This window comes from Microbacterium yannicii PS01 (assembly GCF_000304335.1).
GTDB lineage: Bacteria > Actinomycetota > Actinomycetes > Actinomycetales > Microbacteriaceae > Microbacterium > Microbacterium yannicii_A.
This window is the reverse complement of record NZ_CAJF01000001.1, coordinates 56,234-113,111: the sequence shown is the minus strand read 5'-3', so window position 1 is coordinate 113,111 and position 56,878 is coordinate 56,234. Positions and strand designations below refer to the sequence as shown.

55 protein-coding genes and 1 pseudogene (2 of these 56 cut by a window edge) are annotated in these 56,878 nt (G+C 69.9%); 29 read left to right on the top strand and 27 right to left on the bottom strand.

All coding sequences use genetic code 11. The features are described from left to right. Positions 1-475: the 3' portion of a peptide-methionine (R)-S-oxide reductase MsrB gene (msrB, locus tag WYM_RS00550; protein ID WP_019178869.1), read on the top strand. It extends 2 nt beyond the left edge of the window; only the last 475 of its 477 coding nucleotides appear in the window; only part of the start codon is in view: it crosses the left edge, with 1 base visible at position 1; it ends in the stop codon at positions 473-475. After that, a complete protein-coding gene (gene msrA, locus WYM_RS00545) occupies positions 472-1,032 on the top strand; it encodes a peptide-methionine (S)-S-oxide reductase MsrA (protein WP_019178868.1) in 561 nt (186 codons plus the stop codon). Before msrB ends, msrA begins: the two co-directional genes overlap by 4 nt. 57 nt (positions 1,033-1,089) lie before the next feature. Here the strand turns inward: msrA and WYM_RS20915 are convergent, their stop codons facing one another. From WYM_RS20915 to WYM_RS00525, 5 genes are read right to left on the bottom strand one after another with little or no spacing between them, the layout of a single operon-like run. After that, complete coding sequence (locus WYM_RS20915) at positions 1,090-1,770, bottom strand: hypothetical protein (RefSeq protein WP_157524738.1); 681 nt, start codon at positions 1,768-1,770, stop codon at positions 1,090-1,092. Next, positions 1,694-2,308, bottom strand: coding sequence for a family 1 glycosylhydrolase (locus WYM_RS20910; protein WP_051008018.1), 615 nt, complete (start codon positions 2,306-2,308; stop codon positions 1,694-1,696). Before WYM_RS20910 ends, WYM_RS20915 begins: the two co-directional genes overlap by 77 nt. A gap of 40 nt (positions 2,309-2,348) precedes the next feature. Beyond that, a complete protein-coding gene (locus WYM_RS00535) occupies positions 2,349-3,239 on the bottom strand; it encodes a carbohydrate ABC transporter permease (RefSeq protein ID WP_019178867.1) in 891 nt (296 codons plus the stop codon). Beyond that, a complete protein-coding gene (locus WYM_RS00530) occupies positions 3,239-4,183 on the bottom strand; it encodes a carbohydrate ABC transporter permease (RefSeq protein ID WP_019178866.1) in 945 nt (314 codons plus the stop codon). The genes WYM_RS00535 and WYM_RS00530 overlap by 1 nt, the downstream gene beginning before the upstream one ends. 59 nt (positions 4,184-4,242) lie before the next feature. Next, positions 4,243-5,565, bottom strand: coding sequence for an ABC transporter substrate-binding protein (locus tag WYM_RS00525; RefSeq protein WP_019178865.1), 1,323 nt, complete (start codon positions 5,563-5,565; stop codon positions 4,243-4,245). 141 nt (positions 5,566-5,706) lie between these two features. Here WYM_RS00525 and WYM_RS00520 point away from each other — a divergent pair, with 141 nt between their 5' ends. The 4 genes from WYM_RS00520 to WYM_RS00505 all read left to right on the top strand — a co-directional run bounded on the left by WYM_RS00520 (position 5,707) and on the right by WYM_RS00505 (position 10,933). Further along, positions 5,707-6,711, top strand: a complete 1,005-nt coding sequence (locus tag WYM_RS00520; RefSeq protein ID WP_019178864.1) for a LacI family DNA-binding transcriptional regulator — start codon at positions 5,707-5,709, stop codon at positions 6,709-6,711. Then, positions 6,708-8,513 (top strand): glycoside hydrolase family 2 protein, encoded by a 1,806-nt coding sequence (locus WYM_RS00515; protein WP_019178863.1) that lies wholly within the window; start codon positions 6,708-6,710, stop codon positions 8,511-8,513. Before WYM_RS00520 ends, WYM_RS00515 begins: the two co-directional genes overlap by 4 nt. 61 nt (positions 8,514-8,574) lie before the next feature. Next, a complete protein-coding gene (locus WYM_RS00510) occupies positions 8,575-9,216 on the top strand; it encodes a TetR/AcrR family transcriptional regulator (RefSeq protein ID WP_051008024.1) in 642 nt (213 codons plus the stop codon). 34 nt (positions 9,217-9,250) lie between these two features. Next, a complete protein-coding gene (locus WYM_RS00505; protein WP_019178861.1) occupies positions 9,251-10,933 on the top strand; it encodes an MDR family MFS transporter in 1,683 nt (560 codons plus the stop codon). 51 nt (positions 10,934-10,984) lie between these two features. Here WYM_RS00505 and gnd read toward each other — a convergent pair whose 3' ends face one another. After that, positions 10,985-12,082, bottom strand: coding sequence for a phosphogluconate dehydrogenase (NAD(+)-dependent, decarboxylating) (gene gnd / locus WYM_RS18855; RefSeq protein WP_019178860.1), 1,098 nt, complete (start codon positions 12,080-12,082; stop codon positions 10,985-10,987). A gap of 54 nt (positions 12,083-12,136) precedes the next feature. Beyond that, positions 12,137-13,033 carry an SDR family oxidoreductase gene (locus tag WYM_RS00495; RefSeq protein ID WP_019178859.1) on the bottom strand — a complete coding sequence of 299 codons (897 nt, stop codon included), beginning with the start codon at positions 13,031-13,033 and terminating at the stop codon, positions 12,137-12,139. Positions 13,034-13,223: 190 nt separating this feature from the next. Here WYM_RS00495 and WYM_RS00490 point away from each other — a divergent pair, with 190 nt between their 5' ends. Beyond that, entirely contained in the window at positions 13,224-13,436 is a 213-nt protein-coding gene (locus tag WYM_RS00490) for a DUF2945 domain-containing protein (protein ID WP_026059432.1), read from the top strand. An 18-nt stretch (positions 13,437-13,454) separates the two neighbouring features. Here the strand turns inward: WYM_RS00490 and WYM_RS00485 are convergent, their stop codons facing one another. Next, positions 13,455-15,137 (bottom strand): ABC1 kinase family protein, encoded by a 1,683-nt coding sequence (locus tag WYM_RS00485; RefSeq protein ID WP_019178857.1) that lies wholly within the window; start codon positions 15,135-15,137, stop codon positions 13,455-13,457. 50 nt (positions 15,138-15,187) lie between these two features. Further along, positions 15,188-15,760, bottom strand: a complete 573-nt coding sequence (locus WYM_RS00480) for a PadR family transcriptional regulator (protein ID WP_019178856.1) — start codon at positions 15,758-15,760, stop codon at positions 15,188-15,190. Positions 15,761-15,936: 176 nt separating this feature from the next. Here WYM_RS00480 and WYM_RS00475 point away from each other — a divergent pair, with 176 nt between their 5' ends. The 7 genes from WYM_RS00475 (at position 15,937) to WYM_RS00445 (ending at position 24,008) form a co-directional block, all read left to right on the top strand. Next, positions 15,937-16,743 carry a glycosyltransferase family A protein gene (locus tag WYM_RS00475; protein ID WP_019178855.1) on the top strand — a complete coding sequence of 269 codons (807 nt, stop codon included), beginning with the start codon at positions 15,937-15,939 and terminating at the stop codon, positions 16,741-16,743. After that, positions 16,740-17,570 carry an endonuclease/exonuclease/phosphatase family protein gene (locus tag WYM_RS00470; RefSeq protein WP_019178854.1) on the top strand — a complete coding sequence of 277 codons (831 nt, stop codon included), beginning with the start codon at positions 16,740-16,742 and terminating at the stop codon, positions 17,568-17,570. The genes WYM_RS00475 and WYM_RS00470 overlap by 4 nt, the downstream gene beginning before the upstream one ends. Then, on the top strand, positions 17,567-18,142 hold the full coding sequence (locus WYM_RS00465; protein ID WP_019178853.1) for a hypothetical protein: 576 nt from the start codon (positions 17,567-17,569) through the stop codon (positions 18,140-18,142). The genes WYM_RS00470 and WYM_RS00465 overlap by 4 nt, the downstream gene beginning before the upstream one ends. Positions 18,143-18,254: 112 nt before the next feature. Next, complete coding sequence (locus tag WYM_RS00460) at positions 18,255-20,240, top strand: histidine kinase (protein ID WP_019178852.1); 1,986 nt, start codon at positions 18,255-18,257, stop codon at positions 20,238-20,240. Further along, positions 20,237-22,312, top strand: coding sequence for an ATP-binding protein (locus WYM_RS00455; RefSeq protein WP_019178851.1), 2,076 nt, complete (start codon positions 20,237-20,239; stop codon positions 22,310-22,312). The genes WYM_RS00460 and WYM_RS00455 overlap by 4 nt, the downstream gene beginning before the upstream one ends. Positions 22,313-22,435: 123 nt before the next feature. Continuing rightward, positions 22,436-23,113 carry a response regulator transcription factor gene (locus WYM_RS00450; protein WP_019178850.1) on the top strand — a complete coding sequence of 226 codons (678 nt, stop codon included), beginning with the start codon at positions 22,436-22,438 and terminating at the stop codon, positions 23,111-23,113. 166 nt (positions 23,114-23,279) lie between these two features. Continuing rightward, complete coding sequence (locus WYM_RS00445; protein WP_019178849.1) at positions 23,280-24,008, top strand: hypothetical protein; 729 nt, start codon at positions 23,280-23,282, stop codon at positions 24,006-24,008. 137 nt (positions 24,009-24,145) lie between these two features. Here WYM_RS00445 and WYM_RS00440 read toward each other — a convergent pair whose 3' ends face one another. From WYM_RS00440 to WYM_RS00415, 6 genes are all read right to left on the bottom strand, one after another. After that, entirely contained in the window at positions 24,146-24,754 is a 609-nt protein-coding gene (locus WYM_RS00440; RefSeq protein WP_019178848.1) for a GyrI-like domain-containing protein, read from the bottom strand. Between the two features lie 18 nt (positions 24,755-24,772). Beyond that, a complete protein-coding gene (locus WYM_RS00435) occupies positions 24,773-25,564 on the bottom strand; it encodes an anti-sigma factor domain-containing protein (RefSeq protein WP_019178847.1) in 792 nt (263 codons plus the stop codon). Continuing rightward, a complete protein-coding gene (locus tag WYM_RS00430; protein WP_019178846.1) occupies positions 25,551-26,138 on the bottom strand; it encodes an RNA polymerase sigma factor in 588 nt (195 codons plus the stop codon). Before WYM_RS00430 ends, WYM_RS00435 begins: the two co-directional genes overlap by 14 nt. Further along, the gene (locus WYM_RS00425) at positions 26,135-26,776 is read right to left on the bottom strand and encodes a class F sortase (protein ID WP_019178845.1); all 642 of its coding nucleotides are present in this window, start codon (positions 26,774-26,776) and stop codon (positions 26,135-26,137) included. Before WYM_RS00425 ends, WYM_RS00430 begins: the two co-directional genes overlap by 4 nt. A 41-nt stretch (positions 26,777-26,817) precedes the next feature. Beyond that, positions 26,818-27,648, bottom strand: coding sequence for a DUF4397 domain-containing protein (locus tag WYM_RS00420; protein ID WP_019178844.1), 831 nt, complete (start codon positions 27,646-27,648; stop codon positions 26,818-26,820). 108 nt (positions 27,649-27,756) lie between these two features. Then, positions 27,757-28,254 (bottom strand): DUF427 domain-containing protein, encoded by a 498-nt coding sequence (locus tag WYM_RS00415; protein WP_019178843.1) that lies wholly within the window; start codon positions 28,252-28,254, stop codon positions 27,757-27,759. 164 nt (positions 28,255-28,418) lie between these two features. On the opposite strand from WYM_RS00415, the gene WYM_RS00410 reads away from it, so the two are divergent. Then, positions 28,419-29,027 carry a flavodoxin family protein gene (locus WYM_RS00410; protein WP_019178842.1) on the top strand — a complete coding sequence of 203 codons (609 nt, stop codon included), beginning with the start codon at positions 28,419-28,421 and terminating at the stop codon, positions 29,025-29,027. A gap of 12 nt (positions 29,028-29,039) precedes the next feature. On the opposite strand, the gene WYM_RS00405 is transcribed toward WYM_RS00410, so the two are convergent. After that, positions 29,040-30,458 (bottom strand): dihydrolipoyl dehydrogenase family protein, encoded by a 1,419-nt coding sequence (locus WYM_RS00405; RefSeq protein WP_026059429.1) that lies wholly within the window; start codon positions 30,456-30,458, stop codon positions 29,040-29,042. Between the two features lie 160 nt (positions 30,459-30,618). Between WYM_RS00405 and WYM_RS00400 the strand changes: the two genes are divergently transcribed. The 8 genes from WYM_RS00400 (at position 30,619) to WYM_RS00365 (ending at position 38,149) form a co-directional block, all read left to right on the top strand. Further along, a complete protein-coding gene (locus WYM_RS00400) occupies positions 30,619-31,443 on the top strand; it encodes an ABC transporter ATP-binding protein (RefSeq protein ID WP_019178840.1) in 825 nt (274 codons plus the stop codon). Continuing rightward, on the top strand, positions 31,440-32,126 hold the full coding sequence (locus WYM_RS00395; RefSeq protein ID WP_019178839.1) for an ABC transporter permease: 687 nt from the start codon (positions 31,440-31,442) through the stop codon (positions 32,124-32,126). The genes WYM_RS00400 and WYM_RS00395 overlap by 4 nt, the downstream gene beginning before the upstream one ends. After that, positions 32,123-32,845: an ABC transporter permease gene (locus WYM_RS00390; protein ID WP_019178838.1), complete on the top strand. Its 723-nt coding sequence runs from the start codon at positions 32,123-32,125 to the stop codon at positions 32,843-32,845. Before WYM_RS00395 ends, WYM_RS00390 begins: the two co-directional genes overlap by 4 nt. A 27-nt stretch (positions 32,846-32,872) precedes the next feature. Further along, the gene (locus tag WYM_RS00385) at positions 32,873-33,784 is read left to right on the top strand and encodes an ABC transporter substrate-binding protein (RefSeq protein ID WP_019178837.1); all 912 of its coding nucleotides are present in this window, start codon (positions 32,873-32,875) and stop codon (positions 33,782-33,784) included. 561 nt (positions 33,785-34,345) lie between these two features. Then, on the top strand, positions 34,346-34,549 hold the full coding sequence (locus tag WYM_RS00380; RefSeq protein ID WP_026059428.1) for a cold-shock protein: 204 nt from the start codon (positions 34,346-34,348) through the stop codon (positions 34,547-34,549). 250 nt (positions 34,550-34,799) lie between these two features. Continuing rightward, the gene (locus WYM_RS00375; protein ID WP_019178835.1) at positions 34,800-35,870 is read left to right on the top strand and encodes a fatty acid desaturase; all 1,071 of its coding nucleotides are present in this window, start codon (positions 34,800-34,802) and stop codon (positions 35,868-35,870) included. A 157-nt stretch (positions 35,871-36,027) separates the two neighbouring features. Next, positions 36,028-37,548: a SulP family inorganic anion transporter gene (locus WYM_RS00370; protein ID WP_019178834.1), complete on the top strand. Its 1,521-nt coding sequence runs from the start codon at positions 36,028-36,030 to the stop codon at positions 37,546-37,548. A 145-nt stretch (positions 37,549-37,693) separates the two neighbouring features. After that, positions 37,694-38,149 (top strand): SRPBCC family protein, encoded by a 456-nt coding sequence (locus WYM_RS00365; RefSeq protein ID WP_019178833.1) that lies wholly within the window; start codon positions 37,694-37,696, stop codon positions 38,147-38,149. 178 nt (positions 38,150-38,327) lie between these two features. Here WYM_RS00365 and WYM_RS00360 read toward each other — a convergent pair whose 3' ends face one another. The 3 genes from WYM_RS00360 to WYM_RS00350 form a co-directional block, all read right to left on the bottom strand. Then, entirely contained in the window at positions 38,328-38,735 is a 408-nt protein-coding gene (locus tag WYM_RS00360; RefSeq protein ID WP_019178832.1) for a DUF3054 domain-containing protein, read from the bottom strand. After that, positions 38,735-39,475: a sulfurtransferase gene (locus tag WYM_RS00355; protein ID WP_019178831.1), complete on the bottom strand. Its 741-nt coding sequence runs from the start codon at positions 39,473-39,475 to the stop codon at positions 38,735-38,737. Before WYM_RS00355 ends, WYM_RS00360 begins: the two co-directional genes overlap by 1 nt. Positions 39,476-39,915: 440 nt before the next feature. Beyond that, a complete protein-coding gene (locus WYM_RS00350) occupies positions 39,916-41,355 on the bottom strand; it encodes an amidase (protein ID WP_237739257.1) in 1,440 nt (479 codons plus the stop codon). Positions 41,356-41,468: 113 nt separating this feature from the next. On the opposite strand from WYM_RS00350, the gene WYM_RS00345 reads away from it, so the two are divergent. Then, positions 41,469-42,053, top strand: a complete 585-nt coding sequence (locus WYM_RS00345; RefSeq protein WP_019178829.1) for a Dps family protein — start codon at positions 41,469-41,471, stop codon at positions 42,051-42,053. Positions 42,054-42,133: 80 nt separating this feature from the next. Here WYM_RS00345 and fdhD read toward each other — a convergent pair whose 3' ends face one another. Next, the gene (gene fdhD / locus WYM_RS00340; protein WP_019178828.1) at positions 42,134-43,018 is read right to left on the bottom strand and encodes a formate dehydrogenase accessory sulfurtransferase FdhD; all 885 of its coding nucleotides are present in this window, start codon (positions 43,016-43,018) and stop codon (positions 42,134-42,136) included. Between the two features lies 1 nt (position 43,019). After that, positions 43,020-44,249, bottom strand: coding sequence for a GTP 3',8-cyclase MoaA (moaA, locus tag WYM_RS00335; RefSeq protein WP_019178827.1), 1,230 nt, complete (start codon positions 44,247-44,249; stop codon positions 43,020-43,022). Between the two features lie 141 nt (positions 44,250-44,390). On the opposite strand from moaA, the gene WYM_RS00330 reads away from it, so the two are divergent. From WYM_RS00330 to cydC, 4 genes and pseudogenes are all read left to right on the top strand, one after another. Beyond that, positions 44,391-45,836: a cytochrome ubiquinol oxidase subunit I gene (locus tag WYM_RS00330; protein ID WP_026059426.1), complete on the top strand. Its 1,446-nt coding sequence runs from the start codon at positions 44,391-44,393 to the stop codon at positions 45,834-45,836. 18 nt (positions 45,837-45,854) lie between these two features. Then, positions 45,855-46,886, top strand: coding sequence for a cytochrome d ubiquinol oxidase subunit II (gene cydB / locus WYM_RS00325; protein ID WP_019178825.1), 1,032 nt, complete (start codon positions 45,855-45,857; stop codon positions 46,884-46,886). 39 nt (positions 46,887-46,925) lie between these two features. After that, on the top strand, positions 46,926-48,653 hold the full coding sequence (cydD, locus tag WYM_RS00320) for a thiol reductant ABC exporter subunit CydD (RefSeq protein WP_019178824.1): 1,728 nt from the start codon (positions 46,926-46,928) through the stop codon (positions 48,651-48,653). A gap of 26 nt (positions 48,654-48,679) precedes the next feature. Then, a pseudogene (gene cydC / locus WYM_RS18850) lies at positions 48,680-50,414 on the top strand (thiol reductant ABC exporter subunit CydC). Between the two features lie 39 nt (positions 50,415-50,453). Here the strand turns inward: cydC and WYM_RS00310 are convergent. From WYM_RS00310 to WYM_RS00285, 6 genes are all read right to left on the bottom strand, one after another. Further along, positions 50,454-51,995 carry an SDR family oxidoreductase gene (locus tag WYM_RS00310; RefSeq protein ID WP_019178822.1) on the bottom strand — a complete coding sequence of 514 codons (1,542 nt, stop codon included), beginning with the start codon at positions 51,993-51,995 and terminating at the stop codon, positions 50,454-50,456. A 63-nt stretch (positions 51,996-52,058) separates the two neighbouring features. Further along, positions 52,059-52,718: a GNAT family N-acetyltransferase gene (locus WYM_RS00305; RefSeq protein WP_019178821.1), complete on the bottom strand. Its 660-nt coding sequence runs from the start codon at positions 52,716-52,718 to the stop codon at positions 52,059-52,061. Positions 52,719-52,728: 10 nt separating this feature from the next. Next, a complete protein-coding gene (locus WYM_RS00300) occupies positions 52,729-53,856 on the bottom strand; it encodes a sulfate/molybdate ABC transporter ATP-binding protein (RefSeq protein ID WP_019178820.1) in 1,128 nt (375 codons plus the stop codon). Beyond that, positions 53,853-54,707: an ABC transporter permease gene (locus tag WYM_RS00295; RefSeq protein WP_019178819.1), complete on the bottom strand. Its 855-nt coding sequence runs from the start codon at positions 54,705-54,707 to the stop codon at positions 53,853-53,855. The genes WYM_RS00300 and WYM_RS00295 overlap by 4 nt, the downstream gene beginning before the upstream one ends. Beyond that, positions 54,704-55,525, bottom strand: a complete 822-nt coding sequence (gene modA, locus WYM_RS00290) for a molybdate ABC transporter substrate-binding protein (protein ID WP_019178818.1) — start codon at positions 55,523-55,525, stop codon at positions 54,704-54,706. Before modA ends, WYM_RS00295 begins: the two co-directional genes overlap by 4 nt. A gap of 36 nt (positions 55,526-55,561) precedes the next feature. Beyond that, positions 55,562-55,954: a TOBE domain-containing protein gene (locus tag WYM_RS00285; RefSeq protein WP_019178817.1), complete on the bottom strand. Its 393-nt coding sequence runs from the start codon at positions 55,952-55,954 to the stop codon at positions 55,562-55,564. A 110-nt stretch (positions 55,955-56,064) separates the two neighbouring features. Here WYM_RS00285 and WYM_RS00280 point away from each other — a divergent pair, with 110 nt between their 5' ends. Then, positions 56,065-56,878: the 5' portion of a ThiF family adenylyltransferase gene (locus tag WYM_RS00280; protein ID WP_040568937.1), read on the top strand. The gene runs 332 nt beyond the window's last position; the window shows 814 of its 1,146 coding nt (coding positions 1-814); its start codon is at positions 56,065-56,067; the stop codon falls past the right edge of the window.

Below are 56,878 nucleotides of genomic sequence, written 5' to 3'. Positions count from 1 at the left end.
GAAGAGCACCGATTACCGCCCCACATCCGAGGCGCTGAGTCGCCTCACCGACACCCAGTACCGCGTCACCCAGCAGGACGCCACCGAGCCTGCGTTCCGCAACGAATACTGGAACAACCACGAGCCCGGCATCTACGTCGACGTCGTCTCGGGCCAGCCCCTGTTCTCGTCTGTGGACAAGTACGACAGCGGCACCGGCTGGCCGAGCTTCACGAAGCCCATCGACGCCGAGGCTGTGGACACCAAGACCGACTGGAAGCTCCTGATGCCGCGCACCGAGGTGCGCTCGTCCGGTGCCGACAGTCACCTCGGTCACGTCTTCCGTGACGGACCGCGCCAGGCCGGCGGCCTACGGTACTGCATGAACTCCGCCGCCCTTCGCTTCATCCCCGCCGCCGACCTCGACTCCGAGGGATACGGTGAATACCGCGGACTCTTCGAGCCCACCACGAACGACCAGGAGCACGCATCATGACGAGTGGACCCACCGACACCGGCGCCATCACCCAGAACCCCGACACCGAGACGGCTGTCTTGGCGGGTGGCTGTTTCTGGGGCATGGAGGACCTCATCCGCCGCCAGCCCGGCGTGCTCGACACGCGCGTCGGCTACACCGGCGGCGAGAAGGATCACGCGACCTACATCAATCACCGCGGCCACGCCGAGGCGGTGGAGATCGTGTTCGACCCGACGCAGACGTCGTACCGCGACATCCTGGCGTTCTTCTTCCAGATCCACGACCCGTCGACGCTGAACCGCCAGGGCAACGACATCGGGTCGAGCTACCGTTCGGCGATCTTCCCGCTCTCACCCGAGCAGGAGCGCGTGGCGCGCGACACCATCGCCGACGTCGACGCCTCGGGGCTGTGGCCGGGCAAGGCCGTCACCACGATCGAGCCCGCCGGGCCGTTCTGGGAGGCCGAGCCCGAGCACCAGGACTACCTCATCACCTACCCCAACGGCTACACGTGCCACTTCCCGCGTGCGGGATGGGTGCTGCCCAAGCGCGAGGACGCCTCCGCCACGGCGTGACCGCAAGAGAACGGATGCCGCGACCCGGCCGGGTCGCGGCATCCGTCGTTCCACGGCTCAGGAGCGAGCCGCCTGGGCGAGCTCCTGGAAGACCGCGAAGGCCGGGTTGGGCACCCGTTCGAGGACCTGGTCAGCGCCACGCCTGAGGTCGACGATGCCGAACTCCATGAACCACTCGTCCGCTGGCCGATGATCGAAGCGGTACAGCCAGTCGACCATGGTGAAGAAGGGGAACCAGGTGAAGCCGACGATGTCGTGCCCTTCGCTGCGCAGGGCCGCAATCTCGGCAGCGGACTCGCGCAGCCACTCGATCTTCTCCTCGGCGGTACCCACCAGTGACGTCTCGGTGATCGCGATCGGCAGACGGTAGCGGTCGGTGTACAGCTCGACGAGGGTGCGGAGTCCGCGCGCATCGGAGCGCACGGGGGTGAACGCGCCGTCCTCCAGGCGCCCGTTCGAGAATCGGGGGTAGTAGTTGACCCCGATCACGTCAGGAGTGACCGCGTTCTCTCGGAACCACTGGAGGTCGGCCGCCGTCAGCCCGTGCTCTGCGAGGTACGGATAGATGGGTGCACGGTCGTCGACGCGGCCGGAGATCAGATCGAGTGCCAGGAAACGGCGCTCGTCGAGCACTCCCCGCGGCACCGGCGACGTCTCGCCCTCATAGAGGAAGCCGGCGTCCACGTGGACGAACGTGGCTTCGGGAAGCACTGCAGCGATCTCCTGCTGGCTGCGCACCATTCCCCCTCGCCAGCTGCAGGAGCACCTTGACGAATCCGTCCTGTCCTGTCAGGTACGGCGGCCAGGCCCCGTTCTGGCCGCACCACTCGGCGTTCACCAGGGGCTCGTTGAGCGGCGTGTAATCGGTCCAGACATGCCCGTAGCGCTGCGCCACCGAACGGGAGTAGGCCGCGACGCGTTCCGGGTACCCCGCATTGAGGAACGAGTTGTCCAGCCACAGCGGGGTCCCGTAGTGCATGAGGTCCACGAGGCAGCGGATGCCGAGTTCGTCCATCTTCGCCGCGACCTGGTCAGTCCACGACCAGTCGAATTCGCCGGGCCGCGGCTCGACGAGATACCAGGGCACCCCCCAGCGGAGGAACTCCGCTCCGCTCTCGGCGACGCGTTCGAGGTCTTCCCGCCACCGGCCGTAATGCTGCGTCAGTTCGTACTCGTCGAGCTTGCGGTGCCCGAGCTTCTCGTGGGGAATGAAAGTGTCTTCGATTCCCACGCCATAGTGAAGTCGGTCTTCGCGGTACCAGGGGGTGTCGCTCACGCGGCATCCTTTCTCCGTCGGCAGTCGTGCTGACGATGGGTCATTTCAGGCCGGTCGTCGCGATGCCCGCGACGAAACTCCGCTGAATCAAGAGGAAGAAGATCACAACCGGAAGCAAGGCGAGCAGCGACCCCGCCATCAGCAGCCCGTACTCCACGACGTGCTGGCCCATGAAGAGAGCGAGCCCGGCGGGGAGCGTCGACGTCTCGACGGACGACGACATGACTAGCGGCCACAGCAGATCGTTCCAGTTGTACTGGAAGTGGAACAGCCCGAGCGTGAGCAGGGCCGGCCGGGCAAGCGGCATGATGATGCCCCAGTAGATCCGCCACTCCGATGCACCGTCCACCCGGGCCGCCTCCTCGAGATCCTTGGGCAGCGACAGGAAGAACTGCGTGAGGAAGAAGATGCCGAAGGCATTGGTCATCCGAGGGATGATCAGGCCCGGCAGGGTGTTGGTCAGCCCCAGCCCGTTGAGCATGTCGTAGAGCGGGATGAGGGTCACCTGGAACGGCAGCATCAGCAGCAGCAGGATGCCGACGAAGACCACCCCGCGGCCCTTGAAGGGCAGCCGCGCGAGAGCGTAGGCCGCCATCGAATCGAGGAGCAGGGAGATGATCGTCACGCCGCCGGCGAAGATGATCGTGTTGACGTAGAGACGGGCGAAGGGAATGCGCTCCCACACGTCGACGAAGTGCTCGAGGGTCAGTTCCCGGGGCCAGAGCGTCGGCGGGTACGAGACGATGTCGACTTCCGGCTTGAAGGCGGTGAAGACCATCCAGATGATCGGGAGCAGCATCAGCAGCCCGATGAGAATCGTCGTGATGGCCAGCAGCCATGTCGCCGCCCGCGGCCCACGGGCGCGCCGGCTCCTGTCGATCGTCGGATCGGCCAGGGTCTCCCCTGCGGCGGGGAACGCGGTCACGGTCATCAGTACGTCACCTGCTTACGACGGAGGAATCCGAATTGGATCATGGACAAGACGAAGACGAAGACCAGCAACACGAAGGAGATCGCTGAGGCGTATCCGAAGCGCAACTCCTGGAAGCCCTCCCGGTAGATCAGCATGACGAGCGTCTCGGTGCGGAAGAACGGACCTCCGCGGGTCATCACCCAGATCTGATCGAAAGCCTGCAGCGTGGCGATGAGCGCCAGGACCGACACAAGAAGGGTCTGGTTGGACAGCAGGGGCAGGGTGATGCTGCGGAAACGCTGCCAGGGGCCGGCGCCGTCAAGTCGCGCCGCCTCGTACATGTCCACGGGGATGGACTGCAGGCCGGCCAGGTAGATGACCATGTAGAAGCCGACGTTCTTCCAGACGCCGACGATCATGACCGCTGCCATCGCATAGCGAGGGTCGCTCAACCATCCCTGTTCCGGCACGATGCCGATCAATCCGAGCCAGTAGGACAGCAGGCCGATGTTGGGGTCGAGCAGGAAGGCCCAGGCGATCGCGATGATGCCGAGCGACACGATGAACGGCAGGAAGATCGCCGTCCTGGCGAAACCGCGACCGGCGAAACGCTGATTCAGCATGATCGCGAAGACCAGGGCGAGAATGACCGTGACGGGCGTCACGACCAGTGCGTAGAGGATCGTGTTGCCGAAGGCGTTCCAGAAAGAGGCGTCCTGGAACAGCTCGACGTAGTTGGCCAAGCCGACGAACTCGGCCGCTCGGATGAGGTTGTAGTCGGTCAGCGACAGCCACACCGCCTGCACCATGGGGTAGAGCGTGAAGGCGATGAGGATGAGCAGCGCCGGAGCGAGGAAGAGCCAGGCGGTACGCGCCCGGCGCGTGCTCTGCGGAACGCCGCGGCGTCGGGGCTTCGCTGTCGCCGTGCCTGCCGGGGGTGCGGCGGTGGACGTCGTCGTCATGGGGAGTACCTTCCGCGAGAGCGGGCAGCAGATGGTCTGCCGCCCGCTCTCGATGTGGGCTACCTGTCGAGCTCTGCCTGGACCTGGGCCGAGGCCTCGGTGAAGATGTCCTCCACGGTGCCCTCGCCGTTCAGGGCCCGCTGGAGAGCCGGAGTGAAGACCGTCTCGAGGATCGGACCGCCGGCCGCGACACCGGGCATGAGCACGCGTGCGCTGTCTGCCACGTCGGGTGCGCCGAAGATCGCGGGGTACGGGCTCTCGGTGACCTTGTCGGCGACGTCAGCGCGGGTGGGGGGGAATCCGGATCCGTTCGCCCAGGTCGTCTGACCATCGACCGAGTTCCAGTAGGCGAAGAACTGATACGCGGCATCCTTGGTCGCGTCGTCGGTGTTCGCCGGAAGACCCATCGACACGACGTCGGCGAGGACCGCGTCGTCCGCCGGCCCGGCGAACGGCTTCGCCAGTCCGTAATTGAGACCGGCCTCGTCGAAGCCCGTCGTCATCCACGGTCCCACGATCTCGATCGCTGCCTTTCCGGTCTGGAAGAGCTTGTCGGCGTCGGCGCCGTTCAGCCCTACCGGGGCCGCCTGCTGCTCGCGCACCATCGACACCCAGAAGTCCAGTGCTTCGATGGATTCCGGATCGCCGAGCGTGGATGTGGTGCCGTCCTCGGACACGATGCTGCCGCCGGTGCCCCACAGCAGCGAAGGGAAGATCGGCACGGTCTCGTGATCGGCGAGCGCGATCGCGTACTGCTCCGGCTTGCCGTCGCCGTTCTCATCGACGCTGAGCTTGGGGACCATGCCGGCGAACTCTTCCCATGTGGTCGGTGGCGCCTCGGGGTCCAGGCCCGCAGCTGTGAACAGGTCCTTGTTGTAATACATCATCATCGGCGCGTAGTTGACGGGCACGCCGTAGTTCGCACCGTCGTAGATGGATGCCTCCACCGCCGCCGGGGCGAGGGCATCCGTGTCGTTGTCTGCATCCTCGTAGTAGTCGTCGAGCTCCATGAAGAGCCCCTCATCAGCGAACTGCGGAATCCGCGTCGCCGACATGGCGATGATGTCGGGCCCGTCGTTTCCGGCGACAGAGGTCAGCACCTTCTGGTACAGGGTGTCCCACGGCATGATGTTGGTCTTGACCTCGACCTCGTCCTGGGACGCGTTGAAGTCGTCGACGACCTGCTGAAGAGCCGGCCCGTCCGGGCCGGTGAACCCGTTCCAGAAGTCGAGGACGATCTTGCCTTCGGCGTTGGTGTCGTTTCCTCCGCCGGAGCCCTGCCCGGCGCAGCCGGAGAGCAACAGAGCAAGAGCTGCACCGCTCGCCGTGATTGCGGCGATCCCTCTGGTGCGGCCGCGGAGTACACGGTGCTGTGTGTTCATCGATCTTTCCCCTTCGAATTGGCGTTCAACGTTGAACGATCGGATCGATCACTGTTATACATGACCGGTAATCGTTGAACAACCCACCAGGCTGTGTCAGTGTGACGACGCGACGCCGCCGCGAGGAGTCAAGGAGGGCAGATGCCTCGAACGACGCTGAAAGATGTCGCCGCACATGTCGGGGTGTCGGCCAAGACCGTCTCGAATGTCGTCAACGGCACCGGGTGGGTCACCGACGATCTCGCCGCTCGCGTGCGGACAGCTCTCGTCGAACTGGGCTATCGCCCGAACGCCGCGGCGCGTCAGCTGCGCAGCGGACGCAACGGCATGATCGCGCTCGCGCTTCCCGAACTGAGCCAGCCGTACTTCGCCGAGCTCGCGTCGGAGCTGGTCCGCGCGGCGCAGGAGCGCTCCATGACGGTCCTGGTGAATCAGACGGATGGCCGACCGGAAGCCGAGCGTCGGATCAGCGACGGGATCGACGGTCCGGCTGTGGACGGGCTCATCCTCAGCCCGCTGGCTCTGGGGGCGAAGGAGCTGGAAGGGAGACTGGACAGCACTCCTCTGGTCCTGCTGGGCGAGCACATCGGCGACAGCACCTTCCCGCACGTCACCGTCGACAACACCGCCGCCGCCAAGGCCGCGACCGAGCATCTGATCGCACTCGGCTGCCGGAGCATCGCCGCGATCGGCGCTCAGCAGTCCGGGCCGAACGAGACGTCGGAGCTTCGGCTGGCGGGGTACCGAGCTGCGCTGGACGAGGCGGGGATGGCGTGGGACGAGCGCCTCGTATTCTCTGTCGACGAGTTCCACCGCGCGGACGGCGCGGATGCGGCACGCCGCATCCTGGACTCGGATCTGCGGCCGGACGGCGTCTTCGCCTTCAACGATCTGCTTGCGCTCGGCGCTCTTCACGTCTTCGTCACTTCTGGTCTCGACGTTCCACAAGACCTCGCGATCATCGGGTTCGACGACATCGAGGAGTCGCGGTACAGCACTCCTGCGCTCAGTTCGATCGCTCCGGACACGGCCGCTCTCGCGCGCCGAGCGATCGACCTCCTCTTCGACCAGCCGGCGACACCGGGCATGCACACCGTCGGATTCACCATCGCGCATCGCGCGAGCACGAAGGGACCGGTCCAATGACGGCTCACCGCCCGATCGACGCCACCACACTGGACGGAACGTATCCTCGACCGCAGTTGGTTCGGCGAGATTGGTGCGACCTCTCAGGCGAGTGGGATTTCGCGCGCGACGACGATCGAAGCGCGCGTCTCGAGGACGTGGTGTTCGACCGCACGATCGTCGTCCCGTTCCCGCCCGAGTCGCCGGCCTCCGGCATCCACGAGACCGGGTTCCTCCCGTGCGTCTGGTACCGGCGGGCGTTCGGACCGAGCGAGCTGGCCACGGCGGGTCACGGGGATGCCGCAGGCCGCGTGCTGCTCCACTTCGGTGCCGTGGATCACACGGCGACCGTATGGGTCAATGGTCGGCTGGTCGCCACACACGAGGGAGGACAGTCGCCGTTCGTTGCCGACGTGACCGAGGCAGTGGATCCGAGAGGCGACAATGTCGTGGTCGTGCGCGCCGTCGATCTGCCCTCCGATGTCTCGGTGCTTCGCGGCAAGCAGGACTGGCGCGAGGAACCGCACTCCATCTGGTATCACCGGACGACCGGCATCTGGCAGCCCGTCTGGCTCGAGTGCGTCCCGGAGACATCGATCGGCGCCGTGGCGATCCGGTCGGATCTCCCCTCGGGCGGCGTCGAGGTCGACCTGACGATCGACGGCAGCCCGCCTGCCGACGACACGTGGGTACGTGTCGTGGTATCCCACGACGGAGGTGTGCTCGCAGAGGGCCGAGTGCGGACCATGGGCCGAACCGCCGTCGCAATCCGCCTCGTTCTCCCTCACCAGCTCAACGGCCAGCAATACGAGGAGCTGCTCTGGTCGCCGTCGCGGCCGACGCTGCTCGCGGCATCCGTCACCCTCGAAACCGCCGACTCGACGAAGGTCGACGAGATCGCCACCTACCTCGGGCTGCGCAGTGTCGCCACCTCTGCGGAGGCGCTGCTCCTCAACGACCGCCCGATCATGGTGCGAGCGGTCCTCGCGCAGAATTACTGGCCCGAGACACACCTCGCGGCCTCCGGAGACATGCTCCGCCGGGAAGTGGAGCTGATCCTGGATCTCGGCTTCAACACCGCACGCGTGCATCAGAAGGCCGAGGATCCGCGCTTCCTCTACTGGGCGGATCGACTGGGACTCATGGTCTGGGCCGAGACGGCGAGCGCGTACTCGTTCGACCAGCGAGCGATGAGCAATCTGGTGAGTGAATGGTCCGCCATCGTCCGCCGCGATCAATCACATCCGTCGATCGTGGTCTGGGTGCCTCTCAACGAGAGCTGGGGCGTCCAGCACATCGCACATGATTCTCGCCAGCAGGCCTTCAGCCGGTCGATCGCCGATCTCACGCGAGCGCTCGACGGAACCCGGCCGGTCATCTCGAACGACGGCTGGGAGCATGCCGCTTCCGACATCTGGACGGTCCACGACTATGAGTCGGATCCGGATGTGCTGGCACGCCGGTACGGCGATGAGGACTCCGTGCGGTCGATGCTGGCGGGCTTCGGCCCGGCAGGACGGCGCATGAGCGTCGGCGCCGCCGCAGGGCCCCTGCCCGTCATGGTGACGGAGTTCGGTGGGGTGAGCCTGGGAAACCGCGACGACGGCTGGGGTTACTCCACCGCCAGCGACCCGGCATCTTTCGAGCAGCAGGTCACCGCCATCGTGCGGGCGGTGGCGTCTGCACCGCCCCTCGCCGGCTTCTGCTACACACAGTTGACCGACACCGGTCAGGAGACGAACGGCCTGCTGTTCGCCGATCGATCTCCGAAGGTGCCCACCTCACACATCCGCTCCGCGGTGCGCGGGGAATCGCACACGTGAGTTTCTCGGCGACCTGAGCAGCAACATGCACTAAGTCCCGAGAAGTGCAATAATGCACTTCGTGATCGAGAGTGCAATTCCCACCCGCGAGCGACGCCGCGCGGAGACGACGCGCACGCTGGTGTCGCTCGCCCGGCGGAAGACCGCAGCCGGCGGGCTGAACGGCTTCACGATCGAGGAGCTGTGCGAAGAGGCGGGCATCTCGCGCCGCACCTTCTTCAACTACTTCGCGTCGAAGGAAGACGCCGTCCTCGGCATCCCGCTGCACATCGATACGGCCGAGGCCGACGAGCTGTTCGTCGGCATGCGACCCCGCACGGCGCCGGGAGCGATCTCCGCGTCGCTGCTGACCGACCTGGCCGCTCTCCTCGAGGGCCGTTGGGCCGCGCTGGAGTTCAACCGGGCGTCGGCGCAGGAGCTCATGGCCGCCGCAGAGCGAGACCCGCGCCTGGTCACGCACATGCTCGAGCGCCATCACCGGGACGAGCAGAACGACATCGCGCTCGTCGCACGCCGGGAGGGCGTCTCAGCCGACGACCCGCGCGTGGTCGCCGCCGTGCAGATCGTCGGTCACCTCGCCCGCCTCGCGGTGCCCGCCTCGCTCGATCCTGACGACCGGCGCACCTTCGCCGAAGTGCTCGACGGCTCGCTCCAGAGCGCCCGCGAGCTGTTCGCCTCGCAGGCGTCGACCCGTCCTTCGTGAACCCCACCGTCCCGACCGACCCCGAAAGCACCCGATGACCGCCACCGCTCCCTCGCCCGTCGTCGCCACCGGCGACGCCCCGATGCTGCTCACCAAACGCCGCATCTGGATCATCTTCTCCGCCCTCATCGCCGGCATGCTGCTGTCGAGCCTCGATCAGACGATCGTCTCGACCGCCATGCCGACGCTCGTCGGCGAGCTCGGCGGTGTCGAGCACCAGGTCTGGATCACGAGCGCCTACATCCTCGCGACCACGATCGTCATGCCGATCTACGGCAAGTTCGGCGACGTGCTGGGCCGACGCAACCTGTTCCTCATCGCGATCGCGATCTTCACGCTGGCCTCGATCGGCTGCGCCTTCGCATCCGACTTCTGGATGTTCGTCGTCTTCCGGGCCATGCAGGGCCTCGGCGGCGGCGGGCTCATGATCCTCTCGCAGGCGATCATCGCCGACATCGTCCCGGCTTCGGAGCGCGGCAAGTACCTCGGGCCGCTGGGCGCGATCTTCGGTCTCTCCGCCGTGGCCGGTCCCCTGCTCGGCGGCTTCTTCGTCGATCACCTCACCTGGCAGTGGGCGTTCTACATCAACATCCCGGTCGGGATCGCTGCGTTCCTCATCGCGGTGTTCGCACTGAAGCTGCCGAGCAAGAAGGCGACCAAGCCCATCGATTGGCTCGGCGTCGTCTTCCTCTCGGCGGCGACCACGTGCCTGATCTTCTTCACCGACTTCGGCGGCGACCGCGACCACGGCTGGGACTCGCCCGCCACGTGGGCGTGGGGCGCCGGACTCGTTCTCGCCGTCGCACTGTTCATCCTCACCGAGTCTCGTGCGGCCGACCCGGTGATGCCGCTGTCGCTGTTCAAGAATCCGGTGTTCGTCAACACGACGCTCATCGGGTTCGTGATCGGCATCGGGATGTTCGCCGCCATCGGGTTCGTGCCGACGTTCCTGCAGATGTCGTCGGGCACGTCAGCCGCGGCATCCGGCCTGCTCATGATCCCGATGATGGTCGGGGTGATGGGCACGTCGATCGTGTCGGGGCTGCTCATCACGAAGACCGGCCGCTACCGCATCTTCCCGGTGCTGGGCACCCTCATCACCGGCGTGACGATGGTCCTGATGACCTCGCTCACCGCCGACACGCCCATCTGGCTGATCTGCGTGTACCTGTTCCTGTTCGGCGCCGGCCTGGGCCTCGTGATGCAGGTCGTGGTGCTCGTCGCGCAGAACTCGGTGCCCGCGACTCAGGTCGGCACGGCGACGAGCTCGAACAACTACTTCCGCGAAGCGGGCGCCGCGCTGGGCATCGCCGTGTTCGGGGCGATCTTCACGAGCCGGCTGACCGAGAACCTGCTGGCCGCCTTCACCGGCGCCGGCATCCCGGCCGACCAGGCCTCGCAGGCGGCCGCGACGATCGACCCGGCAGCCCTGAACGATCTGCCGGAGCCGGTGCGAGACTCCATCGTCACCGCGTACGCCGATGCCCTGGCGCCGGTGTTCTGGTACCTCGTGCCGTTCATGGCCATCGCGTTCATCCTCTCGCTCTTCCTCAAGGAGATCCCCCTCTCCGACGTCGCCGGGCTCGTCGCGCGCGGCGAGGCGATCGGCGGCGATGAGGCGGAGCGGCTGGAGGCCGAGCAGCGCCAGGCTGCGGGCGCCGCCCGGGTCGACCGCGCGCGCATCGAGAACGAGAGCACGACAACACCGGTGGAGTGACGTCGGGAGGTGACAACGGATGTCGCGGCGCTCGGCCGCGACATCCGTCGTTCACTCGTGCTCGGCTTCGCCGGTCTCTTCGGACTGACCACGCGTCGACGACTCGGCCTTCTCGCCACCGGCCTCGAGGACGTCTCCGGCGGGCAGCTCCTGATGTCCACCGAACTGCAGGCGCATCGCCGACAGCACCTGATTGGCGAACTGGTCCTCGTCACGCGAGGCGAAGCGCTCGAAGAGGGATGCCGCCAGCACCGGCGCCGGAACCCCCGTGTCCACCGCGGCCTTCACCGTCCATCGCCCTTCGCCCGAGTCGGAGACACGACCCGCGAGCCCGTCGAGCGTCGGATTTCCGTGCAGCGCCGCCGCGGTGAGATCCAGAAGCCAGGAAGAGATGACCGAGCCGCGGCGCCACAGCTCGGCGACCTTCGGCGTGTCGATCGTGAACTGGTAGAACTCCGGCTCCTCCAGAGGAGCGACCTCGGCGGAGTGCTCGGTCTGACGGATGCCGGCATCGGCGTGCTCGAGGATGTTGAAACCCTCGGCGAGCGCCGCCATGACGCCGTACTCGATGCCGTTGTGCACCATCTTCACGAAGTGGCCCGCTCCGGATGGACCGCAGTGCAGGTATCCGAGCTCTTCGGGCGCGGGATCCCCGTCGCGGCCGGGGGTGCGAGGCACCTCACCGCTTCCCGGCGCGATGGTCTGCAGAATCGGCTCGATGCGCCGGAAGGCCTCGTCGGGCCCGCCCACCATGAGGCAGTACCCGCGCTCGAGACCGAACACGCCGCCGCTCGTTCCGATGTCGACGTAGTGGACCCCGGTGCTCTGCAGCTTCGCCGCGCGGCGGACGTCGTCGCGATAGTTGGAGTTGCCGCCGTCGATGATGATGTCGCCCGGCTCGAGCAGCGCGGCCACCTCGTCGACCACCTTCCCGGTAAGTCCGGCGGGGATCATCAGCCAGATCGCCCGTGGCGCCTCCAGCTTGGCGACCAGGTCGGCGATGCTCTCGGAACCCACCGCCCCCTCCCCGGCGAGCGCGGTGACCGCGCCCGGATTCACATCGAAGACGACGCACTCGTGCCCGTCGCGCATCAAGCGCCGGACGATGTTGCCGCCCATCCGGCCGAGGCCCACCATTCCCAGTTGCATTCGCCGCTCCTCGTGTCGTTGACGTCAGTTCTACAGGCTGATCGAGGTGCGGTGTCAGGGAGTGGGCGAACCTCCGGTCACGGCCAGGGTCTCGCCGGCGACGTAGCTGGACTCGGCAGAGGCCAGGAAGACGTAGGCCGGAGCGAGCTCAGCCGGCTGTCCGGCGCGTCCGAGCGGCGTCTGCTCGCCGAACGACTCGATCTTCTCCTGCGGCTGGCCGTCACTGACCTGCAGCGGCGTCCAGATCGGGCCCGGTGCCACGGCGTTCACCCGGATGCCCTTGGGCGCGAGCTGCTGGGCGAGCGCCTTCGTGAAAGCGTTGATGGTCGCCTTCGTCGACGCGTAGTCGACGAGGATCTCAGACGGCTGATACGCCTGGATCGACGTGGTGTTGATGATCGTCGACCCGGGCTTCAGGTGAGGGAGCGCCGCTTTGGTGATCCAGAACATCGCGTAGACATTGGTCTTGAACGTGTCGTCGAACTGATCGTCCTCGAGGGTCGTCAGGTCTTCGTTGAAAACCTGCTTGCCGCCGTTGTTGACGAGGATGTCCAGTCCCCCGAGCCCCTCCACCGCGCGGGCGACGAGGTCGCGGCAGTAGGCGGCGTCGCGCAGGTCGCCCGGCAGCGTGAGCACGTTGACGCCGGCGTCCTGCAGAATTCCGGCGACTCGCTGCGCGTCGACCTCCTCCTCGGGCAGGTACGACATCGCGACGTCTGCTCCTTCGCGCGCGAACGCGATGGCGGTGGCGGCGCCGATGCCCGAGTCGGCCCCGGTGATCAGGGCCTTCCGACCCTTCAGGCGCTCGGTGCCCCGGTACGTGTCTTCGCCGAGGTCGGCCTTCGGCTGAAGCTCGGCGTCGAGCCCGGGCTCAGGCTGGCGCTGCTTCTTGGGGTCGAAGTCGGCGTACAGCTCGGCGGGGTTGGTCAGCGTGTACTGGTCGCGGGACATTCTTCCTCCTGGGTCGGATGCGAACGTGTGCGATCCACGCTAGGCAGGGGTCTTCGAGCGCGCTCAGGGGTTGCACGACGGCTCAGAAGTCGTTAGTGCCGCCCGGTGCCGACCGATCGGCAGCGCAAGCCTCTTGGACCCGATCGCGCGGCTGTCTATGGTGTCGTGCAACGAATCGGAGGAGGACGCCGTGGCGAAGGATCTCAAGAAGGGCGACCGTGTCAGCTGGAACACGTCCCAGGGGCGGACCCAGGGCGAGGTGGTGGAGAAGAGGACGAGCGACTTCCAGTTCGCCGGCCAGCACTTCACGGCGTCGGACGACGAGCCGGCCTACATCGTGAAGTCGGAGAAGAGCGGCGACAAGGCGGCTCACAAGGCCGGCGCGCTGCGCAAGCTCTCGTAGCCGCGGCAGAGCCGAAGGTCAGAGCCCTCGCCGATCGACGAAGCCGCCGAACACCGCGTGAAGGAACGGCACCGCCGACGACACCATGAGAGCGATGCCCCAGATCGGGTCCTCGGACCGCAGAACGGCCCCGCCGATGAACAGCCCGGCGAAGAGCACCGCTGACACCGCTCGGCGCCCGAGGCGCTCGAGGCGCTTGGCGCGCTGATCCAACCGGGGCGAATCGATCGACAGCCGGCCCTCCTCGGCACGGGTCACGAAATCGTCGAGGCGACGGGGCAGCCGCGCCGCGATGGCCGCGACCGAGACCGCCTCTCTCGCCACGGCGGTCACCGCATTGCCCCGCTCACCGCGGATCAGCTGGTCCGCGTACGGCTCGACGGCGTCCCACATGTTGAACTCCGGCTCGAGCGAGCTGCAGAGGCCGGACGTCAGCGACACGGCGCGGACGATGAGCAGGAAGTTCTCGGGCAGCTGGAACGGCAGCGACCGGATGACGTCGCCGAACTCCGTCGCGAAGTCCTGAAACTCCCGGGGATCGACGCGCTGCAGCTCGGCGAAGCCCATGCCGCCGAAGCGCGCGAACAGCGCCGTCATCGCCCGCTCGAGCTCGACGGTGTCGGCCGACGGCAGCAGCACTCCCACATCGCGGATGCTGTCGACGAGCTGCCTGCCGTTTCGTGAGGCCACCGCGATCACGAGCTGCTGCAGGTCGCGCCGCAGCCGCTCGGGAACCTCGCCCATCATGCCGAAGTCGACGAAGGTCAGGCGGAACGGTCGCTCCTGCGTCGACATGGGCGTGACGAAGATGTTGCCGGGATGCGGGTCGGCATGGAAGTAGCCGTCGCGGAAGAGCTGGTCGAACATCACGTTCGCGAACTCCGAGGCGACCTGGGCCGGGTCGATGCCGGCCTCCTTCAGCGCGGCGACGTCGTTGATCTTGATCGCCGACACGTCCGACAGGGTGAGGACCCTCCCGGTCACGCGCTCCCACGCGACCTCGGGCACGTCCACACGCGGGTCGTCACGGAAGTTCTCCGCGAACCGCTCCGCGTTGGCGGCCTCGTGCAGATAGTCGATCTCCTCCTGGCTGGTCTGCGCGAACTCCTCGATGAGCGCCGGGAGATCCACATGGTCGGCCACGATCCGCACGCGGCTGAGCCATCCGGCGACCTTGCGCAGTGCAGCGAGGTCGACCGCGACGATCTCGTCGATGCCCGGTCGCTGGATCTTGACCACGACGTCCGCGAAGCCGGTGTCGGCGGCCTCGGCATCCGTCAGTCGCGCACGGTGCGCCTGCCCGAGGGATGCCGCGGCCAGCGGCGCCGGGTCGATCCACGCGTACGCCTGCTCCAGCGGCAGACCGAGCTCGGCCTCTGCGAGAGCCCGGATGTCTGCGAAGGCGACAGGCGGAACCTCGTCCTGGAGGCCCTCGAGCTCTTTCGTGATCTCGGGCGGAAGCACGTCCAGGCGCGACGACATGAACTGGCCGACCTTGATCATGAGCCCGCCGAGCGAGACGGCCAGTCCGTGGAAGCTGCGCGCGATCGTGCGCAACCGAGCGGCGCGGCCGCGCGCGGCGAATCGCGCGAGTCCGATCCGCGGCAGGAAGAGCTCGAACCACCAGGCCTGCGCGATGTACCGGGCCGCGAAGCGCAGAATGCGACGGTAGCGGGCGCGCGAACCGGCGGCGTCGGCCATCGAATCTCCCTGATCCCGACGCTCGGCGTCGGCGCTCGCTCGGCCCTCGGTCAGTCCTGCGCGAGGATCGAGAAGAGCTTACGACGCGCCTCCTCGAGGACCTCGACAGCCTGCTGCACCTGCTCGGGCGAACCGCTGCTCGCCACCTGCGCGGCGGCCTGTGCCAGCTTCGCGCCGGCCTTCGGCAGAGCGGTGGCGCGGGCGGCTTCCCGGGCGCCCGGAGACTCCCACGGTGCGGAGCGGCCCTCCGTGGCGTCGACGGCAGCGCGACCGGCCTCGGTCAGCGAGTAGGTCTTCTTTCCGGCGGACTCCGTCGCACTGATGAGGCCCTCGTCGGCCAGAAGCTGGAGAGTCGGGTACACCGAGCCGGGACTCGGCTTCCACGTGCCGCCGCTGCGCTCCTCGATCTCGTGGATGATCTGGTACCCGTGCATGGGCTTCTCAGCCAACAGCGACAGGACGGCCGCGCGCACATCTCCCCGCGCCATCCTGGGCGGGGTGAAGCGCTGCTCGAACGCGTCGCGCAACTGATCCACGGCGTCCCAGATCCCTCCACCGACAGAGCTGGAGCCCTGTCCCGGCTGCCGGGCGCCGAACGCTCCTCCGAAGTCGAAACCGTTCATGATGACCTCCTCGTATCGACGAGCGATACCTTCGCGATACTCAACGATATATCGCTATCTGCGATCTGACTAGGCCGGGACATGCGCCCGCTATCGATCCCGTACGACGGTGTCAACCGCCGCGACGCCGCCTGGTGACGTGGCTAGCGTGGAGCGCGAGCCACCGAGGAGCCGACGTGACCCGCACTGCCCCGCACACTGCGACGGTGTCGGTCGTGATCCCGGTGAAGGACGACGACCGGGAGCTCGCGCGATGCCTGCGCGCGCTGTCGCTGCAGACGAGGAAGCCCGACGAGATCGTCGTCGTCGACAATCGGTCTTCGGACGCCTCCGCCGAGGTGGCACGGGACGCGGGGGCTCGTGTGATCCGCTGCGACGAGCCGGGAATCCCGGCAGCGAGCGCGGCAGGATACGACGCGGTCGCCGGTGACCTCATCCTGCGGCTGGACGCGGACTGCCTCCCGTCGGCGAACTGGGTGGAGGCGGTGACGAGCGCGTTCGCGCATCGGCCCGATATCGCCGCCTTCACCGGCGGTGCCCGCTTCATCGACGGGCCGCGCATGCTGCGGGCGCCCTTGGCCGCCGCCTATCTCGCCGCCTACGCCGCCGTGCTGACCCCGACCCTGGGCCATCTGCCCGTGTTCGGGTCGAACCTCGGACTGCGCCGCGACGCCTGGCGCAGCATCCGTTCACGCGTGCACCGGCACGATGCCGACCTGCACGACGACCTCGACCTCGCGTACCACCTGGGCGAGCGCTTCCAGATCCGCTACCTCCCCCACGCTGCCATGGGGATCTCGATGAGACCGTTCGGCAGCGGCCGTGGCTTCCTGCGACGGACCTGGCTCGGCGTGCGAACGGTGATCGTGCACTGGCCGGCGGACTTCCCGCCGGTGCGGTGGACGCGCCTGCTTCTGCGCCGGGCGCTGGAACGGTCTCGCCGCGATGCAGCCCCGCCTCGGAGAGAGGGAGGGGAACGGTGACGGTGCCGCTGATCGGACCCGTCGATCCGCCGGGCCTGCACGTCACGACGTTCAACATCCGCCGCCGGATGGACGGACTCGCGTGGCGGCGCGCCGACCGTTGGCGGCATCGCCGGCCGGCCGCGCGGGACCTCCTGACGAGCGAGCGACCGGCTCTTCTCGGTCTCCAGGAGGCCATGCCGGACCAGGCGGACGACGTGCTCAACGCCCTCGGGCCCCGGTACCGCTTCGTCGGCCACGGGCGGGGCGCCCGCCGCACCGGCGAGGGGTGCCCACTGTACTTCGACACCGAGCGCCTGGAACTGCTCGAGTGGGACCAGACCGCTCTCTCGGAGCACCCGCACCAGCCCGGATCCCGGTCTTGGGGCAACCCGATCCCGCGCATCGCCGTCACGGCGCGTCTGCGTGACCGCGCGACCGGCACGTCCTTTCTCGCGATCAACACCCACCTCGATCCCTTCTCGCCCCGATCGCGACTGCGCTCCGTGGACACGCTGCGCGCTCTCGTCGGTGACGGCCCTGCGATCCTGACCGGCGACCTCAATGCCGGCGCCGAGTCCCGCACGCTTCGAGCGCTCCTCGCGGACGAATCGCTGAAGGATGCGTGGACCGTCGCGGAGCACCGGCTCGGCGCCTCGGTCGGCACGTTCGCGAACTACCGCCCGCCGCGCACCGGTACGACCCGGATCGACTGGATCGTGGTCACTCCCGACTTCGCCGTGGAGCGGGCGGGGATCAACGCGCGCCGCTTCGACGGGTCCTGGCCGTCCGACCATCTGCCCGTCCAGGCCGTCGTACGGCTCGGTGAGGAGAACGGCCCCGTATGATCGCGAACTTCCTGCGCGCGCCGGCCGGCCCGGGCGAATGGCTCGCCGATGCGGTCCGCGCCCTGGGCCTGTTGAGCGTCGCCGCCGCGTTCGTCTGGTGGACGGCGACGGATGCCGGCATCCTCGCGCTCGCCCTTCCGGCGCTCGTGGTCCCGCGCTTCGTCGGAGTGCGCCCGGGCTTCGACATCTTCTTCGGGATAACGGTGCTCGTGGCGGCGTGGAGCAACGTGCTGGGGTTGTATCGCGTCTGGCCAGGGTGGGACCTCGCCGTGCACGTCGTCTGCACGGGGGCCGGCGCAGCGATGCTCTATCTCCTTCTCACTCGCCTGGACGTCGTCCCGCTCCCACGGGCGGCGGGTGCGAGGCGGCGCACGCCGATCGTGATCGTGACGGCGCTCGGGCTCGCGGTCAGCGCGGTGTGGGAGATGGTGGAGTGGCTGGGCAAGACCTTCGTCACCGCCGAGATCTTCGTCACGTATCAAGACACGATCGGCGATATGACCGTCGGCGGCCTGGGGGCTGTCGTCGCGGGGGTTCTGGTCGCCACGGTCCGCCTGGAACGCGCCGCCTGAGGCGAACCGAGGACAACCGCCCCTATCGCTCGGGCCGCGGGTCGCGGGAGCATCGGGAGGTGCACTCTTCACGTCCCGCGGCGCGGCACGCGGCGCCGCGATCCTGGTCCGCGTGAGCGGATATCGAGGCGCGGTTGCGCGTCCCGGCGACGCGCCGGTCCACTCGCCACGCCCGGCACTCACCTTTGCTCACTCGCCGGCGCCGCCGACGCGCATCGGACTCGCACTGGTTCTCCTCGCCGTCCTGCCCTCGGTGATCGCGCTCATCCTGGCGGTCTCGACAGCCACGGATCCCTCGCCGATCGCCCGCCTCGTCGTCGCGGCCGTCGTATACGCGCCGGTGGCGGCGGTCGCGCTGTCGCTTCGCCGCCGGGATGTCGCCGCCCTCACCGGCGCTCTCGCGATCACGAGCGGGTGGCTGGCGCTCGTCCTCGTGCTGAGTCGCCTGCTGCCCGATACGTCTGGGATCGGCACCGTGGTCACCGTCACTGCGCACCTCGCGCGACTCCCCGAGCTGGCGGCGCTCGCCCTGCTTCCGTGGCTGCTGGTCCGCGATCACGCGCACCCCCATCGGGTGGCATTGGCCATCGGCCTCGGCGCGCCGCTGTCGAGCCTCGTCGTCTCGATCGTCACGCTGATCGGCCCTGTTCCGCAGTCGGTCGACGTGGCTCCGCTCCTCTGGGCGATCGCCAGCTTCGTCGCCGGCTCGGTGGCCGTCGCCCGGCGCTGGCGCGACGGCATCGATCGGGAGCGGGAGTCGGTGGCCTGGTTCGTCGCCGGAGTCGTTCTTCTTGTCGCGAGTTACGGACGCCTGGCGGCCGCTCTCCCGGCGCCGATGGCACTCCTGGCCGATGCCGCCTTCGTGCTCTCGCAGGGACTCCTCCCGGTCGGGATCCTCGCCGCTGTCGCCGTGCGCGACGGGAGTCATCTGGCGTCACGCACCGTCGATGCGATCGCCGGTGTGCAGTCGCTGGCGTTCGCCGTCGCCGCCTACCTCGTGACCACCGCCGCCGGGCGGGCGCTCGGGCTGGACGCCGCGCTCGCGGGCGCGATCGCCGCCGCCACGCTCGCCCTCGTCCTCGGCACCACCGCCCGTCGGCTGCGTCTGCGGCTCGGACGATTGTTCACCGACGGCGCACCCGAGGCCCGACACGTCCTGCGTCGGCTGGCCGAGGCCGTGACCCCGTCCGGCGAGGAGGACGCCGACTCCGCCGAGATCGGACGGGACGGGGTGCGCAGGATCGCCGCTTCGCTGCGAGAGACGTTCCGCTTGTCGTCCGTCGAGATCGCGCTCGCGTCGGCCTCCGCTCCTGTCCGTGTGGGAACGATCGCCGCCGACACGGTGTCGGTCGACCTGCTCTCGGGTGGCCGGTCGATCGGTCGTCTCACCGTGACCGATGATCCCGGTCGGCCGATCGACCGAGCGGCGCGACCGGTGCTGGAGCAGACCGCCGGTTTCGTCGCCGCGGCCGTCCTCCTGGCGACGGTCAACGAAGACGTGGCCGCGACGCGGCGCCGGACGCTCGGCGTTCGGCGGGAGGAGCGCCGCCTACTGCGAACCGAACTGCACGATCGGCTGGCTCCGGCGCTCGCCGGCATCGGATTCGGGATGTCGGCCGCCGACGCGCTCATCGCGAACCAGGATCCCCTGGCAGCGATCGCCGTCGCCGAACTTCGAGGCGACACGACCGCGTGCGCCGACGACGTTCGCCAGCTCGCACGCACGCTGATGCCGACCGCGCTGGACCAGGGGGATCTGGAAGCAGCGCTCGACGAGCTGGCGACGACGGCCTCGCACGGCGAACTGCGCGTGGCCACGACGGCTCACGGCGCGGACGTGCTGGACTCGGACCTGCAGTTGGCGGTCTACCTCGTGATCGCCGACGCGGTGTCGCGCGCGCGAAGGGCTCCCGGAGTAGCGGGGGTCGCGGCATCTGTCAGCATCGAGGATTCGCGCGTTCGCCTGGGTGTTCGATTCGATGGCGACTCGACGGTGACGACGGCTCTCGCCGAGGCGGTGCGGCAGCGCGCCGACGAACTCGGTGCGCGGACCGAGCTGCCCACCACGGGCGGCGTCCATGCGGAGATCGCACGATGACGCCCCGGCTGCCGGTCGGCGGAGGGGATGCCGCTCCCCGGCGATGGATCGCCGGCGGTGTGTGGGCAGTGTCGTGGACGCTCGCCATCGCTTCCCTCGCCATCGCCTGGATCGCGCAGCTTCCGGCCGAGCCCCTTCCCGGCGTCTTCCTCTCCCCCGCTCCGCCCGAGATGCAGGCGCGCTTCGACGACATCGGGGTGACGGTGGCTCTGATCTACGGGCCGGTCAGCGCTCTTATCCTCGCTCGACGACCGCATCCGGTGGGCGTCATCATCGCCCTGCACGCAGTAGGGTCCGGCATCGCGGCGTTCGGCGTGCAGTACGGCCTGCTCGGGGCACAGGTGCCGGGTCTTCCGCTGTGGGGACTGGTCGCGTTCGCGGCGGGCTGGGGATTCGTTCCCGGCACGTTCATGACGGCGGTGCTGCCGATCCTCGTCACGCGCGCCCCGCTTCCACGCTGGCAGCGCGCCCTCGTGGCGCTGTGCTCGGTCTTCGCCGGCGCGGCCTTCTTCGCGAGCCTCACCCAGCAGACCGTGCCGACACCGCGCAACCCGCTGGCCATCGACATCGCCGCATACCAGGCGGCGCTTCCACCCGTGTACACGGCCCTGTCCTTCGCCGCCGTAGCGATCTCGTTCGTCTCGCTCGCGGTGCTGATCGCGCGATGGACGCGGGCACGAGGCCGCACCCGCGTGGGTCTGTCTTGGCTGACCATCGGGCATCTCTTCCTCACACTGTCGTACCTCGCACTCGTCCTGCCGGAGGGTCTCGATCTGCCCTCGTGGGCGGTCGACTTCGGGCTCGTGGCGCCGGTGCTGGGACAGATCCTCTACCCCGCCGCGATCCTCGTCGTCGTCCTCGGGCAGCGACTGTGGGGGGTCGCGCTCGTCGTGAGCCGTCTCTTGCTGTGGTCGCTGCTCACCTTCGCCGGCGTCGCCCTTTACCTGGTGCTCGTCGCCGCGCTCCCGGTGACGCTCGCCGGCGTGGACGCGCTGTCGCTGCTCGTGCCGGTCGTCATCGCCCTCGCGATACTCCCTCTTCGGGGGTGGCTGCAGCGCCGGATCGATCGACTCGTCTACGGCGACGGCGCCGACCGCGCCCACCTGCTGACGCGCCTCGGTGAGCGGATCGGCGAGCTCCCGCCGGGAGCGGCCGGCCTCACGGACCTCGCCCACACACTGCGCTCGGTGCTGCGGCTCGGCTGGGTCGAGATCCACGCCGGCGGGCAGCGTGCGGAGTCGGGTGTGCGGGTGACGGGCGAGCCGGCCCGCGTGCCACTGTCGACCGGTGGCGAGGCGGCCGGCGAACTCCGAGCCCAGCCCATCGGCGGCCAGCGATTCGACCGCCGCACGCTCGTCGTGCTCGCCGACGTCGCGGGGCTCGTGAGCACCGTGGTGCGCCTCGCGGAATCGTACGAGGTTCTCGACACGGCGCGCAGCGACCTCGTCGCCCGCCGGGCGGAGGAGCGACGGGCGATTCGTCGCGAGCTGCACGACGGCCTCGGTCCCGCCCTCGCCGGGATCGGATTCGGGCTCGCCGCGGTCGAGAATCTCGCCGCGAGCGACCCGCGACGTGCCCGCGACCTGTTGGCGGAACTGACCCACGACATCCATCGCCGGCTGCGAGAGGTGCGCGATCTCGCGAACGCGGTCTCGCCGAGTCCGCTCGATGGCGAGGACCTCGCGGACGCGCTCCAGCGGCTCGTGAGCCGTTTCGCGTCCCCGGCGCTCCGAGTGCACGCCACCGTCGCCGGCGATGCTCACCTGTCTCCCGACATAGCCGAAGCGCTGTACCTGGTCGCGGCAGAGGCATTGGCCAACGCGGCGCGCCATTCCGGCGCGCGCCACGTCGCGGTCCGCGTGACGGCGAGCGCAGAGTCCTCGGTCCTCGAGGTCTCCGACAACGGCCGAGGGATCCCGGAAGACGCGACGCCCGGCATCGGGATGACCTCGATGCGCGAACGGGCGGCCGCACACGGCGGAGTCCTGGACGTGTCGAGCGGGAGGCGCGGAACGGTGGTCACGGTCTCGCTTCCCGCGGCTCGGTCGGCGATCCAGGACTACGCGTCCTGACGTCCGGGACACCGGGACCTGCAGGCTCGAAGCGCAGACGCGGATCGACGCAGTCCGTGTGGGCGCCGGAGACGGCACAATGAAGCCACGAACCGCGGCGAGATCGCGGCGGAGGGAGTCGAGATGAGTCAAGGCCACGCACTCAAGGTCGCCGTCGTCGACGATCACCCGCTTTTCCGCCGAGGCATCACGTCGCTGCTGGACACGCTGGACGGCGTGGAAGTCGTCGGCGACGCGGCGACGATCGCCGACACCCTGGACCTGGTGGGTCAGCACGCCCCCGACGTGGTGCTCATGGATCTGGACCTCGGATCCGAGTCCGGCATCGACGCCACGCGGATGCTCACGCAGCAGCATCCCTCGACCGCCGTGCTGGTCCTGACCATGCTCGGGGACGACCGTTCCCTGTTCGCCGCAATGCGCGCCGGCGCCAAGGGGTACCTGCTGAAGGTCGCCTCCCCGCTCGAGGTCGAACGCGCGATCCATGCCGTCGCCGACGGTCAGGTGCTGTTCGGAGCGGATGTCGCGGCCCGCGCCGTCGCGTATCTCAGCGGCAGCGCGTCCGATACGGGCGCCCGGAGATTCCCCGAGCTCACCGATCGCGAATCCGAGGTGCTCGACCTCGTCGCGCGGGGCCTCGACAACGGCTCGATCGCACGCACGCTCGTGCTCACGAGCAAGACGGTGCGCAACTACGTCTACAGCATCATCACCAAGCTGGGTGCACCCGATCGCAGCGCGCTGATCGTGATGGCGCGCGAAGCGGGGCTCGGCTCCCGCCATGGAACAGCCGGCGCCTGAGCGTGCCTCACCCGCGCCAGGCCAGTCGAGTGTCCCGGCGGGCGTCCCAGGCACATCGAGGACTCACGCACCTGACCGCCGGGCGGCCAGGCGCCCGAAGCTGGGATCGAGCCGCAACCGCGGCTGCGTGGCACCGGGCCGCGCTCCCGAACACGAAGGCCAGGCCATGTCCTCGACATCCGATCTCACCCAACCCGGCGCCCCGGCGCCGTCCCGTGCGCCGCGAGGCCGATTCGCGGGATGGCCGCTGTGGGCCCTGCTCGCCGGGCTCGCCGGCACCACCGGCACCGTCGTCACCGACCTTCGCCCCGAGGCCGAGCTGGCGGCCGCCGACCGGGGCGAGCAGTACATCGTCACCGCAGCCGACATGCTCAGCCTCGACCCGCTGGTGGGGCGCATCGGGTTCTTCGCCGGCCTGGTCTCCGTGCTCGCGCTCATCGTCTTCGCCGCCGCGTGGCGACGTCACGTGGATGCGCGCTTCGCGCGTTCGACCGCCTCCCGGGTCGTGAGCGGCGGAGTGATCGCCGCCAGTGGTGCCCTCGCCCTCGGATACGGCTGGCGCGGAGCATTGGCGAACTACCTCGGGCCGGAATCCGGCCTCTGGGACGGCACCGGCCTGTTCGTCTACTACGTGCTCACCGACTTCGGCGCCTACATCGGCTGGACGGGCCTGATCGCGAGCGCGCTGGCCATGGCGTGGATGGCATTCCGGGAGCGGAGCGTCTCACGGATCCTCGGCACCGTTGCAGCACTCGCGGGTATCGCCACCCTCGGCGCCGTCTTCGCATCCGGGGTTCCGGGCCTTCCCGGCGTTCTCATGCCGATCTGGCTCGCCATCACCGGACTCTGGCTCGCCGTGGGGCGCAGCCGCATCACAGACCGCGCGGACGCCTAGGCGGGCCCGCGGGCCGGCGTTCGGGTCGTCGGCCGAGGATGCCGCCACTGGGGCTCGCGGCATCCCGCATACGCCCGCTCCGTCGACCGACCGACGGAGCGGGCGTTCCGCGCGTTCAGCATCGGGGCCCCGGCCGGTCAGTCCGCGGCATCCGTCACCGGCTGACGCAGGATCGTGCGCAGCTTGGACGGATCGGTGCGGCGGAGGTCGCTGAGATAGATCTCGTGGTGCTTGCCCGTCATGCGCAGGCCGTGGTCAGGGATGTACTCGTCGTGCAGGCGCGCGAGCACCGGCCCCTCCTCATCGAACGGCCCGATGTGGAGCGACTGCACGCAGCGTCCTTCGGCGAGCGTCTCGATCCGCACCTTTCTGATCGCCGGCGCGTCCTCAGCTGCGGCGAGCGCGCGGTCGACGAGGTCTTCGGTGATCCAGTCGGGGATCATGTTGAGCGCGGTCCAGTCCCACTTCGACTTGTCTCGGCCGGTGGTGAACGCTGACATGTCGTCCGACCACCACAGTGCCTCCAGCGGCATCACGACGTAGTCGCGGTCGAGCTCCTTCTTGCTCAGGAACTTGAGCTTGTAGGCGACGGGGAAGATCGTCGAGATGGCGTCGGCGTACTCCTGCGCGTTCGGGTCGCCGTGGCCGTCGATCATGAGGTACCGCAGCGGCGGCACGTCGACGACGTCGAAAGCACCGCGACGAGCCGTGTAGGCCCGGATCTCCTTCTTGAAGTCCGTCTTCACGGGAGGGACATTATCGCCTCATGCGGACTTCAGCTGTCCGCGGACGATCGAGTCGCCCGAATGCGCCGGGTCGCCGTCGACCGGCTCGAACGAGATGTCGACGAGGTCGTATTCACTCAGATCGACGCCCTCCGGGATGGGAAAGGTGCCGGTCGAGCCTTCCAGCAGCCCGAGGCTGATCAGCGCCGCGCCATCGTTCCCGATGAGCCACACCTCGCGATAGGCGTCCGACTCGGCGGCGCCCTCGAGGGTCACAGTGAGGGTGCGACGCCCGTCCCGGCTTTCGTCGACCTCGGCCGCGCCCTCGGCCTGCGGGTGCGAGGGGAAGGCGTCGAGCGAGGCCGCGGCGACGACAGTCGGCGTCAGTCTGGCCGAGACTCCGGCCCACAGTCCCCCGCCTACGGCGAGGATGAGGACGACGGATGCCGCGAGCACCCACATCGACCGGGTTCGACGAACTCGCCGGCCGACGCGTTCCGCCGACGCGGACGTCTCGAGCGGGGCGGACGCGGCCTCCGCCTGCCCCGACGTGTCCGCGGGCTCGAGGGCAGCCGCCGCCGAAGACAGCGGATCTGCCATGACGGCCTGTCCGAGCCCGAGCTCTTCGTGGATGCGTCCCCACACGCGGGACGACGGTGCCTCGAGCACGCCCTCGTCGATCGTCGAGCGCGCGACGACCGCCGCGTGCGTCATCTCGGCGACCTCCGCCGTGCACGCCGGGCAGGACGCGAGGTGAGCGCGCTCCTCGTCCGTCGCGACGGCCTCGCCCATGGCGACCAGGGCGAGCTGCTCCGGGTCAAGGTGTGACACGGGTCACCTCCAATCGGTCGCGCATCCGCATGAGACTTCGCCGGATGTGGCTCTTCACGGTACCCAGGGGCATCCCGAGCCTTCGCGATATCTCGTCGTGCGTCAGATCGTCGTAGAAGGCCAGGCGCATGACGATCTGCGCGTCGGGCTCGAGCTGCTGCAGCTCGTTGGCCACGAGCAGGGTCTCGGAGAGGTCCGGGGCCTCCCGGACCAGGTCGTCGGGGCGGGTGAGTCGCTCCATCTCCGCCTGGATGGCCCGCACCTTCGCACGGGACTCGTGCGTGTCGGCGATGCGATGGCGGGCGATCGCGACCAGCCATGTCGACAGCCGCGCCTTGTCGGGGTCGTACGAGGCTCGGGAGGTCCACGCCGACACGAAGGTGCGCTGCGTCACGTCCTCGGCGTCGCCCCGGTCGCCCAGGGACCGGAGCGCCAACGTGAACACCACGGGCGACCACCGTCGGTACACCTCCGCGAGCGCGGACTCGTCACCCGTCCGGAAGCGCGCGTTCAGCTGCGCTTCGGCGTCGGGCTCGGCATCCGCTGCCACGCTGTCCTCGCTTCCGGGCGTCATTGCTGTCGTGCGATGGCGACGACGTTATCGCGGTATCGGCCGGTGGTGGGGTCGAACGGTCCACCGCACGTGATGATCACGAGCGCCGGCGCCCCCTCCCGGGCGAACAGCTCTGCGGTCGGCAGGGCGGTCTTGTCGTAGAACGTGAGCGACTCCACCACATACCCGCGCGACGACCCGTCGGCGGCGTCGATCGACAGGGCGGCGCCCGGACCCAGTTCCCGCAGTCGTGCGAGAGGCCCGATGGGATAGTCGGGAGCGTCGACGTGGGCGGCGAGCATGACGTTGCCCGCTTCGCTGAGCGCATCCGGCCCGTACCGATACCAGCCGGCAACGGCCGGGTCGACCGGCAGCTCCATCTGACCGCTGGGTTCGATCCCGACGTCGGTCACCGGCATGTCGACTCCGAGCGCATCGATGCGCAGCCGCACGGGAGGAACCGCGGCTGCCGGCGCCGACAGCGCACCCGACTGCACGGGCACATCGATCGTCGGCGTCGGCAGCGCGGGGGGTGGGGTGGGAGCGGAAGGAGACGCCGTCGCGATGCGACGGGGAGTCGGCGTCGCATCTCCCGCTCCCACCGGTGTGCAGGCGACGAGGCACGCCGCGAGGACCGTTCCCGCGAGAACGCAGACCATCGACTGCTCTCTCCGGAGGCCTCGCGACGTGCCCCGCGCCATCAGTGCGAAGCTCCCTGCCGAGCCCGCACGACCGTGACGGCTCCGGCAGCCACGGCGATCGCGAGCACGCCGGCGCCCGCGATCATCAGGAACGTGGTCGACGCGTCGCGCTGTGCGAGGTAGCCGGCCGATCCCGACGGCACGCCGTCAGGGCTGGAGTGCAGCCCCGTGACGGTCTGCGCCGCGATCGCGAGGTTGCCGTCCTCGGCACTTCCCCACGCGTACACGATGGTCAGGACGCCGTCCTGGATCTGCACGTCTGTCGGGCCGAGCACCGGTTCGGTGGTCCCGGCGAGGGCGACGGCTGCAGAGACCGTGCCGGCCGGCAGGTTCAGCGTCGCCTCGTTCGGGTTCGTGAGCCCTTCGACGACCGGCGATCCGCCGGCGAGCACGTCCACCGCGGGAGCGGCGGCGACATGCCGGACCGTGAGACGGCCCTCGCCCGCAGCCGTGGTCGCGGTGTCGTTGGTGAAGAGGTTCAGCCCGGGTTCGCCGGCTTCGGTCAGGTGTGCGACAGCCGTGTAATTGGAGCCCGCGGCGAGCGTGAGCGTGGCAGGTCCGAGCACGGGAGAACTCGCGTCCGCGGCATCCGTCGCCGTCAGAGCGACCTCATAGTCGCCTGCCGGGAGCTCGAGGGGGCCGGCGAGGTCACCCGGCTGGAAGTCGTCGAGTGTGAGCTCTCCGTTGACGTAGACGTCGACGGGGGTGTCGGGGATGCCGTGGAGCACCGAGAGCTGGGCGGATCCGTTCGTGTCGGCCGATGCCGGCATCGCGAACCCAAGAGCCGCGATGATGCCGACGGCGAGACCGGCGGCTGCTGTCTTTCGCACTGTCTTCCTCCTCATGAAGGGGGCGGTCCATCACCACCCCATGACAGTGCTTTCCGGCGCCGGAGCCATTTCGGATGCAGTTGCATGAAACTCTTTTTCTGCGGGACGTCACCAGCCCATCGAACCGGGCGCTCCCTTGAAGGGGCCGACGATGTCCGGAGTGATCCAGCCGCCGTAGAACCCACCCGGCTGCGGCTCGACGATCACACCGTCGACCGTGCACACGTCCATGTGGCCCGGGTACACCGCGGCGCGGTCCGCAAGCGACGCGAATCCGGGCGACGGGTCGGGATAGTTCCACGCCCCGCGGGTGCGGAGGACATCACCGCCTCGGACATCCAGGTACCGGGCGGCGCCCTTGTACTCACAGAAGGACGAGCCGGCTCCCGAGCTGAGCGCGCCGCCTGCGAACGCCGCGATCGGCAGGTAGTACACCGGCGGATGACTGGTCTCGAGCACTCGCACGACATCGTCGGTGTCGACGATCAGCTCGCCGCCGAGGATGATGCGGACGCGGCGAGCGACGCGCTCGATGCGCGGCGGACGAGGATAGTCCCAGACGGACTCCTGCCCGGATGCGACCGGGTCCGGCAGCGGATGTCTCATCTTGCCTCCTCGCCGCCAGCGTAGGCGTGGTCCTCGTGCGCGGGGTCGAACCCGGTGATCTCACAGCCGCCGGCGGACCGGTCCGCCGGCGAGGGCTGTCAAGGCCCTCGTCCGACGGAGCGATCGTGCGTAGCGTGCCGAACGTCGACGACGAAAGGATCTCCATGCTCCGCGCACTCGCCCTGAACTGCACCCTCAAGCCCTCGCCCGCCGCTTCCAGCTCGGAGCTGATGGCGCAGCAGGTGCTCGATGCCCTGGCCGGGCACGACGTGACCGGCGAACAGGTGCGCGTCGTCGACTTCGATGTGAGACCCGGCGTGGAGGCCGACATGGGCGACGGCGACCAGTGGCCGCAGATCCGCGAGAAGCTCATGGCGTCCGACATCCTCGTCTTCGCGACGCCCACCTGGGTGGGTCACATGTCGAGCGTCGCGCAGCGGGTGCTCGAGAGGCTCGACGCCGAGCTCTCCGAGACGGACGACGAGGGCCGCGCGATCCTGGCCGGCAAGGTCGCCGTCACCGTCGTGGTGGGCAATGAGGACGGTGCCCACGGGATCACCGCGGATCTGTACCAGGCGCTGGGCGATGTGGGCTTCAGCATCCCGTCGCAGGGCGGGGTGTACTGGAACGGCGAGGCGATGAAGACGACGGACTACAAGGACCTCACGGCCACGCCCGAGAAGGTCGAGTCGACGATCGGCACGCTCGCAGGCAATGCCGCGCATCTCGCGACCCTGCTGAAGGAGCGTCCCTACCCCGCGCCGCCGAGCTGATGCGGCCGAGCGTCAGCGGCCCCAGGCCTCGAGCCAGCGCAGCCAGACCTCGCTGAGCGTCGGGTACGACGGCACCGCGTGCCAGAGTCGATCCATGGGCACCTCGCCCACGATCGCGACGGTCGCGGCGTGGAGGAGCTCGGCGACGTCGGGGCCGACGAACGTGGCCCCGATCATCACCTGGCGCTGTTCGTCGACGATCGCGCGCGCCTGACCGCGGTAGTGGTCGGCATGCGTGCTCGCTCCGGCGACCCACGAGAGGTCGTAGTCGAGAACCCGGATGCCGATGCCCGCCTGGCGTGCGGACGCCTCGGTGTGCCCTACCGACGCCACTTCGGGCTCGGTGAAGACGACCTGCGGCACGGCGGAGTGATCTGCGGTGGCCACGTGCTTCCCCCACGGCCGGTCGTCCACGTCACCTCCGCGAGCACGCACGGCGATGACGTCGCCCGCGGCGCGCGCCTGGTACTTGCCCTGATGCGTCAGGAGCACCCGGTGGTTGACGTCGCCCACCGCATAGAGCCAGTCGAACCCTCGGACGCGAAGGGTGTCGTCGACGTCGAGCCACGCGCCGGGCTCTCCGCCCACGTGCTCGAGCCCGACATCCCCGGTGCGCGGGACGCGCCCGGTCGCCACGAGGATCTCGTCCGCACGCACCTCCGACCCGTCCGACAGCGCCAGGACGACCTGGCCCGCATCGTCGCGCTCGACCCGCTCCACCTGCACACCGGTGCGCACGTCGGCTCCGGCATCCGTCAGCGCCCGTGCCACCGCCTCACCCGCGAACGGCTCCACGCCGCCCAGCAGTCCGGATCGCGCGATGACGGTGACCTGCGTGCCGAACGATGAGAACAGCGTCGCCATCTCGCTTCCGACGACGCCCCCTCCCAGGATCGCCAGCGACGCGGGAACCTCGCGCACCCCGGTCGCCTCACGGCTCGTCCACGGCTGCGCGTCACGCAGACCGGGGATGTCGGGCAGGAGGGCCGCCGTTCCCGTCGCGATCGCGACCGCGTGACGCGCCCGAAGCGTCGTCTCGGTGCCGTCCGCGTGGGCGACCGCGATCTCGCGCTCCGCGGTCATGCGCCCGTGGCCGCGAACAAGATCGATGCCGGCCGAGGCGAGCCATTCGGCCTGCGAAGAGTCGTTCCACTCGTGCACGACGGCATCTCGCCGCTTCAGTGTCGCGGCGACATCCACGGTGCCCGTGACGGCCTGCGCCGCCCCTTCCACATCGCGCGCGGCCCTCAGCGCCGAGCCCGCGCGCAGCAGTGCTTTGGACGGCATGCACGCCCAGTACGAGCACTCTCCGCCGACGAGCTCGCTCTCCACGATGACGACCGACAGGCCGCCCTGCGTCGCCCGGTCCGCGACGTTCTCTCCGACCGGGCCGGCTCCGATGACGACGAGGTCGTACTCTCGTGTGCTCATGGCGTTCACGGTACTTGCCCGGGCCGCCCGTGACGAACGGCAATCCGCCGGGAGCCGGGCGCCGAACATCACACAACGGTCACACCGTGTCAACATCCGGCCAACTCGGGCGCGATGTCGGTGAGGTGTGGTTTTCTGGGAAGCCCGCCGAAAGGACAGCATGGCGATCGAATTCCGCGCGGTCTCGAAGCGGTTCGCCGACGGCACGCTCGCGGTCGACGACTTCAGCCTCATCATCCCGGCTCACAAGACGACCGTCTTCGTCGGATCATCAGGGTGCGGCAAGACGACGCTCCTGCGCATGATCAACCGCCTCGTCGAGCCGACGGCAGGGCAGATCACGATCGACGACGAGCCGATCGCGGATCGCGACCCGGTCACGCTGCGCCGCGGGATCGGCTACGTGCTGCAGAACGCGGGCCTGCTCCCCCACTTCTCGGTCATCGACAACATCGCGACCGTTCCGGTGCTGTCGGGCGTTCCGCGCGCGCGTGCGCGCGAGCGGGCGCAGGAGCTCATGGATGTCGTCGGCCTCGACCGAGCGCTCGCGCCGAGGTATCCCAGCCAGCTCTCGGGCGGACAGCAGCAGCGCGTCGGCGTGGCACGGGCACTCGCGGTCGATCCGAACATCCTCCTCATGGACGAGCCGTTCGGCGCCGTCGACCCGATCGTGCGCGCAGAGCTGCAGACCGAGACGCTGCGCCTGCAGGAGGAGCTCGACAAGACCATCGTCTTCGTCACCCACGACATCGATGAGGCGTTCCTGCTGGGCGACCAGGTCGTGATCCTGGAGAAGGGCGCGCACATCGCCCAGGTCGGCACGCCGAGCGAGATCATCGAGAATCCTGCGAGCGACTTCGTCGCCAGCTTCATCGGGGCCGAACGCGGCGCACGGGCGCTGCACCGCAAAGAAACGGAGCGCGGCACCGTCCTGGTCGACGGCGCCGGACGCACCCAGGGCGTCCTCGTGGAGGACACCGCGTGAACTGGGTCCTCGACAACCTCGACCTGATCGGCGAGCTGACGGTGGATCACCTCCGTCAGAGCAGCATCGCGATCATCCTGGGGTTCGTCGTGTCCCTGCCGATCGGCTGGGCCGCGTTCCGCTACACGAGACTGCGCGGGCCGGTCCTCACGGTGGTCGGTCTGCTCTACACCATCCCGTCCTTCGCGCTGCTGCCGGTGATGGCAGTCGTCATCGGGTTCCCGCTCCGGTCCGAGATCACGCTGATCGCCGTTCTCACGGTGTACGCGGTCGCGATCATGACGCGCTCGGTCACGGACGGCCTGGCTTCGGTGAACGCCACCACCCGCGGAGCCGCGGTCGCGGTCGGCTTCGGCCCGTGGCGCAGATTCTGGACCGTCGACTTCCCGCTCGCCGGCCCCGTGATCATGTCGGGACTACGGGTCACCGCCGTGTCGACGATCTCGCTCGCCACCGTCGGGGCGATCGTCGGGGTGACCAACCTCGGCTATCTCTTCACGAACGGGTCGCAGCGGCGGATCATCGGCGAGGTGCTGGCCGGTGTCGTCGCGGTCGTGGTCATCGCTCTCATCATCGACCTGCTGCTCGTCCTGCTCGGCCGCGTGCTCATGCCGTGGGTACGGCGCACCGCACCGCGGCAGGCGAGAAGACGGGCAGCACGTCGAGGGGCGGTGACAGCGTGAACCTGTTCATCGACGCGATCGCGTGGATCTTCTCTCCCGAGCGGCTGACCGGATCGCTCACCCTGCCTCAGGCCATTCTCCAGCACCTGGCCTTCACGTTCTTCGCGGTGCTCATCGCCGCCGTCATCGCCGTCCCTCTCGGCTGGCTCATCGGCCATTCCGGGAAGGGGCGCGAGATCGCCGTCTTCCTCTCGGGAGCCGCCCGGGCGCTGCCCGCGCTCGGACTGGTGGCGCTGCTCGTGCTGCTGATCGGCGTGACGCTGAAGACCGAGGCGGCGATGGTCGCTTTCGTGCTGCTCGCGATCCCCTCGATCCTCGCGGGCGCCTATGCCGGCATCGAGGCGATCGACCGGACGGTCATCGACGCCGGCCGCGCGATGGGAATGACGCGCTGGCAGATCCTGTTCAGAGTCGAAGTGCCCCTCGGGTTGTCCCTTCTCATCGGCGGCTTCCGCTCCGCGTCGCTCCAGGTGGTCGCGACGGTGACGATCGCCGCCTACTTCGGCCTCGGCGGCCTGGGCTATTTCATGATCAGAGGTCTCGCGACTCGCGACATCGCCGAAGTGCTCGGCGCGTCGATCGTGGTCGTCGTGCTCGCCCTGGTGCTCGACGGCGTCTTCGCCGTCCTGGCGCGCATCGCGGTCCCGCGCACCGAATCGCGACGCACGCGACGATCTACTCTGCCGCGCGCCCGTCCTGCCGTCCCCGAACCTTCCTGACCCCACCACAACACCGGAGGATCCGAAATGCCCATCACACGCACACGACTGTCGCTCGCGCTCGGCGCGACCGCTGTCGCCGCGCTCGCGCTCGCCGGATGCGCCTCGAGCGACCCGCTCGAGAGCGGCGACGCGGGCGGCGACACCGAGGAGTCGTCGGCCATCGTCATCGGCTCGCAGGCCTACTACTCCAACGAGATCGTTGCCGAGATCTACGCGCAGGCGCTCGAGGGCGCCGGCTTCGAGGTCGAGCGGGAATTCAACATCGGCCAGCGCGACGCCTACATGCCGTCCCTCGAAGACGGCTCGATCGACCTCTTCCCCGAGTACACCGGCAACCTGCTGCAGTACTTCGACGAGGCGGCGACCGCGACCACGTCCGACGACGTCTACGCGGCCCTGCAGGAGGCGCTTCCCGAGGGCCTGACGGTGCTCGATCAGTCGTCCGCGACCGACCAGGACTCGTACAACGTCACGGCGGAGTTCGCCGAGCAGAACAGTCTCTCGTCGATCGGCGACCTCGCCGGCGTCGAGGGCCTGGTGCTCGGAGGCGCACCCGAGCTCGAGGAGCGTCCGTACGGTCCCACGGGCCTGCAGGAGGTCTACGGCGTCACCGTCGCCTTCGAGGCGACGGCCGACACCACCGTCGACGAACTCGTCGCCGGCAATATCCAGATCGCCAACGTCTACAGCGCCGACCCGCGCATCGAGACCGAGAACCTGGTCACCCTGGAAGACCCCGAGGGTCTCTTCCTCGCCTCGAACGTGGTGCCGGTGGTAGGCGCCGATGTCGCGGACGAGATCGCCGACGTCATCAACGCGGTGAGCGCGGCCCTGACACCGGAGGGCCTCGTGGCGCTCAACGTCCAGTCGACCGAGGAGGAGCGCTCGTCCGAGGACATCGCCGCGGACTGGCTCGCCGAGAACGACCTCGCCTGACGGTGAGCCCGTGGGGGCGCTCGTCAGCGCCCCCACGGCCACGTCGTCGTCACACGTCACCTCGTGCTACGCTGGCGATTGCCCATTCGGGTCTCCGCGTCGAATGCACTGCCTCACTGTGGAGAAGCAGACCGCCCGACGTCCGACCGCCGCAGCACAACCGGCCCCTCCTCTTCTCCTTCGACTTCCCGCGCTAGAGCCTCAGAGCCCGCGCATCTTCTCCTGAAAGACCTCTTGACCTTCGTCACCCACACCACCTCCCCGTCGCGCTCGATGCTCGACTGGCGCCAGGCCGACGACGACGTCTTCGTCGCGACCAGCGCCGGCGAGTACGCCGGGTTCGTCGGCGTGACCCCGCGCGGCTATGAAGCCCACGGTGCACGCGGCGAGCACCTCGGCCTGCACGCGACCCGCGACCTCGCGAACCGAGCGGTGGCAGCCGTCGCCACCCGGCTCGCGCCGGCACCTGCGCGCACCGCGCACCTCACACGTCCGTTCCGAACACGTTGGAACGGCGCCCCTGGTCGCTCACGCGGCCCGAAAAGTAAAAGGAAAGACACGATGGCCACTGGCACCGTGAAATGGTTCAACTCCGAGAAGGGCTACGGCTTCATCGCTCCCGATGACGGCTCTGCCGATCTCTTCGCACACTTCAGCGCGATCACCGGTGAGGGCTTCAAGGAGCTCCGCGAAGACCAGAAGGTCGAATTCGACGCCGAGCGCGGTCCGAAGGGCATGCAGGCAGCCAACATCCGGCCGCTCTGATCCCCTCGTCAGCCCGGGACGGCATTGGCCGTCCCGGGCTGACGCATGTCCGGGCACCGATCTGGTGACCGACGGCATGCCTGACGAGTGCCTGGGAGTACCGGTGTATTCCGGTCGCCTCATGTGAGGGGGCGTAGCGTGGGACTCAGCGATCGGCACCCGCCTTTGGCTTCCCGAGGCCAACGCGGTCCCCGATCGAAACCCAGGTTCCCTCATCTCTTCCACCACCCTCGAGCCTCGGCTCGGACCTGTGCGGCAGACATATGCCGGCACTGCGGAGTTCCCCCCGATCACCCGCGCGTACACCGACGTCTCGCAGATCGTGCGCGAGACCGGTCTGCTGCGCCGGACCCCCTGGTTCTACGGCATCGTGGGCACGGTCATCGCCCTCGCCTTCGCGGGCTGTGTCGCCGGATTCATCCTTCTGGGCGACAGCTGGTTCCAGCTGCTCATCGCCGCTGCGCTGGGCATCCTCTTCACCCAGGTCGCGTTCCTGTCGCACGAGGCCGCGCACCGCCAGATCCTCTCCTCCGGTCCCGCCAACGACCGCCTCGCCCGCATCCTCGGCAACGCCGTCGTCGGCATGAGCTCCTCGTGGTGGACCACCAAGCACACGCGTCATCACGCCAACCCCAACCGGGTCGACAAGGATCCCGACATCGAGATCGACACGATCTCGTTCCTCGAGACGGATGCCGCGAGCGCGCGCGGACTGCGCCGCTTCATCACGCAGCGCCAAGGCTGGCTGTTCTTCCCGCTGCTCACGCTCGAGGGGCTGAATCTGCATTTCATCGCGTTCCGCCACCTCTTCAGCCGCGAGCCGGTCAAGGGCCGCTGGGTCGACCTCGCGATGCTGGTCGGGCGCTTCGCCGTCATCTGGACGCCGGTCTTCCTGTTCCTGCCGCTCGGCATGGCCTTCGCGTTCCTCGGCGTGCAGCTGGCCGTCTTCGGGGTGTACATGGGCGCCTCGTTCGCGCCGAACCACAAGGGGATGCCGATCATCGCGAAGGACGCGAAGCTCGACTTCTTCAGCAAGCAGGTTCGCACCTCGCGCAACATCTCCGGTGGATGGTGGGCGACCTGGATCATGGGCGGCCTGAACTATCAGATCGAGCATCACCTCTTCCCGAACATGCCCCGCCCGCACCTCGCCCAGGCGCGTGAGATCGTGCGCGATCACTGTCGCACCCTCGACGTGCCCTACGTCGAGACCACCATGTGGAAGTCCTACGGCATCGTCATCGACTACCTCAACCGCGTCGGGCTCGCCGCCCGCGACCCGTTCGACTGCCCCGTCTCGGGCCAGTACCGCCGGGCCTGATCCTCACCGTCTGCCCGCCGGCGCGGCGAGCAGGCTGGCTTCGCCGCGGGCGCGCCCCGAGGTAGAGTTCCGGGTGTCGCGGGCACCGCGGCATCCCACTCTTCCCGCCGGTGAGCCGGCCCAGCGCAACGGTGCGCTCGTCATCCGAGGAGCCTCCGTGTCTGCCGTCGCCCCCGCGCCCGATCCCGCCGGTCGCTACCGCATCGAGCCGACCGTCCGGCAGGCGCTGCGGAGCCCCCGCCTCCTCACCCGCGAAGTGGTCGCCGGCCTGGTGGTCGCCCTCGCGCTCATCCCCGAGGCGATCGCGTTCTCCGTGGTCGCGGGCGTCGACCCCCGGGTCGGCCTCTTCTCCTCGTTCGTGCTCGCTGCGGTCATCGCCTTCACGGGCGGGCGTCCCGCGATGATCACCGCCGCTGCGGGCGCGGTCGCGCTCGTCATCGCGCCCGTGGCCCGCGAGTACGGCGCGGACTACCTCATCGTGACCATCGTGCTGGCGGGGCTCATCCAGATCGTGTTCGCAGCGCTGGGGGTGGCGAAGCTCATGCGCTTCATCCCCCGCAGCGTGATGGTGGGATTCGTCAATGCGCTCGCGATCCTGATCTTCGTCTCGCAGCTGCCGCAGCTCATCGATGTGCCCTGGCCGGTGTACCTCCTCGTCGCGGTCGGGCTCGGCATCCTGTTCGTCTGGCCGAAGATCACGCGAACGGTCCCGGGTCCGCTCATCGCCATCGTGCTGCTCACGGCGGCCGTCGCGATCTTCGGAATCGCGGTGCCGGATGTCGCCGATCAGGGCGAGCTGCCGCGGAGCCTGCCCGAGCTGCTCATCCCCGACGTGCCCCTCACCTGGGAGACCCTGCAGATCGTTGCTCCGTTCGCGGTCGCCGCAGCCCTCGTGGGCCTGCTCGAATCGCTCATGACCGCGAAGCTCGTCGACGACATCACCGACACCCACTCGCGCAAGACGCGTGAGGCCTGGGGTCTGGGAGTCGCGAACATCGCCTCGGCGTTCTTCGGAGGAACGGGCGGCTGCGCCATGATCGGCCAGACGATGATCAACATCAAGACATCCGGCGGTCGCACCAGGATCTCGACCTTCATGGCGGGCGTCTGGGTGCTGGTGCTGGTCGTCGTGCTCGGCGACATCGTCGGGATGATCCCCATGGCCGCGCTCGTGGCGGTCATGATCCTGGTGTCGTTCTCGACGTTCGACTGGCACAGCGTCCGCCCGTCGACGCTCAGGCGAATGCCGGTGAGCGAGACGCTGGTGATGGTCGTGACCGTCGCGATCACGGTGTGGACGCACAACCTGGCGATCGGCGTCGTGGCCGGCGTGCTGACCGCGATGGTGCTCTTCGCTCGGCGCGTGGCGCACTTCACCTCGGTGACGCGCACGGTCACGCTCACCCACGATGGTGAGGTCGCGCAGTACCGCGTCGACGGAGAGCTGTTCTTCGCGTCGAGCAACGACCTGACGACGCAGTTCGAGTACGCGACCGATCCACCGCGGGTCGTGATCGACATGTCACGCTCGCACATCTGGGATGCCTCGACCGTGGCCGCGCTCGATGCGATCGTGACGAAGTACCAGCAGCATGGCATCGTCGCCGAGCTGGAGGGCATGAACGACGCCACCACCGCGTTCCACCGCCGGCTGAGCGGGGGCCTCTCCGGCGAGTGAGGCGCCTCATCGCGCCGTCGGACACCCCCGTTATCCGGGCAGCGGCCTGCGGTCAAGGGGGTGGGTTCGGGCGCGCGCGACGACGATGCTGGAAGAACAGACACCGGCCGGCCGAGGTCCGTCCTCGCCGGCGAAAGGAGAAGCCATGAGCCAGATCATCGAGAGCATCGACGTCGACGTGCCCGTCACGATGGCCTACAACCAGTGGACCCAGTTCGAGAGCTTCCCGCACTTCCTCGACGAGGTCGAGTCCATCACGCAGATCGACGACACGCACCTGCACTGGAAGGTGAAGGTCGGTCCGTTCACGCGCGAGTTCGACGCCGAGGTCACCGAGCAGCACCCCGACGAGCGGGTCGCATGGACCAGCATCGGGGGCGACACGGCCCACGCCGGAGTCGTGACCTTCCACAAGCTCTCCGACACGTCTTCGCGGGTGACGGTGCAGATCGACTGGACCCCGACCGATGCCGTCGAGAAGCTCGGCTCGCTGGTCCGCGCCGGGACGCACGCCGTGAAGAAGGACCTGAAGAACTTCAAGGAGTTCATCGAGAACACCGACCGCGAGACCGGTGCCTGGCGCGGCGACGTCGAGAACTGATCGCTCGCCTCACGCCACGGCGACACGAAGCGGATGCCTCGGATTCGAGGCATCCGCTTCGTCGTCCGTCAGCGCGCCGCCCTGCCGCGCCATGCGCCGTCGCGGGCTGGAGGCCGCGGTCGGTCGGCGTGATCGAGGGCAACCGGATCGTGATCGAGACCGGCCTGCGCCACCGCGCTTAGCGGACGGATGCCTCGGCGCGGCGGACTCGCCCACGGCGGACGAGCACCGCGACAGCACGCCAGCCGACCAGGGCGATCAGCAGCGTGACGGCCGCCACGATGACGAACGGCAGGGCCGTACCCTGACCGGATGCCGCGCGCAACAGCATGCCGCCGACCAGGGTCGCCGCCCACACGCCCAGCCCCGTGCGCACAGGGGCCGAAGGAGCCCGCCACGCGAGCGTCACCAGCCAGCCGCCGGCGAGGCCGGCGAGGAACGGCCACGCCGTCTGCCACAGCCCCGACCAGACGTCCGAGTCGTGGCTGGCGCGGCCGGTCGCGGCGAACGCGATGATCAGCACGGCGTCGAGGACGGCGGCGAGAAGGATGGCCGCAAGTCCGGCGCGGTGGGCTGCGTCGGGCATCAGGCGGCCTCGGCGCGCGGCGCCAGTCCGGGAGTGAGGGCTTCACGCTCGTCGAAGACGAAGCACTCCCCCGTCCAGTGATCGCCGCCCACGTGCTCGAAGTAGCCGAGGATCCCGCCGTCGAGCTGGAACGCCTCGACGCCCTCTTCGCGCAGGTAGAGCGCCGCCTTCTCGCACCGGATGCCGCCGGTGCAGTAGCTCACCACCGTCTTGCCCCGAAGTTCCGCCGCGGCGGCGGCAGCCGCATCCGGAAACTGGGTGAACCGCTCGAGGCGCCAGTCCAGCGCCCCTTCGAACGAGCCGTAGTCGACTTCGAAGGCGTTCCGCGTGTCGAGCAGCACGATCTCGCGGCCGTCGTCGTCGCGACCTCGGTCGAGCCACCGCCGCAGGGTGGCCGGCGAGACGGCGGGCGCCCGACCGCCACCCGGGCGGATCGTCGGGTGATCCATGCGGATGATCTCGCGCTTGACCTTCACGAGCAGCCTGCCGAAAGGCGTGGCGGTCGACCAGCTCTCCTTCGCCGTGAGTCCGGCGAAGCGAGCGTCCCCGCGCAGCTCTTCGAGGAAACCGCGCACGTCGGCAGCCCCGCCGGCGAGGAACAGATTGATTCCCTCCTCGGCGAGCAGGATCGTGCCCTTGAGCTCCGCCGCGACGGCACGCTCGCGCAGCGTCGTGCGCAGATGCGCGGCATCGTCGATTCGGGTGAACAGGTACGCCGAGACGTTGAGAACGGATGCCACGACCTCTAGCGTACGTGGCGCTACTCGACATTGACCCCCAGGTCAAGGGGGTCGCTCGACGCGAGAGCGACGTGGATGCTGGTCATCTTGCCGCACGGTGGACCCATGCCGGCGGACCGATGGGAGCAGCGATGACCGATCCGACCCCTCCGCCGTCCACTCCGGGTGAGATGCCGTCAGGCCCCGGTGGACCCGGAGCGCCGGGCTCTCCTGATGCGCCCTCGCCGTCGCCGGCGACGGCGCCCCCCGGTGGACCGGTCGAGCCGTCCGCGCCGTACCCGGACGAGCCGCTCGCGCCGAACCCCGAAGAACCGACTTTCCCCCAGCCGCCGGAGACCCCCCTTCCCTAACGCCCCGGTGGCGCGAGGCGGAGCGATCGTGATCGGTTGCTCCGCCTCGTTTCTACGTCCGAAGCCCGGCACCTCGGCCCGGTGCCGACGTCACGGCTGAGGGTGCGGCATCCGGGCGAGCCGCATCTCGACGTCTCGGGCGGCGGCGACCGCCACGGCCTCGCCGAACATCGGCCCGATCAGCTGCACGCCCGAGGGCATGCCATCGGTGCCGAGCCCGCTCGGAAGAGCGAGCGCGGGAAGTCCCAGGAAGTTCGCCGCCACCGTCAGCCGCAGATCCCGCCAAGCGTGGTCGGCCGGCTCCCTGCCGCCCAGGTCGTAGTCGGGCTCGCGCATGCGGGACGCCGACACCGGCCCGAGGACGAGCGGCACCTCCACCTGCAGTCGTCGCCAGTCTGCGGCGATCACCGCCCGGCGCGCCCACGCCTGCGCGTACTCCGTCGCCGTCTCGTACGGCCTCGCGGCGGCGGTGCTGTCGCGCAGGAACCGCGTGGCCGACCCGCCGAGCGGCGTGCCGAGCACGGACGGGTCGAGCGAGATCAGCATGTCGGTGCACGACAGCCGGCGCCACAGCACCGCCGCCTCTTCGAGAAGCGGAGCCTCGACGTCGACGACATCCCAGCCCGCATCGGCGAGGGATGCCGCGGTTCGGGCGATCCCGGCGGCGACTTCCGGGTCGACCCCGTCGCCCACCGGGTCTCGCACGACTCCGACCCGACGAGGTACGTCCTCGGGCTGCACATGCGGAGCATCCAGCGACACAGGATCGTCGGCATCCCATCCGCTCAGAACGCGGAGGGCGAGCTCGAGGTCATCGACACCCCGTGCGAGCGGTCCGTTCACCGAGAACTCCTGGAGGGTGAGCGCGACCGGGTGCCGCTCGACGGCCGCGCGGGGCACCCTTCCCCTCGAGGGACGCAGACCGTACACCCCTGCGGCGTAGGCGGGCAGGCGGAGCGATCCGCCGAAGTCGTTGCCGAGGCCGATCGCGCTCATCCCGGTCGCCACCGCGACGGCGTCGCCGCCGCTCGAGCCTCCGGCGCTGCGCGCGGCATTCCACGGATTGACCGTGCGTCCGAAGAGGTCGTTGTCGGTGTCCCACCGCATCCCGAAGTCGGGCATGTTCCCTCGCCCGATGGGCACGGCGCCCGCCTCCCGCATGCGCCGCACGATCGTGGCGTCGCGATCGGGGACCGCGTCGGCGAACCCGCGCCACCCGTTCGTCGTGGCCGACCAGGTGAGGTCGATGTTCTCCTTCACCGAGATCGGCACACCCGCGAGCGGACCGGGGTCGTCTCCGGCGGCGACGGCCGCGTCGACCGCGTCGGCAGCGGCCCGCGCCCGATCTGCGAAGACGACGGTGAGCGCGTGCAGACCCGGATTGACGCGGGCGATGCGATCCAGGTGCGCGTCGACGACCGCACGCGCCGCCACCTCTCCGCGGCGGACGGCGGCCGCGATAGCGGTGGCGGAGACGATCTCGTCGGGAAGGGCGAGGTCGGAAGGCGGTGCCGGTTCGGATGCGGTCATCTGTCCCATCCCACCACGTCGCCGGGTAGCACGTCATCGGGGGGAAGGCAATCCCCGGGCCTGCGACTCGGGTCCTCGGTAACTTTTCACACATCCCCACGAACGGAGTGACAGTGGCCACCACCGCGACCAAGAAGCCCACCGCCAAGTCCCAGGCCGGTTCCGCAACCTCCGGCAAGCGGCGCCCCGCACGCGGCGGCGTCGGAGCCGAGCTGACCTCGGAGCAGAACGCCGAGCGCGGGTTCTCCGCGTCCGAGACCCTCAGCGAGAACCTCCAGAAGGTGCTCGTGGATCTCATCGAGCTGTCGCTGCAGGGCAAGCAGGCTCACTGGAACGTGGTCGGACGCAACTTCCGCGACACGCACCTGCAGCTGGACGAGATCATCGAGGCCGCACGCGACTTCGCCGACACGATCGCCGAGCGGATGCGGTCGCTGCATGCCCTCCCGGACGGCCGCAGCGACCTGGTCGCCCAGACCACGACCCTGCCGGAGTTCCCCCAGGGAGAGATCGCGACCACCGAGGTCATCGACCTGATGACCGAACGACTGGACGCGGTCGCCACCACCTGCCGCGACGTCCACGACGACGTCGACGAAGAAGACCCCACCAGCGCTGACATCCTGCACGCGATTCTCGAGCGGGTAGAGCAGCTCTCGTGGATGGTGAGCGCGGAGAACCGCACCCCGCAGCGGTGATCCCAGGCGCCCTGACGCTGCCCGCCTCTCCCCGGACCGGCGGGCAGCGCCCGTTAACAGGGCGGCTGGGAGCCCGGTCGCTACGCGGTGTGTGCGGCGTCGGCTCGGCCGACCGCGATCCGGTCCGGCCGTGAGTACAGGTTCATCGACCGTCCGCGGACGAACCCCGCGAGGGTGAGCCCGGATGCCGCGGCCAGCTCGACCGCGAGGGACGAGGGTGCCGACACCGCCGACAGAACCGGGATGCCGGCCATCACCGCCTTCTGCACGAGCTCGAAGCTCGCACGGCCCGACACCTGCAGGACCGTCCCCGTGAGCGGCAGCCGGTCCTCGAGGACCGCCCAGCCGACGACCTTGTCGACGGCGTTGTGCCGGCCGACGTCCTCGCGCAGGACGAGCAGCTCACCGGTGGAAGCGTCGAACAGGGCGGCGGCGTGGAGGCCGCCGGTCTTCTCGAACACCGCCTGTCCCGCACGAAGCGCGTCGGGAAGCCCTGCGATGAGGGCAGCGTCGACGGTCACCGGGTCTGCGGCGACGTCGTAGCGCGACGACTTCTCGATCGCCTCGATCGACGCGGTGCCGCAGACCCCGCACGAGCTCGTCGTGTAGAAGTTGCGGGCGATGTCCGTCGACGGCGCCTCGACTCCGGGCGCGAGCGTCACATCGAGGACGTTGTACGTGTTCTCAGTGGATGTGAGCCCCACGGTGCCCGTGCCCGGTCCGCCGCAATGGATGGCGGAGCGGAAGTGCCCGCCTGCCGAGATGACGCTCTCCGAGACGAGGAAGCCCGCGGCCAGCTCGATGTCGTGCCCGGGCGTGCGCATCGTGACCGTCAGCGGCTCGCCGCCGAGGCGGATCTCGAGCGGCTCCTCCACGGCCAGCGTGTCGGCGCGACGTCGCACGCCGGGCGCGACGTCGTCCAGGCTGATGCGGGTGACCGGACTGCGCGCGGTGAGGCGGCCCACTTCAGCCGCCGATCGCGTTCATGCCCCGCGCAGGCTGCAGGAACGAGGGGTCGTTGATCGCGTGACCCGGGAGCTTGCCGTGCACGCACGACCGCAGCATCCGGTCGATCGCGGCGTCGGCGGACGCTTCGACAGGCTCAGCGACCACCTCCGTCTCCGGTCCCTGAGCTTGTCGAAGGGCCGCTCCCGCCGGCCCCTGAGCCGCTCCTGCCGGTCCCTGAGCGGCTCCCGCCGGTCCCTGAGCCGCTCCTGCCGGTCCCTGAGCTTGTCGAAGGGCCGGCAGCAGGTCGTACTCGGTCGTCGAGAAGAGGCAGTTGCGCAGCTGTCCGTCGGCGGTGAGGCGCAGCCGGTCGCAGTCGCCGCAGAACGGCGCGGTGACCGACGCGATGACGCCCACGGTGTGAGGGCCGCCGTCGAGCGTCCAGCGGGCGGCGGGGGCGCCGCCGCGGCCGGGCACGGGCGTCAGGGCCCAGCGCGTGCCGAGCGCTGCCAGGATCTCGTCCTGCGTCACCATGCGCGACCGGTCCCACGTGTGGCCGGCATCCAGCGGCATCTGCTCGATGAACCGCATCTGCGCGTCGTGCGCGACCGCGAACTCGACGAGGTCGACGAGTTCGTCGTCGTTGACGTCACGCATGGCCACGGCGTTCAGCTTCAACGGGCGCAGAGCCGATGCCGCCGCCGCTGCGATCCCGTCGAGCACATCGTCGAGCCGGTCGCGGCGGGTGAGATCGCGGAACCGGTCACGCCGCAGCGTGTCGATGGAGATGTTCAGACGCGACAGCCCGGCGGCGATCAGCCCCGGCAGCAGTTCGCGGAGCCGGATGCCGTTGGTGGTCATGGCGATCTCGACCGGCCGACCGTCGGGACCGGTGAGAGCGGACAGCCGTCGCACCACCTCCACGATGTCGGTGCGCAGCAACGGCTCGCCGCCGGTGAGGCGGAAGGTCGTGATGCCGTCAGCCGCGGCCACCCGCGCGACCTGCTCGATCTCGTCGAGGGTCAGGATGCTCGTCTTGGCGAGCCACTCATTGCCCTGCTCGGGCATGCAGTACGTGCAGCGCAGCGAGCAGCGATCGGTCAACGAGATCCGCAGGTCGCGGTGCACGCGACCGTGCGTGTCGACGAGAGGCGCACCGGCGGACGGAGCGCCGGCGTTGAGGACGCCGGAGCGAGCGGGTGCCGCGGGCAGCGGCATCCGTCGCCCGATGACGACCGGGATGGCGCTCACGTGCGCGCCGCCCCGCTCGAGTGCCCCGTCATGCTTCGAGGGTAGTCGTGCTCAGCCGACGCGGGGCCTGGCTCCTGTGGTCTGACCACATGATAGTGTGGTCAGACCACATCGGATCAGCTCGTGATCGGAGACCGCACCGTGGATCTGCTGGACCCCCTCCTGCTCGCCCGTTGGCAGTTCGGCCTCACGACGCTGTACCACTTCCTGTTCGTGCCGCTCACCCTCGGCATGGCGCTGACCGTCGCGATCTTCCAGACGACGTGGTTCCGCACCGGCAACGTGAAGTGGCTGCACCTGACGCGCTTCTTCGGGAAGATCTTCCTCATCAACTTCGCGATGGGCGTGGTCACCGGCATCGTCCAGGAGTTCCAGTTCGGCATGAACTGGTCGGCCTACTCGCGCTTCGTCGGTGACGTGTTCGGCGCGCCGCTGGCCTTCGAGGGGCTGATGGCCTTCTTCTTCGAGGCGACGTTCATCGGACTGTGGATCTTCGGCTGGGACAAGCTGCCCAAGGCGCTGCACCTGGCCAGCATCTGGATCGCGACGATCGGCGCGTGGTTCTCGGCGTTCTTCATCCTCGCCGCGAACGCGTTCATGCAGAATCCGGTCGGCTTCCAGATGGCCGAGGACGGCTCACGCGCCGAGATGAACGACTTCTTCGCGGTGCTCACGAATCCGGTGGCGCTCGCGGCACTCCCCCATACGCTGTTCGCGGCCTTCATGATGACAGCGGGCGTGATCATCTCGATCTCGGCCTGGCACCTGCTGCGCAAGCAGAACGTCGAGATGATGCGCTCGTCGCTGAAGTACGGGCTGTGGGGCATGGTCGTCGCCTTCGCCGGCGTCGCGCTCTCGGGCGATCAGCTGAGCCTCGTGATGGTGGCGACGCAGCCGATGAAGATGGCCGCGGCCGAAGCCATGTTCAACAGCGCGTGCGGAGCGGACGCGTCCTTCTCCGTGTTCACGCTCGGAACTCCGGACGGCTCCACCGAGCTGTTCTCGATACGGATCCCGTATCTGCTGTCGTTCCTGTCCACCCACACCCTGGACGGCTGCGTCGAGGGCATCAACGACCTCAACACGCAGTACAGCACCGAGCTGTTCCCGCAGTTCGCCGACCAGGTCGAGGGCAACTTCGCGCCGATCGTGTGGGTCACGTACTGGTCCTTCCGCTGGATGATCGGCCTGGGCGGCATCGCTGCGCTGACCGCCGTCGTCGGCCTGTGGCTGACCCGCAAGGGCGCGAAGCGCGATGTGCCCGCATGGGCCTGGCGTCTCGCGATCTGGGCATGGCCGGCGTCGCTGTTCGCAATCCTCGTCGGGTGGGTCTTCACCGAGATGGGCCGCCAGCCCTGGATCGTGTTCGGGCTCATGCTCACCGAGGACGGCGTCTCGCCGAGCGTCCCCGGCTGGAACGTCCTGATCTCGCTGGTCGCCTTCACCCTCATCTACGCGGCGCTCGCCGTGGTCGAGGTCGGCCTGATCCTCAAGACGGGTCAGCGGGGCCCTGACCCGCTTCCTGGCCCCGACGACCCGGACCCGCGTGACCTCGCGGTCGAGCACACCCCCACGACGGTCTACTGAGAGCTTTCGGAGCACGCTATGGATCTCGCCTACCTCTGGTTCTGGATCGTCGGATTCCTGTTCGTCGGGTACTTCGTCCTGGACGGCTTCGACTTCGGCGTCGGGATGTCGCTGCCCTTCCTGGGCCGGGACGACATCAGCCGCCGCCAGGTCATCAACACCATCGGCCCCGTGTGGGATCTCAACGAGACCTGGGTCATCGTCGCGGGCGCATGCCTGTTCGCGGCCTTCCCGCACTGGTACGCCACTCTCTTCAGCGGGTTCTACCTCGCGCTCCTGCTGATCCTGCTGGCGCTGATCGCGCGGGGCGTCTCGTTTGAGTACCGCCACCAGCGCGACAGCTTGCGATGGAAGCGCGGCTTCGACCGCATGATCGTCATCGGCTCGGCCGTGCCGGCACTGCTGTGGGGCGTCGCGTTCGCGAACATCGTGCAGGGCGTGCCGATCGACGAGCACATGGAGTTCACCGGCTCGTTGCTGACACTGCTGAATCCGTACGGCCTGCTCGGCGGCGTGACGACCCTGCTGCTGTTCTTCACGCACGGCGTGTACTTCGTCGCCCTGAAGACCGACGGCCAGGTCGCGGCCGACGCCCGCCGGCTGGCGGCGCAGTCCGGTGCGGTGACGATCGTCGTCGGCGCGGCATTCCTGGCCTGGACCGTCTTCATGGCCTTCGCGCAGGGCCGTGAGCTCGCCGCCGCGACGGCGGTGCTCGCCGTGATGGCCGCGGTGACGCTCATCGCCTCGTGGATCTCCAACGCCCGCGGGCGCGAGGGGTGGGCGTTCGGCTTCGGCGCCGCGACGATCGTGTCGGCCGTGCTCGCACTGTGGTTCGCCCTGTTCCCGTTCGTGATGCCCTCGACCACAGCCCTCGAGAACTCGCTGACGATCGAGAACGCCTCCAGCACCGACTACACCCTGACGATCATGTCGTGGGCGGCGCTCATCTTCCTGCCGCTGGTGCTGCTGTACCAGGGCTGGACGTACTGGATCTTCCGCAAGCGCATCACGCGGTCCCACATCGAGGCCGCGTCCGCCGTCGCGCACTGAGACGCGGCATCCGCAGGCTTGACTAGGGTCGAAGGAGCGATGAACGACACGGACGACGGCCCGCCCCGCACCTCGGGCAAGCCCGTCGACCCTCGCCTGCTGCGCTACGCCAGCGCGTCGCGCGGCTTCTTCGTCGCGATCGGCGCCATCGCCGTCGCCCAGACCGCCGTCATCATCGCTTTCGCATGGCTGCTGACCCGCGCCGTCACCGCGGCGATCGAGGGGATGCCGCTGCCCGAGCTCGCACCGACGCTCGGGGGTCTGGCCGCCGTCGTCGCGCTCCGCGCCGGGCTACTGTGGGCGCGTGAAGCGGTCGCCTCTCGGGCCGCGGCGCGGGTGCAGTCGCAGCTGCGCGCGGCACTCATCGGCGCGGTGGGCGCGTTGGGCTCCGAGTGGCTGGGCTCCCGCAACTCGGCGCAGCTCGCCGTCACCGCGGGCCGCGGTCTGGACGCGCTCGAGGCGTATTTCGGGCGCTACCTGCCGCAGCTGGTGCAGACGGTGGTCGCCACGCCGCTGATCCTCGCGGTGATGTGGTGGCAGGACTGGATCTCGGGGCTGACGGTGCTGCTCACCCTGCCTCTCATCCCCGTCTTCATGGTGCTGATCGGCCTCGCGACCCGCACGGTGCAGCAGCGTCAATGGCGCACCCTCCAGCGGCTTGCAGCCCGTTTCGCCGATACCGTGCAAGGCCTGTCGACGCTCAGGGTCTTCGGGCGCCAGCACCGGGCCGCGGCATCCATCGAGCGCGTCACCGAGGAGTACCGCCACGAGACGATGCGGGTGCTGCGCGTGTCGTTCCTCTCGGGCTTCGCCCTGGAGTTCCTCGCGAGCATCTCGGTGGCGATCGTCGCGGTCTCGATCGGCTTCCGGCTCATCGAGGGGTCGCTGACGCTCGCGGTGGGTCTGTTCGTCCTGCTGCTGGCGCCCGAGGCCTACCTCCCGCTCCGACAGGTCGGCGTGCAGTTCCACGCCGCCGCCGAGGGGGTGGCGGCGACCGACGACGTCTTCGCCGTCCTGGATGCCGCGCGCCGGCAGTCCCCATCAGCTCTCCCGAGTCGCCAAGACACGCCGAGCCTTCACAGCTCGGTACGGCGTGTTCTGACAAGTGACGCCGACCAGGGTGAGGGGCAGCGAGCGGACCTGGTGCTGCGCGGGGTGCGGGTGCAGAGAGGCGAGCGGATGCTGTCGCCCGTCGGCTTCGCGGCTGGCCCGGGCACCGTCACCCTCGTCGAGGGCCCGAGCGGCGCCGGGAAGTCGAGCCTGTTCGCGGCGCTGCGTGGTGCCGCGCCGTTCGAGGGAGACGCGGCCCTCGCGGGCATCGACGTGCGCAGTCTCCGCTCCGCGGACTGGCTGGCCTGGGCGGGCCAGCGGCCCGGGCTGCTCACCGGAACCATCGCCGACAATGTCGCCCTCGGCGACCCGGCGCCGCAGCCGGCGCTCGTCCGCACCGCTCTCGACGCCGCCTGCGCCGGCGGCCTCGACCCCGACCTCGAGCTGGGCGTGCAGGGGGCGGGCCTCTCGGGCGGCCAGGCCCAGCGCGTCGCAGTCGCTCGCGCGCTCTATCGGCACCTGCGCAGCCGCGCGCCCGTGATCGCGCTCGACGAACCGAGCTCGGCGCTGGACCCGGCCACCGAGGCCAAGCTGTGGCGGCATGTCCGCGAGCTCGCCGACGCCGGCGCGACGGTACTTCTCATCTCGCACCGAACGAGCGCACGCGAGATCGCCGATCAGGTCGTCCGCCTCGAGCCAGTCGAGGTGCCCGCGTGATCCGTACCTTCGGAGAAGAGACGCGCGTGCGAGAAGACCGCTCGCCCGCACCGCGCGACGCCTCCCCGCCCGCCACTCCTCGCACCGTCCTGCGTGGCGCGCTGCCGCCCGCCCGCCGGTTCTGGTGGGCACTGGGCGCCGGCTTCGCCTCGGAGGCATCCGCTGTCGCCCTGCTCGTCGTCAGCGCGTGGCTGATCGTCCGCGCGAGCGAGCAGCCGCCTGTGCTGTACCTGTCGGCCGCCGTCGTCGGCGTGCGGTTCTTCGCCATCTCGCGCGCCGTCTTCCGCTACCTCGAGCGCCTCACTGGGCACGACGCCGCACTGCGCCAGCTCGCCTCGACGCGCGCCGACCTCGTGCGGCGCCTGGTGCCGCTGGCACCCGACGGCCTGGCGCGCACACGCCGCGGCTCTGTGCTCGGCGCGCTCGTCGACGACGTCGACGATCTGCAGAACCTCCCGCTGCGTGTGGTCCAGCCGCTGGTGTCGTCGGCGCTCGTGGCGATCGGAGCCGTGGTCCTCGTCGCGTTCGTCTGGTGGCCGGCAGCACTCACGCTGCTCGCCTGCCTCGCCCTTGCAGCGCTCGTCGCCACACTGTGGGGCTGGGCGGCCGGTGCCCGCGCCGAGCGATCGATCGCGCCGCTGCGGGCACTGCTCGCCGACGCGGTGCTCGATCATCTCGGCAGTCTGGACGTGCTGATGGCGTTCGGCGCCGAAGAGCAGAGCCGTGCGCGCATCGCGGCGGCCGACGCCGCGCTGCGCCGGTCGGTGGTGCGACGCGCGGGCGCACAGGCCGGCACCGCTGCGCTGGTCTCGCTGCTCGCCGGCGTCGCCTCCCTCGCCGCGGTCGCCGTCGCCGCTCCCGGCATCGCGTCCGGCGCACTCGGCGGTCCATGGCTCGCAGTCGTCGTGCTGGTGCCGATGGCCGTGTTCGAGGTCTTCGCGTCCGTGCCGCTCGCCGCCGCGTCGTGGCGCCAGGTCCGCGCTTCGGCCGAGCGCATCGCCGAGGCCCTTCCCGCCGAACCGCCGGCCGCGCTCGTGCGCGAGTGGGTCGCGCCTACCGGCGTGGGACCCCCGGCTCGGCGACGGCATCCGGCTGCGCGGCGCGTCGGTCCGGTGGCCGGAGGCCGCGGACGCCGGAGCCGTCGGTCCGGCCGACCCCGCCGCTCTCCGCGCGGTCGACCTCCAGATCCGTCCCGGCGAGCGCGTGCTCGTGATGGGGTCCAGCGGCGCAGGGAAGACGACCCTTGCGCACGCGCTGGTCCGCTTCCTCGAGACCGACGGCGGCTACGACATCGGCGGACGTTCGGTGCACGACCTCGCCGGCGATGACGTGCGGCTGACGGTCGGCCTGTGCGAGCAGCAGCCGATGCTCTTCGACGAGGACGTCCGCCAGAACCTGCTGTTCGCACGCGAGACGGCGTCCGATGCCGACCTCGAGGCCGTGCTGGCCCGGGTCGGCCTCGGGTCGTGGCTGCACGAGCGCGGCGGGCTCGATTCCCGGGTCGGCGAACGCGGTGCCCTCGTCTCGGGCGGTCAAGCGCAGCGGATCGCCCTCGCGCGGGCACTGCTGCGCGGATTCCCGGTGCTGGTGCTCGATGAGCCGACGGCCGGCGTCGACCCCGCGGCATCCGATCTTCTGCTCGCCGACCTCTTGGGCGCGGTGCGAGACGACCAGGCCGTGGTGCTGATCTCGCACGTGGCCGTACCCGACGGGCTCGTCGATCGCGTGGTGCGGATCGAAGACGGCCGCATCCGCGCCTGACGACGGGTCGGCGCGAACCCGGCGTGCGCTCTGCCGGCTTCAGCCGGCGGATGCCTCCGCGGTGGCCGTGATACGGCGCGCCATCCCGGCGAAGATGAAGCCGTGGAACGGCAGCACTGCGAGCCAGTACAGGCGGCCGGCGAGCCCGCGGGGGAAGAAGACAGCGCGCTGGTCATACCAGGACGCGCCGTCGTTCGCGGCGTCCGGCGTGGCCCGCAGCTCCAGCCAGGCGAGCCCGGGCACTTTCATCTCTGCCCGCAGCCTCAGCATCCGTCCCGGTTCCAGCGCCTCGACGCGCCAGAAGTCCAGCGCATCGCCGACCGCGAGCCGCGCGCGGCTGCGGCGACCACGCGCGAGGCCGATCCCGCCGACGAGACGGTCCATCCAACCCCGGGCGGCCCACAGCAGCGGTGAGGAGTACCAGCCGTTCTCTCCGCCGATTCCCTCGATCACGCGCCAGAGGGCGTCGGGAGATGCCGTGGTGTGCGCCGACCGCACGTCGGTGAAGGCTGTGCGCCCGGTCCAGTCCGGATCGCTCGGCAGCGGGTCGCTCGGCACCCCGAGCACCTCCGAGTCCTGCCAGCTCGTCTCGATGGTGTCGGCCTCGACCCGGCTCAGCGCGGCGCGCACGGCGGATCGGTACGACGTGAGGCCCTCGGCGGGCGGCGGGATGAGTTGGTCGACGTCGTGGTCCTTCATGACGCACTCGTTCTGCAGCGACTCGACGAGCGGCCGCGCGATCGACCGGGGAATCGGCGTGACGAGGTTCACCCAGTGCGACGCGAGGCGCGGCGTCAGCACCGGCAGCGAGGCGATGGGGCGCTGGTGCAGTCCCGCCTCGAGCGCGTACCCGTTCATCATCTGTCCGTAGCGCAGCACGTCGGGACCGCCGACGTCGACCGCGCGATTCACCTCCGGCGCGACGCGCGCGGCCCCGAGCAGGTAGTGCAGCACGTCCCGTACCGCGATCGGCTGGATGCGGTTGCGAACCCAGCGCGGCGCCGGCATGTACGGCAGCACCTCGGTGAGGTGCCGCACCATCTCGAACGAGGCCGATCCCGATCCGATGACCACCCCCGCCTGCAGCACGATCGTCGGGACGCCCGAACGCAGGAACACCTCGCCCACCTCGACACGGGAGCGCAGGTGCGGCGACAGCTCCACGTCGTCCGGGTGCAGGCCGCCGAGATACACGATGCGCGCGACGGATGCCGCTGCCGCCGCCGTGGCGACCGTCTCAGCTGCGAGGCGATCGGCCGATTCGAAGCCCTTGCCCGCCGACATGGAGTGCACCAGGTAGAAGATCACGTCGACGTCGGTCACGGCATCCGCCACCGCGTGGACGTTCGCCGCATCGCCTTCGGCGATCTCGACGGCATCGGCCCAGGCGAACGCGGTCACCCGCCCCGGGTCGCGCGCGAGGACGCGCACCTCGTATCCGGCACCGAGCAGCCGGGGCACCAGCCGTCCGCCGATGTAGCCGGTCGCTCCGAGCACGAGCGCCCGCGGCGCGGAGCCGTCTTCGCGGGGAACCGCGGTGAGCATCGGCTCGCGGCCGGTCGGCGTGGAGAGCTCGTCCATGGGGGCAGACTACGGCTCACGTCCGGCATCGGCCGGGGCTGGCGCGAAGCGCGGGGGTGTGCTTCAGAGCACCTTGCCGAACGCCTGCGTCCCGTCCGGCGACTCCAGCGGCGTGAAGCCGACGCGGGGGTAGAACGCGATGGCTCCGACGTTCTCGGCCGAAGCGACGAGGTGCAGGCCGGCGACGCCCGCGCTGCGCAGTGCGAGTTCGAGTCGCGCGATGAGATTGCGGCCGAGGCCCTGCCCCTGTGCTTCGGGGAGCAGATCGATGTGCAGGTGCGCCGGATACTCGGCGCCGAACGGCTGCGAGCCGCCGACGCGCGCGTACGCGTATCGGAGGAGGCCCTCCTGGCGCGACTGCACGGGCGTCTCGGGCGCCGCGACCTCGGGGCCGGCGGCCACCTCGGCGGCGTGCGTCGGAGGCAGACCCGCGGGCTCGGGCCACCGCTCGGCGTGGCGCGGCCACCACTGCGTGGCGAACCATTCCTCGAACGCGGCGGTGTCGGGCGCTCCGACGATGTACCCCACGACGCCCTCGTCATCGTTCTCGACGACGAACGCGAAGTCGGGATGCCGCTCGACGTAGGGGAGCACGAAGATCTCGGCCCACAGGTCGTCGTCGTCGAGGATCCCGGTGGCGTCGGCACCGGCATCCGCCGTTCGGAGGCAGATGTCGGCGAGCGCGGCTTCGTCGCCGGGGTGGAAGGGCCGGATGCGGGTCACCCGGGCGAGTCTATGAGACGCGCTCGACGTGCGCCGGGACGAACCGCACCTCGGCCGGATCCAATCGCAGACCGACCGTCGCGCCGACGGCGAGGCCCGTCGCGCTCTCGGCCGCCACGTCGACCGCGACGTCGGGGTCGGCGGTGCGCACCCGTACCCCTGCGGGCGTCTGCTCCAGCCGGACGACCCGCGCGCGCCAGGCACCGTCGCGCGCGTCCGCTCCGACGTGGGCGGCCGCGATCCTCACCGCGGAGGGCCGGAAGATCGCGGCGACAGCAGCGCCGGATCCGGGTGCCGCGGCCGGGCCGTCGTCGCGTGCCGGGAGCGTGAGCCCGCCGCTTCGCCACCGACCGCTCTCCCGTCGCCCCTCGACGCGGTTCAGGCCCGCGACGGCGGCGCTGAACCGGGTGGCCGGCGCTGCCAGGACGTCGCGCACCGGTCCCGACTGGGTGACCCGGCCGTCCTCGAGCACCACGAGCCGCTGCGCGAGCGACACCGCGTCGACGGCGTCGTGCGTCGCGACGATCGCCGTGGTGCCGGTGGCGACGAGCTGCTCGTGCAGCAGCGCGCGCACGTCGGCCGCCGTCTCGGCGTCGAGCGACGTCAGCGGCTCGTCGAGAAGGAGTGCGGCCGGACCGGTCGCCAGGGCGCGGGCGAGCGCGATCCGCTGCTGCTGCCCGCCCGACAGCTGGGAAGGGCGCCGGGCACCGAGCCCCGGCAGTCCGACGCGCTGCAGCCAGTCGTCGGCCACGGCTGCGGCATCCGTCTTCGGCACGCCGTGGATCCGGAGACCGAATGCGATGTTCGCGTTTGCGCTGAGATGGGGGAAGAGGCGCGGATTCTGGCCGAGCAGCACGATGCCGCGCCGGGACGGCGCCACCCGCCGTCGGCTCGGGACGGCGCTATCGAGGATCCGCTCCCCCAGCCTCACGTGCCCGTCATCGAGCGCGACGAGCCCGGCGAGAACGCCGAGCAGGGTGGACTTGCCGGCGCCGCTCGGCCCCATGAGGGCGACGACCGTTCCCGGCTCGGCCTGAAGTGCGGCATCCAGCCGGAATCCGTCGCGGTGCACGACGACGCGGGCATCGAGGCGGCCCGTCGCGGCCCGGCCCGGTGCTCGGATCGCGCTGTCGCTCACCGCGGTGCCTCGGCACGCCAGGCCCGCACGAGGAGCAGCACCCCGACCGCCGTGACCAGCAGCAGCAGCGACAGCGCCACGGCGGTGCCCTGCGAGACGCCCGCGCCGTTGAAGGCGGTGTAGATGGCCAGCGGCATGGTCTGCGTCACACCGGGGGCATTGCCGGCGAAGAGCGCGGTCGCTCCGAATTCTCCGATCGCCCGCGCGAAGCACAGTACGATGCCCGCGATCAGGCCCGGAGCGGCGAGAGGAAGCGTGACGCGCGCGAGGATGGTCCAGCGGCCCGCGCCGAGACCCGCCGCTGTCTGCTCGTAGCCGATGCCCGTCGACCGCAGCGAACCCTCGAGAGCGAGCACCAGGAAGGGCAGCGCGACGAAGGTCTGGGCCAGCACCACGGCGGCGGTCGTGAACGGGATGCGGACGCCCCACTCCCCGAGCACACCCCCCAGCCAGCTGGTGCGCCCGAAGAGGAACAGCATCGCCACGCCGCCGACCATCGGCGGCAGCACGAGCGGCACGGTCACGATCGCGCGGAGCACCGCCGCGGAGCGGGCATCGCTGCGTGCGATCGACAGGGCGAGCGGAACGCCGAGCACGACGCAGACGGCGGTGGCGATGAGGCCGGTCAGCAGCGACAGTCCGAGTGCCGACAGGGCCGCGGGCGACGTGACATCGCTCCACAGCGTCGCCCACTCGACGCGCAGCACGAGCGCGGCAAGCGGCAGCACCAGAAGCGCCAGCCCGAGGACGGCAGGCACCGCGAGGACGCGGGGCACGAACCCGGTCCGGTCGGCGCGCGATCGCCGGGTGAGCGGGAGAGGTTCGCCGCGGTGTGCGGTGACCGCGCTCATGGCGTGCCGAAGCCGAAGCTCGAGAGCACCGCCTGGCCCTCGTCCGACGCGACGAAGGCGACGAAGGCTGCGGCCGCCGGCGGGTTCGACGCCCCGGTCAGGGCCGCGATCGGGTACCGGTTCACGACGTTCTCGGCACCGGCGGCGGCGACAGGGCGGACGTCGTCGCTCGCCGCGGCATCCGTCGCGTACACGAGCCCGGCATCGGCCTCGCCGGTGGCGACCTTGGTCAGCACCGCGGTGACGTTCTGCTCGAGGCTGGCGGCGGTCACCGCCACGCCGTTGTCGGCGAGCAGCGCCCCGGAGGCCGCTCCGCACGGCACCTCGGGCGCGCACAGCACGACGGTGGTCTCGGGCCACCCGAGATCCTCGATCGTCTTGACTCCGCCGGGGTTGCCGACAGGCACGGCGATCACCAGCGTGTTGCTCGCGAAGAGCTCGAGATCGTCGACGAGACCGGCGGCGGCCACCTTCTCCATGGTCCGCTCGTCGGCCGCGGCGAAGACATCGGCCGGCGCGCCCTCGATGAGCTGCGTCGCCAGCGTGCTCGAGCCGTCGTACGAGATGGGGCGGACGTCGACCGAGGGATGCCGCTGCTCGAACATCTCGGCGAGCTCGTCGAAGGCGCCCGCGAGCGAGGCGGCCGCGAAGATCGTCAGGTCGCCTGAGACCTCGCCGCCGACCGGGGAAGTGGACGGCCCGGCGGACACACCCGCGCCCGGCGATCGGTCGGGTGCGGCACAGCCGGCGACGGCGACGACCAGGGCACCCCCGGCGAGCAGCGCGGCGGCATATGTCGCCACCCCGCCGCGGCGCATACCGGGCACGAAGGGAGCGCGGGGCCGAGGCATCCGTCAGCCCCTCGGCGTCTCGACGATGACGTGGGTGGCCTTCACGACCGCCGCCGCGAGCGAACCCACCTCGAGGCCCAGGTCGTCGGCGGCCTCGGCCGACATGAGCGACACGACGCGGTGCGGTCCCGACTGGATGTCGACCTGCGCCATGAGTCCGTCGCGCTGGATGCGCGTGACGAGCCCGACGAAGCGGTTGCGTGCGCTGCTCAGGACGTCGGCGGGATCGGCGGCGCCCGCCGCGAGCTCGATGGCGCGAGCGGCGAGCGCGTCTCCCGGGACCTCCGCCGGCGACGCCCCGGTGGTGGGCAGGGTTCCCGCGTCGACCCAGCGCCGCACCGTGTCGTCGCTGACGCCGAGCAGCCGGGCCGCCTCGGCGATCTTGAAGGTCGGCATGTCGTCACCATAACACCGCATCTGCGGCTATTGGCCGTAGATATCTCCGCTCGTGCGACTGATCGGGAAGGAATCGCCCGGCGCTGGCGCGGCGGTCGTAGCCTGTGAGCATGTCTCTTCCCCCGCTCGTGGAGCCGGCCGACGCGCTGAGCGCTGCCGAGCAGACGCGCACGGCGCGCCATCGGGTGCTCGCCGGGTTCGGCGACGAAGCCCAGCGCCGTCTCGCCGCCGCGCACGTCGCGATCGTCGGAGCCGGCGGCCTCGGCTCCCCCGCCGTCCTCGCCCTCGCGGCCGCGGGCGTCGGCACCCTCACCGTCATCGACGATGACGTGGTCGAGGCCTCGAATCTGCAACGACAGGTGATGCACCGGGTGACCGACGTCGGGGCACTCAAGGTCGACTCCGCGCTGCGGGTCGGCGCCGACCTCTCGCCCGCGACCGTGGTGTGCGCGCTGCCCCAGCGGATCACCGCCGACACCGCGCGCGACCTGCTCGCGGGCGCCGACGTGGTGATCGACGGCAGCGACACGTTCGAGACACGTGCCGTCGTCGCGACAGCGTGCGAAGAGCTCGGGGTCCCCCTGGTGTGGGGCGTCGTGCAGGAGTTCCATGCGCAGGCGACGGTGTTCTGGTCGGCGCCGCCGGCGGGTGTGATGCCCGTGCTGCTGCGAGACCTGTATCCGCCGGATGCCGTGGGCGACGTTCCCTCGTGCGCACAGGTCGGCGTGCTGGGCGCACTGTGCCTGCAGGTCGGCGCCCTGCTCGCGACGGAGGCCATCAAGCTCCTCACCGGCATCGGCGAGCCGCTTCTCGGCCGTGTCGTCGTGATCGATGCCCTGCGCGGCCGTACCGACGAGGTGCCGCTGCGGCCGGCGCAGGCGTCCGCAGCACCGGTCGAACCGCGTGAGAGCGCCGTGCGGTTCG

Bases quoted from the DNA above. Each gene is read 5' to 3' on its own strand.
- WYM_RS00405 (WP_026059429.1), bottom strand. From the start codon at position 30,458: ATGAGCACACGAGAGTACGACCTCGTCGTCATCGGAGCCGGCCCGGTC.
- WYM_RS00425 (WP_019178845.1), bottom strand. From the start codon at position 26,776: ATGGTCTGCGTTCTCGCGGGAACGGTCCTCGCGGCGTGCCTCGTCGCC.
- modA (WP_019178818.1), bottom strand. From the start codon at position 55,525: ATGCGCCGCGGCGGGGTGGCGACATATGCCGCCGCGCTGCTCGCCGGG.
- WYM_RS00285 (WP_019178817.1), bottom strand. From the start codon at position 55,954: ATGCCGACCTTCAAGATCGCCGAGGCGGCCCGGCTGCTCGGCGTCAGC.
- WYM_RS00495 (WP_019178859.1), bottom strand. From the start codon at position 13,033: ATGTCCCGCGACCAGTACACGCTGACCAACCCCGCCGAGCTGTACGCC.
- WYM_RS00455 (WP_019178851.1), top strand. From the start codon at position 20,237: ATGACGCCCCGGCTGCCGGTCGGCGGAGGGGATGCCGCTCCCCGGCGA.
- cydD (WP_019178824.1), top strand. From the start codon at position 46,926: ATGAACGACACGGACGACGGCCCGCCCCGCACCTCGGGCAAGCCCGTC.
- WYM_RS00535 (WP_019178867.1), bottom strand. From the start codon at position 3,239: ATGACCGTGACCGCGTTCCCCGCCGCAGGGGAGACCCTGGCCGATCCG.
- WYM_RS00380 (WP_026059428.1), top strand. From the start codon at position 34,346: ATGGCCACTGGCACCGTGAAATGGTTCAACTCCGAGAAGGGCTACGGC.
- WYM_RS00530 (WP_019178866.1), bottom strand. From the start codon at position 4,183: ATGACGACGACGTCCACCGCCGCACCCCCGGCAGGCACGGCGACAGCG.
- WYM_RS00465 (WP_019178853.1), top strand. From the start codon at position 17,567: ATGATCGCGAACTTCCTGCGCGCGCCGGCCGGCCCGGGCGAATGGCTC.
- WYM_RS00445 (WP_019178849.1), top strand. From the start codon at position 23,280: ATGTCCTCGACATCCGATCTCACCCAACCCGGCGCCCCGGCGCCGTCC.
- WYM_RS00525 (WP_019178865.1), bottom strand. From the start codon at position 5,565: ATGAACACACAGCACCGTGTACTCCGCGGCCGCACCAGAGGGATCGCC.
- WYM_RS00430 (WP_019178846.1), bottom strand. From the start codon at position 26,138: ATGACGCCCGGAAGCGAGGACAGCGTGGCAGCGGATGCCGAGCCCGAC.
- WYM_RS00480 (WP_019178856.1), bottom strand. From the start codon at position 15,760: ATGAACGGTTTCGACTTCGGAGGAGCGTTCGGCGCCCGGCAGCCGGGA.
- gnd (WP_019178860.1), bottom strand. From the start codon at position 12,082: ATGCAACTGGGAATGGTGGGCCTCGGCCGGATGGGCGGCAACATCGTC.
- WYM_RS00295 (WP_019178819.1), bottom strand. From the start codon at position 54,707: ATGAGCGCGGTCACCGCACACCGCGGCGAACCTCTCCCGCTCACCCGG.
- WYM_RS00515 (WP_019178863.1), top strand. From the start codon at position 6,708: ATGACGGCTCACCGCCCGATCGACGCCACCACACTGGACGGAACGTAT.
- WYM_RS00505 (WP_019178861.1), top strand. From the start codon at position 9,251: ATGACCGCCACCGCTCCCTCGCCCGTCGTCGCCACCGGCGACGCCCCG.
- WYM_RS00385 (WP_019178837.1), top strand. From the start codon at position 32,873: ATGCCCATCACACGCACACGACTGTCGCTCGCGCTCGGCGCGACCGCT.
- WYM_RS00485 (WP_019178857.1), bottom strand. From the start codon at position 15,137: ATGGCCGACGCCGCCGGTTCGCGCGCCCGCTACCGTCGCATTCTGCGC.
- cydB (WP_019178825.1), top strand. From the start codon at position 45,855: ATGGATCTCGCCTACCTCTGGTTCTGGATCGTCGGATTCCTGTTCGTC.
- WYM_RS00350 (WP_237739257.1), bottom strand. From the start codon at position 41,355: ATGACCGCATCCGAACCGGCACCGCCTTCCGACCTCGCCCTTCCCGAC.
- msrA (WP_019178868.1), top strand. From the start codon at position 472: ATGACGAGTGGACCCACCGACACCGGCGCCATCACCCAGAACCCCGAC.
- WYM_RS00360 (WP_019178832.1), bottom strand. From the start codon at position 38,735: ATGCCCGACGCAGCCCACCGCGCCGGACTTGCGGCCATCCTTCTCGCC.
- WYM_RS00310 (WP_019178822.1), bottom strand. From the start codon at position 51,995: ATGGACGAGCTCTCCACGCCGACCGGCCGCGAGCCGATGCTCACCGCG.
- WYM_RS00410 (WP_019178842.1), top strand. From the start codon at position 28,419: ATGCTCCGCGCACTCGCCCTGAACTGCACCCTCAAGCCCTCGCCCGCC.
- WYM_RS00450 (WP_019178850.1), top strand. From the start codon at position 22,436: ATGAGTCAAGGCCACGCACTCAAGGTCGCCGTCGTCGACGATCACCCG.
- WYM_RS00520 (WP_019178864.1), top strand. From the start codon at position 5,707: ATGCCTCGAACGACGCTGAAAGATGTCGCCGCACATGTCGGGGTGTCG.
- WYM_RS00415 (WP_019178843.1), bottom strand. From the start codon at position 28,254: ATGAGACATCCGCTGCCGGACCCGGTCGCATCCGGGCAGGAGTCCGTC.
- WYM_RS00400 (WP_019178840.1), top strand. From the start codon at position 30,619: ATGGCGATCGAATTCCGCGCGGTCTCGAAGCGGTTCGCCGACGGCACG.
- WYM_RS00365 (WP_019178833.1), top strand. From the start codon at position 37,694: ATGAGCCAGATCATCGAGAGCATCGACGTCGACGTGCCCGTCACGATG.